Origin of the sequence: Acidocella sp. (genome assembly GCF_027352905.1) — a bacterium.
Lineage (GTDB): Bacteria > Pseudomonadota > Alphaproteobacteria > Acetobacterales > Acetobacteraceae > Acidocella.
Genome location: NZ_DAIEIF010000043.1, coordinates 1 through 57,671 on the forward strand (window position 1 = coordinate 1; position 57,671 = coordinate 57,671).

The 57,671-nt window shown below is 64.9% G+C and carries 48 protein-coding genes, 1 tRNA gene and 1 pseudogene (1 of these 50 running past the window's edge); 24 read left to right on the top strand and 26 right to left on the bottom strand.

From position 1 onward, the window contains the following. The 3 genes from M7H45_RS07635 to moaB all read left to right on the top strand — a co-directional run. Positions 1-614, top strand: a 614-nt coding sequence (locus tag M7H45_RS07635; protein WP_298215764.1) for a uracil-DNA glycosylase family protein, incomplete at its 5' end; no start/stop codon positions are given. A gap of 310 nt (positions 615-924) precedes the next feature. Beyond that, on the top strand, positions 925-2,436 hold the full coding sequence (locus M7H45_RS07640) for a lytic transglycosylase domain-containing protein (protein WP_298215766.1): 1,512 nt from the start codon (positions 925-927) through the stop codon (positions 2,434-2,436). Continuing rightward, a complete protein-coding gene (gene moaB / locus M7H45_RS07645) occupies positions 2,433-2,984 on the top strand; it encodes a molybdenum cofactor biosynthesis protein B (RefSeq protein WP_298215768.1) in 552 nt (183 codons plus the stop codon). The genes M7H45_RS07640 and moaB overlap by 4 nt, the downstream gene beginning before the upstream one ends. 94 nt (positions 2,985-3,078) lie before the next feature. Here moaB and M7H45_RS07650 read toward each other — a convergent pair whose 3' ends face one another. The 7 genes from M7H45_RS07650 to folK form a co-directional block, all read right to left on the bottom strand. Continuing rightward, positions 3,079-4,515 carry an NAD-dependent succinate-semialdehyde dehydrogenase gene (locus tag M7H45_RS07650; RefSeq protein WP_298215770.1) on the bottom strand — a complete coding sequence of 479 codons (1,437 nt, stop codon included), beginning with the start codon at positions 4,513-4,515 and terminating at the stop codon, positions 3,079-3,081. 81 nt (positions 4,516-4,596) lie between these two features. Beyond that, positions 4,597-5,919 (bottom strand): aspartate aminotransferase family protein, encoded by a 1,323-nt coding sequence (locus M7H45_RS07655; RefSeq protein ID WP_298215771.1) that lies wholly within the window; start codon positions 5,917-5,919, stop codon positions 4,597-4,599. A 124-nt stretch (positions 5,920-6,043) separates the two neighbouring features. Then, positions 6,044-6,667: a flavin reductase family protein gene (locus tag M7H45_RS07660; protein WP_298215772.1), complete on the bottom strand. Its 624-nt coding sequence runs from the start codon at positions 6,665-6,667 to the stop codon at positions 6,044-6,046. A gap of 17 nt (positions 6,668-6,684) precedes the next feature. Continuing rightward, entirely contained in the window at positions 6,685-7,092 is a 408-nt protein-coding gene (gene acpS, locus M7H45_RS07665) for a holo-ACP synthase (protein ID WP_298215914.1), read from the bottom strand. Between the two features lie 6 nt (positions 7,093-7,098). Next, entirely contained in the window at positions 7,099-9,360 is a 2,262-nt protein-coding gene (locus M7H45_RS07670; protein ID WP_408832655.1) for a RelA/SpoT family protein, read from the bottom strand. A gap of 4 nt (positions 9,361-9,364) precedes the next feature. Then, on the bottom strand, positions 9,365-9,778 hold the full coding sequence (gene rpoZ / locus M7H45_RS07675) for a DNA-directed RNA polymerase subunit omega (RefSeq protein WP_298215774.1): 414 nt from the start codon (positions 9,776-9,778) through the stop codon (positions 9,365-9,367). A gap of 183 nt (positions 9,779-9,961) precedes the next feature. After that, positions 9,962-10,459, bottom strand: coding sequence for a 2-amino-4-hydroxy-6-hydroxymethyldihydropteridine diphosphokinase (folK, locus tag M7H45_RS07680; RefSeq protein WP_298215775.1), 498 nt, complete (start codon positions 10,457-10,459; stop codon positions 9,962-9,964). 114 nt (positions 10,460-10,573) lie between these two features. Between folK and M7H45_RS07685 the strand changes: the two genes are divergently transcribed. Beyond that, entirely contained in the window at positions 10,574-11,143 is a 570-nt protein-coding gene (locus tag M7H45_RS07685; RefSeq protein WP_298215777.1) for an NYN domain-containing protein, read from the top strand. Further along, the gene (locus M7H45_RS07690; RefSeq protein WP_298215779.1) at positions 11,140-11,793 is read left to right on the top strand and encodes a uracil-DNA glycosylase; all 654 of its coding nucleotides are present in this window, start codon (positions 11,140-11,142) and stop codon (positions 11,791-11,793) included. Before M7H45_RS07685 ends, M7H45_RS07690 begins: the two co-directional genes overlap by 4 nt. Here the strand turns inward: M7H45_RS07690 and smpB are convergent. Together smpB and dapA are read right to left on the bottom strand one after the other, a co-directional pair. Further along, the gene (gene smpB / locus M7H45_RS07695) at positions 11,780-12,262 is read right to left on the bottom strand and encodes an SsrA-binding protein SmpB (protein WP_298215780.1); all 483 of its coding nucleotides are present in this window, start codon (positions 12,260-12,262) and stop codon (positions 11,780-11,782) included. The genes M7H45_RS07690 and smpB overlap by 14 nt on opposite strands. Then, on the bottom strand, positions 12,259-13,137 hold the full coding sequence (dapA, locus tag M7H45_RS07700) for a 4-hydroxy-tetrahydrodipicolinate synthase (RefSeq protein WP_298215782.1): 879 nt from the start codon (positions 13,135-13,137) through the stop codon (positions 12,259-12,261). The genes smpB and dapA overlap by 4 nt, the downstream gene beginning before the upstream one ends. A 97-nt stretch (positions 13,138-13,234) precedes the next feature. Between dapA and M7H45_RS07705 the strand changes: the two genes are divergently transcribed. The 4 genes from M7H45_RS07705 to panB are packed head-to-tail and all read left to right on the top strand — an operon-like array spanning position 13,235 to position 16,504. Further along, positions 13,235-14,815 carry a lytic transglycosylase domain-containing protein gene (locus tag M7H45_RS07705; RefSeq protein WP_298215784.1) on the top strand — a complete coding sequence of 527 codons (1,581 nt, stop codon included), beginning with the start codon at positions 13,235-13,237 and terminating at the stop codon, positions 14,813-14,815. After that, positions 14,797-15,258 carry a phosphatidylglycerophosphatase A gene (locus M7H45_RS07710; protein ID WP_298215785.1) on the top strand — a complete coding sequence of 154 codons (462 nt, stop codon included), beginning with the start codon at positions 14,797-14,799 and terminating at the stop codon, positions 15,256-15,258. The genes M7H45_RS07705 and M7H45_RS07710 overlap by 19 nt, the downstream gene beginning before the upstream one ends. Then, positions 15,255-15,728, top strand: coding sequence for a CinA family protein (locus tag M7H45_RS07715; RefSeq protein ID WP_298215786.1), 474 nt, complete (start codon positions 15,255-15,257; stop codon positions 15,726-15,728). The genes M7H45_RS07710 and M7H45_RS07715 overlap by 4 nt, the downstream gene beginning before the upstream one ends. Then, a complete protein-coding gene (gene panB / locus M7H45_RS07720) occupies positions 15,725-16,504 on the top strand; it encodes a 3-methyl-2-oxobutanoate hydroxymethyltransferase (RefSeq protein ID WP_298215788.1) in 780 nt (259 codons plus the stop codon). Before M7H45_RS07715 ends, panB begins: the two co-directional genes overlap by 4 nt. A 56-nt stretch (positions 16,505-16,560) precedes the next feature. On the opposite strand, the gene M7H45_RS07725 is transcribed toward panB, so the two are convergent. The 4 genes from M7H45_RS07725 to M7H45_RS07740 all read right to left on the bottom strand — a co-directional run bounded on the left by M7H45_RS07725 (position 16,561) and on the right by M7H45_RS07740 (position 19,623). Then, entirely contained in the window at positions 16,561-17,268 is a 708-nt protein-coding gene (locus tag M7H45_RS07725; RefSeq protein WP_298215790.1) for a CBS domain-containing protein, read from the bottom strand. Between the two features lie 59 nt (positions 17,269-17,327). Then, positions 17,328-18,098, bottom strand: a complete 771-nt coding sequence (locus M7H45_RS07730; protein ID WP_298215792.1) for a Crp/Fnr family transcriptional regulator — start codon at positions 18,096-18,098, stop codon at positions 17,328-17,330. 89 nt (positions 18,099-18,187) lie between these two features. Beyond that, on the bottom strand, positions 18,188-19,426 hold the full coding sequence (locus M7H45_RS07735; RefSeq protein ID WP_298215794.1) for an MFS transporter: 1,239 nt from the start codon (positions 19,424-19,426) through the stop codon (positions 18,188-18,190). A 119-nt stretch (positions 19,427-19,545) separates the two neighbouring features. After that, positions 19,546-19,623 (bottom strand) — tRNA-Pro (locus M7H45_RS07740). Positions 19,624-19,745: 122 nt separating this feature from the next. Between M7H45_RS07740 and M7H45_RS07745 the strand changes: the two genes are divergently transcribed. Further along, complete coding sequence (locus M7H45_RS07745) at positions 19,746-20,537, top strand: N-acetylmuramoyl-L-alanine amidase (protein WP_298215796.1); 792 nt, start codon at positions 19,746-19,748, stop codon at positions 20,535-20,537. Between the two features lie 52 nt (positions 20,538-20,589). Beyond that, positions 20,590-23,178 carry a penicillin-binding protein 1A gene (locus M7H45_RS07750; protein ID WP_298215797.1) on the top strand — a complete coding sequence of 863 codons (2,589 nt, stop codon included), beginning with the start codon at positions 20,590-20,592 and terminating at the stop codon, positions 23,176-23,178. Between the two features lie 44 nt (positions 23,179-23,222). Here the strand turns inward: M7H45_RS07750 and M7H45_RS07755 are convergent, their stop codons facing one another. Beyond that, positions 23,223-24,707: a glycosyltransferase family 39 protein gene (locus M7H45_RS07755; protein WP_298215798.1), complete on the bottom strand. Its 1,485-nt coding sequence runs from the start codon at positions 24,705-24,707 to the stop codon at positions 23,223-23,225. 85 nt (positions 24,708-24,792) lie between these two features. Here M7H45_RS07755 and prfB point away from each other — a divergent pair. The 3 genes and pseudogenes from prfB to M7H45_RS07770 all read left to right on the top strand — a co-directional run bounded on the left by prfB (position 24,793) and on the right by M7H45_RS07770 (position 26,848). Beyond that, positions 24,793-25,924, top strand: a protein-coding gene (gene prfB / locus M7H45_RS07760; RefSeq protein WP_298215918.1) for a peptide chain release factor 2 whose coding sequence is annotated in 2 segments (ribosomal slippage) — positions 24,793-24,861 and positions 24,863-25,924 — 1,131 coding nt in all. Because the reading frame shifts where the segments join, the coding sequence is not laid out codon by codon here. Continuing rightward, positions 25,921-26,286: pseudogene (locus M7H45_RS07765) on the top strand (EamA family transporter); the annotation flags it as partial. The gene prfB and the pseudogene M7H45_RS07765, both read left to right, overlap by 4 nt. A gap of 310 nt (positions 26,287-26,596) precedes the next feature. Next, the gene (locus M7H45_RS07770) at positions 26,597-26,848 is read left to right on the top strand and encodes a hypothetical protein (RefSeq protein ID WP_298215922.1); all 252 of its coding nucleotides are present in this window, start codon (positions 26,597-26,599) and stop codon (positions 26,846-26,848) included. Here M7H45_RS07770 and M7H45_RS07775 read toward each other — a convergent pair. Together M7H45_RS07775 and M7H45_RS07780 are read right to left on the bottom strand one after the other, a co-directional pair. Next, a complete protein-coding gene (locus tag M7H45_RS07775; RefSeq protein ID WP_298215800.1) occupies positions 26,805-28,736 on the bottom strand; it encodes an AMP-binding protein in 1,932 nt (643 codons plus the stop codon). The two genes, M7H45_RS07770 and M7H45_RS07775, sit on opposite strands and share 44 nt — an antisense overlap. A gap of 71 nt (positions 28,737-28,807) precedes the next feature. Then, complete coding sequence (locus M7H45_RS07780) at positions 28,808-30,163, bottom strand: glutamine synthetase family protein (protein ID WP_298215802.1); 1,356 nt, start codon at positions 30,161-30,163, stop codon at positions 28,808-28,810. 184 nt (positions 30,164-30,347) lie between these two features. Here M7H45_RS07780 and M7H45_RS07785 point away from each other — a divergent pair, with 184 nt between their 5' ends. Together M7H45_RS07785 and M7H45_RS07790 are read left to right on the top strand one after the other, a co-directional pair. Next, a complete protein-coding gene (locus M7H45_RS07785; protein ID WP_298215804.1) occupies positions 30,348-30,989 on the top strand; it encodes an isochorismatase family cysteine hydrolase in 642 nt (213 codons plus the stop codon). A 26-nt stretch (positions 30,990-31,015) separates the two neighbouring features. Next, positions 31,016-32,401, top strand: coding sequence for an APC family permease (locus M7H45_RS07790; protein ID WP_298215807.1), 1,386 nt, complete (start codon positions 31,016-31,018; stop codon positions 32,399-32,401). Between the two features lie 21 nt (positions 32,402-32,422). Here M7H45_RS07790 and M7H45_RS07795 read toward each other — a convergent pair whose 3' ends face one another. Continuing rightward, positions 32,423-33,799, bottom strand: a complete 1,377-nt coding sequence (locus tag M7H45_RS07795) for a sugar porter family MFS transporter (RefSeq protein ID WP_298215808.1) — start codon at positions 33,797-33,799, stop codon at positions 32,423-32,425. A 251-nt stretch (positions 33,800-34,050) separates the two neighbouring features. Between M7H45_RS07795 and M7H45_RS07800 the strand changes: the two genes are divergently transcribed. After that, entirely contained in the window at positions 34,051-35,652 is a 1,602-nt protein-coding gene (locus M7H45_RS07800) for an APC family permease (RefSeq protein ID WP_298215810.1), read from the top strand. A gap of 16 nt (positions 35,653-35,668) precedes the next feature. Here the strand turns inward: M7H45_RS07800 and M7H45_RS07805 are convergent, their stop codons facing one another. From M7H45_RS07805 to M7H45_RS07820, 4 genes are read right to left on the bottom strand one after another with little or no spacing between them, the layout of a single operon-like run. After that, entirely contained in the window at positions 35,669-36,505 is an 837-nt protein-coding gene (locus M7H45_RS07805; RefSeq protein WP_298215812.1) for a metallophosphoesterase, read from the bottom strand. Beyond that, positions 36,502-38,166, bottom strand: coding sequence for a bifunctional protein-serine/threonine kinase/phosphatase (locus M7H45_RS07810; protein WP_298215814.1), 1,665 nt, complete (start codon positions 38,164-38,166; stop codon positions 36,502-36,504). The genes M7H45_RS07805 and M7H45_RS07810 overlap by 4 nt, the downstream gene beginning before the upstream one ends. After that, the gene (locus M7H45_RS07815) at positions 38,159-38,731 is read right to left on the bottom strand and encodes a cob(I)yrinic acid a,c-diamide adenosyltransferase (protein ID WP_298215815.1); all 573 of its coding nucleotides are present in this window, start codon (positions 38,729-38,731) and stop codon (positions 38,159-38,161) included. The genes M7H45_RS07810 and M7H45_RS07815 overlap by 8 nt, the downstream gene beginning before the upstream one ends. A gap of 31 nt (positions 38,732-38,762) precedes the next feature. Continuing rightward, positions 38,763-40,712, bottom strand: coding sequence for a hypothetical protein (locus M7H45_RS07820; protein ID WP_298215816.1), 1,950 nt, complete (start codon positions 40,710-40,712; stop codon positions 38,763-38,765). A gap of 223 nt (positions 40,713-40,935) precedes the next feature. Between M7H45_RS07820 and M7H45_RS07825 the strand changes: the two genes are divergently transcribed. Further along, positions 40,936-41,709 carry a ferredoxin--NADP reductase gene (locus M7H45_RS07825; RefSeq protein WP_298215818.1) on the top strand — a complete coding sequence of 258 codons (774 nt, stop codon included), beginning with the start codon at positions 40,936-40,938 and terminating at the stop codon, positions 41,707-41,709. Between the two features lie 2 nt (positions 41,710-41,711). On the opposite strand, the gene M7H45_RS07830 is transcribed toward M7H45_RS07825, so the two are convergent. Genes M7H45_RS07830 through M7H45_RS07840 form a run of 3 tightly spaced genes read right to left on the bottom strand, consistent with a single transcriptional unit; the run spans position 41,712 to position 45,864 of the window. Continuing rightward, a complete protein-coding gene (locus M7H45_RS07830) occupies positions 41,712-43,250 on the bottom strand; it encodes a glycosyltransferase family 39 protein (protein ID WP_298215819.1) in 1,539 nt (512 codons plus the stop codon). A 59-nt stretch (positions 43,251-43,309) separates the two neighbouring features. After that, positions 43,310-44,341, bottom strand: a complete 1,032-nt coding sequence (locus M7H45_RS07835) for an alpha-E domain-containing protein (RefSeq protein ID WP_298215821.1) — start codon at positions 44,339-44,341, stop codon at positions 43,310-43,312. Then, positions 44,338-45,864, bottom strand: coding sequence for a circularly permuted type 2 ATP-grasp protein (locus M7H45_RS07840; RefSeq protein ID WP_408832692.1), 1,527 nt, complete (start codon positions 45,862-45,864; stop codon positions 44,338-44,340). The genes M7H45_RS07835 and M7H45_RS07840 overlap by 4 nt, the downstream gene beginning before the upstream one ends. A gap of 230 nt (positions 45,865-46,094) precedes the next feature. Here M7H45_RS07840 and M7H45_RS07845 point away from each other — a divergent pair, with 230 nt between their 5' ends. Continuing rightward, entirely contained in the window at positions 46,095-48,302 is a 2,208-nt protein-coding gene (locus M7H45_RS07845) for a circularly permuted type 2 ATP-grasp protein (protein WP_298215825.1), read from the top strand. A 19-nt stretch (positions 48,303-48,321) separates the two neighbouring features. Beyond that, positions 48,322-49,191, top strand: a complete 870-nt coding sequence (locus tag M7H45_RS07850; RefSeq protein ID WP_298215827.1) for a transglutaminase family protein — start codon at positions 48,322-48,324, stop codon at positions 49,189-49,191. Between the two features lie 7 nt (positions 49,192-49,198). Here M7H45_RS07850 and M7H45_RS07855 read toward each other — a convergent pair whose 3' ends face one another. Then, a complete protein-coding gene (locus M7H45_RS07855) occupies positions 49,199-49,408 on the bottom strand; it encodes a hypothetical protein (RefSeq protein ID WP_298215829.1) in 210 nt (69 codons plus the stop codon). A gap of 112 nt (positions 49,409-49,520) precedes the next feature. On the opposite strand from M7H45_RS07855, the gene M7H45_RS07860 reads away from it, so the two are divergent. The 4 genes from M7H45_RS07860 (at position 49,521) to M7H45_RS07875 (ending at position 57,538) form a co-directional block, all read left to right on the top strand. Continuing rightward, positions 49,521-50,846: a replication-associated recombination protein A gene (locus tag M7H45_RS07860; RefSeq protein WP_298215831.1), complete on the top strand. Its 1,326-nt coding sequence runs from the start codon at positions 49,521-49,523 to the stop codon at positions 50,844-50,846. After that, a complete protein-coding gene (locus tag M7H45_RS07865; protein WP_298215833.1) occupies positions 50,839-51,804 on the top strand; it encodes an RluA family pseudouridine synthase in 966 nt (321 codons plus the stop codon). The genes M7H45_RS07860 and M7H45_RS07865 overlap by 8 nt, the downstream gene beginning before the upstream one ends. Before the next feature lie 199 nt (positions 51,805-52,003). Continuing rightward, the gene (locus M7H45_RS07870) at positions 52,004-53,698 is read left to right on the top strand and encodes an autotransporter assembly complex family protein (RefSeq protein WP_298215834.1); all 1,695 of its coding nucleotides are present in this window, start codon (positions 52,004-52,006) and stop codon (positions 53,696-53,698) included. A 3-nt stretch (positions 53,699-53,701) separates the two neighbouring features. After that, positions 53,702-57,538 carry a translocation/assembly module TamB domain-containing protein gene (locus tag M7H45_RS07875; protein WP_298215836.1) on the top strand — a complete coding sequence of 1,279 codons (3,837 nt, stop codon included), beginning with the start codon at positions 53,702-53,704 and terminating at the stop codon, positions 57,536-57,538. 37 nt (positions 57,539-57,575) lie between these two features. On the opposite strand, the gene M7H45_RS07880 is transcribed toward M7H45_RS07875, so the two are convergent. Then, a protein-coding gene (locus M7H45_RS07880; RefSeq protein ID WP_298215838.1) for a peptide chain release factor 3 crosses the window boundary here: on the bottom strand, positions 57,576-57,671 show its final stretch. It continues 1,476 nt past the right edge of the window; only the last 96 of its 1,572 coding nucleotides appear in the window; the start codon falls outside the window, past its right edge — the gene reads right to left on this strand; the stop codon is at positions 57,576-57,578.

Consider the following 57,671-nt stretch of genomic DNA (forward strand, 5'->3'; position numbering starts at 1 on the left):
TGCTGGCCGGCCCGGCGGAAGCGGCGCGGCTGGCCGCCGCCGCCGCCACGCTGGATGAGCTGGAAGCGGCGATGCGGGATTTCACCGGCTGCGCGCTGCGCGACACCGCGACACAACTCGTCTTCGCCGACGGCGCGGTGGCGGCCCGGCTCGTCATCATCGGCGAGGCGCCCGGCGGCGAGGAGGACCGGCAGGGCCGCCCCTTTGTGGGGCCGGCCGGGCAATTGCTTGACCGGATGCTAGCCTCTATCGGGCTGGATCGTGGCCATGTCCGCATCGTCAACGCCGTGCCCTGGCGCCCGCCAGGCAACCGCACCCCCACCGAGGCGGAGATTGCCCTCTGCCTGCCCTTTCTTCACCGGCAGATCGCGTTGATCGCCCCGCGCGGCCTGCTCAGCCTGGGCGCGGTGGCGGCGCGGGCCCTGCTGGGACCCGGGGCGCAAGGCGGCATCCGGCGGCTGCGCGGCAAATGGCACGAAGCCCGGATCGAGGGGCTGGAAACGCCCCTGCCCTGTCTGCCGAGCTATCATCCCGCCTATCTGCTGCGCACGCCGCTGGCCAAACGCGACTCCTGGCAAGACTTACTGACCCTGCGCGCCTGGCTGCATGGCTGATATTGGGAAAGATCATTGCGGCAGCCAAAAAGTCCCTGGAAAATCAGGGCGCACTATGGCAGAAATATGGTGCGCGCTTCGGAGTCTCGCGGCACGAGACAGTGCTCGAAGTTAACTCTTGCGTCATTGGCGGGACACGTTTACGTGCATCGCCATGCGAGGAGCCTTTAAACCGCTCTCCCGCCTGAACGTGATGCGTGCGGCTTTTGCTGCCCTCTCCGTTTTCGCCGCCGATTGCGTGGTTTCCGCTTCGGCGTTCGCGAAGCCCCCCATCGGGGGTCAAGGCCCGGGAACGACAACGCCCCCCACAATGCCGAATACCGGCCCCAACGGGGATTCCGTAGCCTATGCCGTGCCGCGTAACGCCCCGCCCGGTGGCGGCGAAGTGGCGCTGCCGCAACCGCTCGCCCCCAGCGACGTGACGTTTTACCGCCGCGCCCTGCAGTTACAGCAGCAAGGACAATATGCCGCCGCGGATGGGATGCTGGCGCGCGTTGCCGATCCCGGCTTGACCGGCGTCGTGCTGGCCATGCGATATCTCAGCGATCATTACATCAGCAGTCCCGGCGAACTCACGGCCTGGTGGGCCAAATATGCCAACAGCCCGATGGCCCCCGCCATTTACGGCTTGATGCGGCATAAGCTCTCCCGCGCGGCATTGCCGCCCAAGCCCGCCTTGGCTCTATTGCCGGAAGAAACCCTGACGGCGGGCGCCGCCGCTCCCGCCAACGCCGCGCCCGACGCCGCCGCCTGGCGCCGGGGTTTCACCACCGGGCTTAACGCCTGGCAGCATGATAATCTGGCCACCGCCGCCGCCATGTTCCGCCAGACGGCGGAGATGCGCGGCATCTCGGATGATGACCGGGCCGCCAGCGCCTTTTGGGCCGCCCGCGTCGCCCTGCGCCAGCAGCAACCGGAGCAATATCTCGACTGGCTGCACCAGGCCTCCTGGTGCCAGGACACGTTTTATGGGATTTTAGCGGGGAGGCTCCTCGGCCAGAGCTTCGGCCCCACCGGCATCGCCGCCACACTGACGGAAGCGGATACCGCCGCCGTCGATTCCCTGCCTTACGGGCATCTAGCATTCGAATTGCTGCAAATCGGTCTCACCGACCAGGCGGCTCAAGCGCTGCGCGCCCTCTGGCCGCAAATCCAGACCATGCCGGGGCTGGGCCGCTCGGTCATGGCCGTGGCGGCGACGGCCGGGCTCGTGGACGTGACGATCGCCATCGCCGGCCGTATTCCGGATACGGGGGATGAATTGGCGGGGGTCCGGTTGCCCTTGCCGGCCATGCACCCGCAAGGCGGCTTCCGCCTGGACCCGGCCCTGATTTACGCCCTCGCCCGCACGGAATCAGGCTTTGATGCCGATGCCGTCTCCCGCGTGGGGGCGCGAGGGCTGATGCAGTTGATGCCGCAGACCGCCGCGACCATGCGCCAAGCGGAAGGCGTCTCCGGCTCCTTGAGCGAGCCTTCGTCCAACCTCGCCCTGGGGCAGGCCTATCTGAATTATCTCGGCAAGCAGCCGGGCATTCAGAATAATCTCCTTGCCATTCTCGCCAGCTATAATGCCGGGCCGGGCGCGGCTGCTTCCTGGTATAACGCCATCAAGAGCGATTCCGACCCGCTTTTGTTCATCGAGACGATCCCCAATGACGAGACCCGGCGTTTCGTTCATCAAGTTCTCGCGGATAGCTGGCTCTACGCGGAGGAGATCGGCCTGAAGCCGCGCAGCCTGGATGAGCTGGCGCAGGGGGATTTCCCCATCCTCCATCCCTTTCCGCCGCCGCCCTACGCGCTTGAAACCGCGGATGCGCGATGAGCGGCATCGATGAAAGCCGCGCCTTCATCGCAGTGCGCATCGCCATCGCCACCATCTCCGACACGCGCGGGGCGGATGACGACACCTCCGGCGACACGCTGGCGGCGCGCATCGCGGCGAGCGGTCACACCCTGGTTGCCCGCCGGATCATCCGCGACGACGCTGATGCCATCGCGGCGGCTCTGCGCGGCTGGGTCGCCGACCCCGAAATAGACGTGGTCATTACCACCGGCGGAACCGGGGTCACCGGCCGGGACGTGACGCCGGAAGCATTCCGCCGCGTGCTGGAGAAAGAGATCGAGGGATTCGGCGAACTGTTCCGCATGCTATCCTTTGCCAAGATCGGCACCTCCACCATGCAGTCCCGCGCGCTCGGCGGCGTTGCCCACGGCACCTATCTCTTCGCCCTGCCCGGCTCGACGGGAGCGGTGAAGGATGGCTGGGACGATATTCTGCGCTTCCAGCTCGACGCCCGTCACCGCCCATGCAACCTCGTGGAATTGATGCCGCGCCTTAAAGAGCATTTCGCCGGCCAGCCCGAGGACTGACCGGCGCGGCGCCTGCGGCCTAGCCGGCTAGAGCGATATCATCTGATCTGACTAGGCTTCAAATCAGATGATTGAAATTGCTCGCTAAAAAACTTCAAAGACTGGCCTGGGAGACGAATTTGGTGATCAGATAGGGTTCCAGTCCTTCCGCCCCGCCCTCCGAGCCATAGCCCGAATCCTTGATCCCGCCAAACGGCGTCTCCGGCACCGCCAGCCCGTGATGGTTGATGCCTATCAAGCCGGATTCGATATCCCCGGCCAGCGCCGTGGCCCGGCCCGTATCATGCGTATAGGCATAGGAGGCCAGCCCGTATTGCAGCCGGTTCGCCTCGGCGATGGCCTCGTCATAGCTCTTGAAAGGCATGAACAGCGCCACCGGGCCGAAGGGTTCCTCGTTCATCGCCCGCATCTCGGGCGTCACATCGGTCAGCACCGTCGGCTCATAGAAATAGCCTTTATTGCCGGAGCGCTTGCCGCCGGTCCGCAGCTTCGCTCCCTTGCCCACCGCGTCGGAGACGAATTCATCCATGGCGCGCAAGCGGCGGTCATTGGCGAGCGGACCCATCGTGGTTCCCTCCTCCAGCCCATTGCCGACTTTCACCGCCTTGCATTTCGCGATGAATTTATCGAGGAAGGGCTCATACACATCTTCCTGGATGAGGAACCGCGTGGGCGCGATGCAGACCTGCCCGGCATTGCGGAATTTATTGGCCGCGAGAATGTTGACCGCGTTGTCGAGATTGGCGTCGTTGAACACCAGAGCAGGCGCGTGACCGCCCAGCTCCATGGTCGCCCGTTTCATGTACTTGCCCGCGAGGCTCGCCAAATGCTTGCCCACCGCGGTGGACCCGGTGAAGGAAATCTTCCGCACCACGGGATGGGGGATGAGATATTCCGAGATCTCGGCCGGAATACCGAAAACGAGCTGCACAACCCCGGCGGGCACGCCCGCATCCACATAGGCGCGCACCAGCTCGGCGCAGCTGGCCGGGGTCTCCTCCGGGCCCTTGAGAATAAAGGCGCACCCGGCCGCCAGCGCCGCGGAAATCTTGCGCACCGCCTGGTTGACAGGGAAATTCCAGGGAGTGAACCCGGCCACCACCCCCACCGGCTCGCGCAGGGAGAGCTGGTACACGCCGGGCAGGCGCGGCGGGATCACCCGGCCATAGGCGCGGCGGCCCTCCTCCGCAAACCACTCGATGACATCAACGGCGCCATTGAGCTCCGCCTTGGCCTCGGCCAGCGGCTTGCCCTGCTCGGTGGTCAGCAATACAGCGACGCTATCCAGCCGCTCGCGCAGCAAGGCAGCGGCCTTGCGCATGATCTTGGCGCGCTCATAGGGCGAAACCTTGCGCCACTGGTCGAAGCCCTTGGCCGCGTGTTCCAGCGCCTCATCCAGATCCGCCTGGCTGGCATGGGCCAGCTTGCCGATCACCTCCTCGGTGGCTGGGTTGATGATGTCAATCGTCTTGCCGCCCTGGGCCGCGCGCCACTTGCCGCCGATATGCAGCATTACATCCTGATACGCCATGCTATCCTCCGAAATTCACCGTCTCGAGCGCATATGGCGCGCCCGGCCCGGCCTTTACACCCTGCTTGCGCCAAGCGCGGCTCAGCCTTCCCGGATCAGCTCCCGGATGATGTCGATCATCTCGCTGATCTGCTCCGGCGTCGCCGCGAAAGGCGGGGCCAGCACCAGCGAATCCCCGGCCGCGCGCATCACCAGCCCGCGCTCGAAGGCGCGGCAGAGGATCTTGAAGCCGCGTTCGCCGGGTTTGCCCTTGGGCGCCAGCTCCACCGCCCCAAGCAGGCCGAAGCCGCGCGTGTCCACGACGTCCGGCAGGCCCTTAAAGCCGGCGATCTGGTCGAGAAAATCGGGGGCAAGCTGCTTCACCCGCTCGAACGTACCTTCCTCACGGTAGATTTTCAGCGTTGCCAAACCGGCCGCGCAGGCGGCGGGATGCGCCGAATAGGTATAGCCATGGTAGAACTCGACCGTATCGGCCGGGGCGGCGTCGAGGATGGTCTGCTGGATCTCGTCCTTCACCGCGACCGCGGCCATGGGGATGGAGCCGTTGGTGAGCGCCTTCGCCATGGTCATGATATCCGGCGTCACGCCGAAGGTCTGCGCCGCGAAAGGCTCGCCGGTGCGCCCGAAGCCGGTGATGACCTCATCGAAAATGAGGAGGATGCCGTGCCGGTCGCAGATCTCGCGCAGGCGTTTAAGATAGCCCTTGGGCGGCACCAATATGCCCGTGGACCCGGCGACGGGCTCGACGATGCAGGCGGCTATGGTGTCCGCGCCGTGGAGATTGACGAAGCGCTCCAGATCGTCCGCCAATTCGGCGCCATGCGCGCCCTCACCCATCTGGAAGCGGTTTTCCGGGATATGGGTGTGGCGGAGATGAGCGACGCCCGGCAGGCCGAGCCCGAAGGATTTGCGGTTGGCGACCATGCCGCCCACCGACCAGCCGCCGAAATTGACGCCATGATAGCCGCGCTCGCGGCCGATGAAGCGCTGGCGCGAGCCCTCACCGCGCGCGCGGTGATATTGCAGCGCCATTTTGAGAGCGGTGTCCACCGCCTCTGATCCCGAACAGGCGAAGAAGACGCGGTTGAGCCCGGAGGGGGTAAGCTGCGCCACCTCGGCGGCAAGGCGGAAAGCGGTCGGCACGCCATATTGAAAGGGTGGCGCGTAATCCAGCTCCTCCATCTGCTTGGCCACCGCCTCGCGGATTTCCCGGCGGCCATGGCCGAGCGGGATGCAGTAGAGGCCGGAAGAGCCATCCAGAAGCTTCTCACCACGTGTATTATAATAATAGACACCCTCCGCCCGGGCGATCAGGCGCGGCTGCTCAAGGAACTGCCGGTTGGCGGTGAAGGGCATCCATTGATGGACGAGAGGATCATTGCTGGCACGGGTCACGGCGCTCATGGGCTGACACTCCTGTTTGGACTTAGGGAGAGTTTACTATTTTAAACAGCCTTGAAAAGGAATTTCTCCAGGTCCCGCGGCATCCCAGCCATGAGTGAAATGCCGTGCCGCCATGCACGATTTTTTAGGCGGGGCGTTCCATGTCGAAACGTGCTTCCGGCAGCACGAGGGCATATCCCGAAGGACCGCCGGCGCGCTGGACAATGCCGGCGCCAAACGTATCGAACACACCATTTTTCAACAGATGCGGCGCGATATGCACGCCGATGACCTCGCCAAAAATCATCCAGGCTTCCACCGGCTTTCCATCCCGGTCCTTAAGCCGCAGGATCTCGGTGACCTTGCATTCGAAATTCACGCCCGCCGCCGCCACCATCGGCGCGGCCAGCAGCCGCGCGGCGGCCTTTTCCAGCCCCGCCACCCCGAACTCGTCCACCCCGTAGGGAAGGCTGGCCGAGCTGGCATTCATCGCCTCCGCCAGGGTCCGGTCGGCGAGATTCCAGACGAACTCACCGCTTTCCTCGACATTGCGCAGGCTGTCCTTGCGGCCGATGCTCGAAAAGCCGATGATCGGCGGCTCGTAGCAGAACGCGTTGAAAAAGCTGTATGGTGCCAGATTGACGCTCCCATCCCGGCCGCGGGTCGAGACCCAGCCGATGGGCCGGGGAGCAATAATGGCGTTGAAGGGATCATGGCTGAGGCCGTGTCCGCTCGCCGGCTCGTAGAAATATTTCTCCGCTCCGCTCATTCCCGTCTCCTTCTGCTTCACGGCGAGTCCGGCTCGGCCGAGATGATGACCTGGGCGTAGGCATAGGGATATTCATCAGTCAGGGAGAGGGAAACCCGCGCCCTCATGCCGGCGGGCGTCAATTCCCGCAGCCGCGCCGCCGCGCCGCCATGCAGTTCCAGGGTCGGCTGGCCGGAGGGCAGGTTCACCACCCGCAGATCCGACATGAACACCCCGCGCCGGAACCCGGTGCCCAGCGCCTTGGCGCAAGCCTCCTTGGCGGCGAACCGCTTGGCATAGCTGGGCGCGCGGAAATGCGCCCGCCTCTCGCTGCGGGCGCGCTCAGTGTCGGAAAACACCCGTAAGGTGAAGCGCTCGCCATGGCGGGCCAGCGCCTTCTCGATCCGCCTTATGTCGCAGAGGTCCGTGCCCAGCCCTAGAATCATCATCGTCTAGCTCCGCGAACGCTCGACTTGGGCGATGCCATTCGCCGCGCGCAGCCCGGCGATCACCTGGTTGAGATGCCTCGTGTCCCGCACCTCCACATCCACCAGCGCCTCGAAAAAATCCTGCTGACGATGGACGATTTTCAAATTCGAGATCGCGCCCTCCTGCTTGGCCACGGCGTTGGTGAGCGTGGCCAGCGCGCCGGGATTATTGCTGGCGATGACGCTGACGCGCCCGGTGAAGCTGCGCGCCTTGCCATCGGCGCGGGTTAGCGCCGCCTCGTTCCAATCCACGTCGAGGAAGCGTTCCGGCGTGGCGGCGAACTGATCAAGCTGCGGACAATCCTTGGCGTGAATCATGATAGGCTTGCCGGTGGTGACGATGCCGACGATCTTATCGCCCGGCAGGGGATGGCAACACCCGGCATATTGCACATCCATGCCCGCCACCAGCCCAGTGATGGGACTATCCGCATCCGCGCGGGGCGTATTGCGGGGCGAGCGCGCGGTAAGCGCCCCGCCCATGAAGGCGGGCAGCATGCGCGGCACCCGCGCCTCCTTCAACTCCGGGTAGGCGGCATGGACCACGTCCTTAGGTCCTATGATGCCGGTGGCGACGGCGACGTAGAGATCATCCACGCTCGCCTGCTTGAACTGGCGGGCCACCGGCTCCAGCACCTTCTCGGAACCGTCTACCCCGTCCTGCCGAAACGCCTTCATCAGCATGGATTTGCCGGCGTCGCGATGCTGGTCGCGCATTTGCTGCGCGAGGAACCGGCGTATGCGCGCCCGCGCCTTGCCGGTGACGGCGAAGCGCTCCCAGGCCGGGCTCGGCGTGCCGCCACGCGCCGTAAGGATTTCCACTTGGTCGCCATTTTGCAATTCATACCGCAACGGCATCAGCTTGCCGTTGATCCGCGCCCCCACGCAGCTATCGCCGATCTGGCTGTGTACGGCATAGGCGAAATCGATGGATGTGGCGCCACGCGGCAGCTGGATGAGCTGCCCCTTGGGCGTGAAACAGAACACCTGGTCCTGATAGAGTTCCAGCTTGGTATTTTCGAGAAACTCATCCGGCGCGGCGGAGTTCTCGAGAATTTCCAGAAGGTCCTTCACCCAGCCGAACTGCCTAACATCGCCCGGCGAGGCGTCATCCTGCTTGTAGAGCCAATGCGCCGCCACCCCGGCCTCCGCCACCGCCTGCATCTCCGGCGTGCGGATCTGTATCTCGATCTTCTGGTTGCGCGGCTGGCGCAAAGTCACCCCGGTATGGAGGGATTGGTAACCATTCGCCTTCGGGGTCGAAATATAATCCTTGAAGCGCCCGGCGATGACAGGAAAGGCGGCATGAATGGCCCCCAGCGCCACATAGCAATCCGCCCGCGCCGGCACGATGATGCGGAACGCCATGATGTCCGATAATTGCTCGAAGGCGACGTTGCGCCGCTTCATCTTCTGCCAGATGGAATAGGGCGATTTCTCGCGGCCGGAAATTTCCACCACGCTCAGCCCCGCCTCCTTGCAGATTTGGGTCAGGTCCCGCCGCACCTCCTCGATGACATCCGCCCCTTGCCCCCGGAGAAAATTGAGGCGGGTCTGGATCGTATCATAGGCCTCCGGCTCGATCTCGGCGAAGGCGCGGGTTTGTAATTCAGTCTTCACCGCCTCCATGCCAATCCGCTCGGCGAGCGGCGCGTAAATATCCATCGTCTCGCGGGCGATGCGCAGCCGCCGGTGCGCCGCCGAAATGGCCGCAAGCGTGCGCATGTTGTGCAACCGGTCGGCGAGCTTGACGATAAGAACGCGAATGTCCCGGCTCATCGCCAGCACCAGCTTGCGGAAATTCTCCGCCTGCTTGGTGCGGTCCGATTGCAGCTCCAGCCGGGTCAGCTTGGTGACGCCGTCCACCAGCCCCGCCACCTCGGCGCCAAAGCACTGGCGCACCGTCTCCAGCGTCACCAAGGTATCCTCTACCGTGTCATGCAGCAGGGCGGTGATAATGGAGGCCGAATCCAGCTTGTAGCCGGCGAGAATCCCCGCCACGGCAAGCGGATGGGTTATATAGGGTTCGCCATTGTCGCGCTTCTGGCCGGCATGCGCCTCGGCGGCGAGGGCATAGGCCTGCTCTATGATCGCGGGGTCGGCCTTGGGGTCGTAGGCGCCGACGCGGGCCATCAGCGCCGCGAGTTCCGGCGGGCTTGCCGTGGCGCTGGCGCTCAAACCCTCAGGGGTCCGGGACAGGCGCGTCTCCCGGCCGCCTGGAAGCATCGGCCTAGCGGCGCGGCTTGGCGCCGCCGAGCTCGGCCTCGATTGCCGCCTGGATGTCCTCGGGCGACATGATCTCCTCGCCCTCGGCAGCCATGGCGGCGGCCTCCTCTTCGGCGGAAACGTCTTGCAGGCCGAAAATATTCTGATCGGTGGGGATCAGATCCATGACCTCCTCATCCACCGGCTCCGGCTCCGGCACGCGCGACAGGGATTTGACGAGATCCTGCTCGATGGCGGGCAAATCCACGGTTTCCTCGGCGATCTCGCGCAGGGCCACCACTGGATTTTTGTCATTGTCCCGGTCGATGGTCAGCTGCTCGCCCCGGCTGATATTACGGGCGCGTTGCGCGGCCAGCAGAACCAGCTCAAAGCGGTTCGGGACCTTGAGAACGCAGTCTTCGACGGTGACGCGGGCCATAAGGGAGATACTCCAGGCAGAAATTTGAAAGAGCAACTTAACCCAGACGGGCGGCGGAAACAACCCTGCCCGCAGCCTACCACCGGCCAGGTGTTCTTCATCAAACGAAACACGCTCCAACTTTGTTTAACGAGTTCAACCATCTGATTTGAAACCCTCGCTTCCGATCAGATGATTGTTGCTCTAGTCATGCCAGGGTTCGATTGGTTGCGGGGGCAAGTCCGCCAGCAAGGTCGCAATTCCCAGCCCCAGGGCCGGGTGCCGCCAATTGGCGGCCACGTCGAGCAGGGGCCGCAGCACGAAGGCGCGCAGATGGGCGCGTGGATGCGGCAGAACCGGGTCCGGCTCGGTGCGGAGAATCCCGTTGATGTCGATGATATCGAGATCGAGCGTGCGGGCGGCGTTGGGCGCGCCCCGCTGCCGCCCGAACCGGGCCTCGATGCCTTGCAAGACGGATAACAGAGCTTCCGGCGCCGCGTTGCCTTCCAGGCGGATCATCCCGTTACAATAATCCGGCTGGTTGCTGGCCGGTATGGCGGCGGTGCGGTACCAGGATGAAAGCGCCACGAAACCAAGCTCCGGCAAGGCGCTCACCGCGGCCGCCGCTGCCGCCTCGCAGCTTTGCCTCACGCCCGCCTGGCCGGGGGCCGGCAGGTTGGCACCGATGGCGATCAGGATCATAAGCCTGCCCGGAAGGAGCATTGGAGGCGCGGTGGACTTCGCTCATTGAGAGTGACTGGCATTGGCGACACCGGGTTACCGCATTTCATTCATATCATTCAAGGGCAATTCCTTATGAGAAATTCACAACCAGAGCGCACCGCCCTGTTCATAGACGGCGCCAATCTTCACGGCGCGGCGCGCGGCCTGGGCATCGATATCGATTATCGCAAGCTGCTGGCTTATTTTGAAAATAAAACCAACCTGCTGCGCGCCTATTACTACGCCGCCCTGCTGGAGACGGATGAATATTCCCCTTTGAAGCCGCTGACCGACTGGCTGGCCTATAACGGCTACAGCCTCGTCACCAAGCCGGCGAAAGAATTCACCGACGCGCAAGGACGCCGTCGCATCAAGGGCAATATGGATATCGAGCTCGCGATCGACATGCTGGAGCTGGCCCCGGCGCTCGATCACGCCGTGCTGTTCTCCGGCGATTCGGATTTCCGCAGGCTGGTGGAGGCGATGCAGCGCAAAGGGGTACGGGTCAGCGTCGTCTCGACCATCCGCACCAGCCCGCCGATGATCGCCGATGAATTGCGCCGTCAAGCCGACCACTTCATCGATCTGGCCGATATCGCCGGGGCCTTCGTCCGCGAGCCCGGCGAGGGCCGCGCCCGCGCCGAGCGGGAGATGGAGGCGTGAAGGAACCGCCCGCTCCCAGCCGCGACTGCCCGCTCTGTCCCCGGCTCGTCGCCTACCGGGAGGAATACCGCGCCCTGCACCCGGATTGGTTCAACGCGCCGGTGCCGAGCTTCGGCCCACTCGCGGCGCGGCTGCTCGTGGTGGGGCAGGCGCCGGGGGTGAACGGCGCCAACCGCACCGGCCGCCCCTTCACCGGCGATGTGGCGGGGCGGCTCCTCTACCCCGCTCTGGTCAGATTCGGCTTCGCTCAGGGGCGTTTCCTGGAGCGGCCGGATGATGGCCTTACCTTGACCGATTGCCGCGTGACCAACGCCGTGCGCTGCGCCCCGCCCCAGCACAAGCTGGAAAATTCCGACAAGCTCCACTGCCTGCCCTTCCTCGCCGCCGAAATCGCGGCGATGCCGCGGCTGCGCGTTCTGCTCGCCCTCGGCGTCAAGGCCCATGAATCGAGCCTGCAGAGCCTCAAGCTGAAACCCCGGGCGTTTCCGTTCAAGCACGGCGCCCTGCACCACCTGCCGGGGGGCCTCGTCCTCGCCGACAGCTTTCATACCTCGCAATATAACGTGAACACGGGCCGCATTTCCCAGGCGATGTTCGATGATGTCATCGCCCGCATCAAATCCGCCCTGGCGGAGCCTATTTGTTCCTGAGCAGCCTCGCCTTGTCGCGCTGCCAGTCGCGCGCCGCCTCCGCCTGGCGCTTATCCGCCTTCTGCTTGCCCTCGGCGATGCCAAGCACCACTTTCGCCAGCCCGCGCGGGTTGAAGAACACCTCCAGCGGCACCACGGTGCGGCGCTCCCGGGCGATGGCCGCGTGGATCTGGCGCAACTCCTTGCGTTTCACCAGCAGCTTGCGCGGCGCGCGCGTCTCGAACCGCGACAGCACCCCGCCCTGATATTCCGGGATGTACATGTTGAACAAATAGAGCTCGCCATCGCGCTCGCCCGCCCAGGCCTCGTTGAGCTGGGCGCGGCCCAGCCGCAGCGATTTCACCTCCACCCCGCGCAGCACGAGTCCCGCCTCGATGGTCGAGAGGATCTTGTAATCATGCCGGGCCTTGCGGTTCTGCGCCGCCGTGCCGTGGGCGATGAACTGGTTTTTCTTCGGCGGGTCGCTCAAATCAGCAAGCCGGTTTCACGCATCGCGGTGCGTACCTGCTCGGCGGAGGCGGGCGAGACCGGCACCAGCGGCAGACGCACGTGGTTGGCGCCAAAACCCAGCAGCGAGGCGGCGAATTTCACCGGCCCGGGATTGCTCTCGCAGAACATCGCGTCATGCAGCGGCAGCAGATGCATCTGCAGGTCGAGCGCCTTCTGGGTTTCGCCCCGGCTCCAGGCCTGGTGGATGGCGGCGCACAGCCCCGGCGCCACATTGGCGGTAACCGAGATGCAGCCATGGCCACCGCTCGCCAGATAGCCGATGAGCGTATGATCCTCTCCGGAAAGCTGGATGAAATCCGCCCCGCAGGCACGGCGGGTATGCAAGGGGCGGGACAGATTGGCGGTCGCGTCCTTCACCCCGGCGATGTTCTTGATTCCGGCCAGGCGCGCCATGGTCTCGACCGACATGTCGATCACCGAACGGCCAGGAATATTATAAATGATGACGGGGATGGATATGGATTCCGCCACCGCCTTGAAATGCTGGTAAAGCCCTTCCTGGGTCGGCTTGTTGTAATAGGGCGTGACGACCAGCACCGCGTCCGCCCCCGCGGTCTCGGCATGGAGGGCCAAAGCGATGGCCTCGGCGGTTGAGTTGGAGCCCGCCCCGGCGATCACCGGAACCCGCCGCCGCGCGGATTTGATGGCGAGTTCAACCACATGCTTATGTTCCTCATGACTGAGGGTCGGCGATTCGCCCGTGGTGCCGACCGGCACGATGCCATTGGTGCCTTCCGCGATCTGCCAATCGATGAGACGGGCATAGGCGTCGGCGTCAATGCTGCCATCGTCGCGCATCGGCGTTATGAGAGCGGTGAAAGAGCCGTGAAACATATCGCATCCTTGGGAGAGCTGATCGCCGTTTCAACTAATCCCCTCCACCGGGCGCGGCAAGGTTCCCGTCGGAAGAGGGGCCTGCTAAACAAGCGGCATGAAAATCCTGGCCGCCCTGCCCGTGCTGCTATGGCCCGCCTGCGCCTGGGCGCAGAACGCCATCTCCCCGCAGATCATGACCGATGTTCAGGCCGGGCAATTCTCCCAGGCGGAACAGCTCGCCGCCGCCGCCGGCGACCCGCTGGTGGAAAAACTCGTCACCTTTTTCCGCCTCACCAGCCCGGGTGGAGGCAGCGCCGAGGAAATCCAGGCCTTCATCACCGAAAATCCGGACTGGCCGATGCAAGGCTTACTCAAGCTGCGCGAGATCCAGGCCTCCGGCATGTATGAGCCGCCCGTTCCCACCCTCATCCCCCCTTTCCTCGCCCAGGCGGAGGCTCTGCATGAGGCCGGGCAGGACGATGCGGCGGCCGATCTCTGGCAAAGCCAGGGCGAATCCGCCATGAGCGCCGCCAGCACGGAGCAGCAATATATGTTCTGGCCGGCTCAGAACACGCTTGCCCGCGCCCTGTTGCAGGAAGGCGATGCGACGCGCGCCTACCAGGTCATCACCGCCGTGGCGACCGTGCCGGGGCATGAACAGACTCTCGACCAGGAGTTTCTCGCCGGTTTCGTGTCGCTGCGTTTTCTCAACCGGCCCGACCAAGCCGCCATCTGGTTTCGCCGGCTCGCCGCCGCCTCGCCCGCCGTCATCACCCAGGCGCGGGCCTATTATTGGCTCGCCCGCGCCGAAACCGGAGCCCAGGCGGCGGCGGATTATGCCCGCGCCGCCGTTTATGCCGACACATATTACGGCCAGCTCGCCGCGCTGGCGCTGGGCGATACGCCTGAGCAGCTGGCGGCGCGCATCAAGGCGGTGAGCGAACCCGGCTTCTCGGTGGAAGACGCGCTCGATTTCGGCCTGGGAGAGCTGCCGCGCGCCGCCGTGCTGCTGGTGCAGATGAATGACCCGCACGACGCGGTGATTTTTCTCAACCGCATCGGCCAGACGGCCTTGAACGACAAATCCCGCGTGATGGCGGCCCGGCTCGCTCTGGGCCTGGGCTACCCCCAATCGGCGGTGGCCATCGCCCGTTATGCCGGGATCAACGGCCAGATGCTGCTGCCCGATGGCTGGCCCCGCCCCTATGATCCGCCCGCCGCCACGCTCGACCCCGCCATCTCGCTCGGCATCATGCGCCAGGAAAGCAGTTTCGACCCCACGGTGGTTTCCGGCGCGGGAGCGATCGGCCTGATGCAGCTTCTGCCCTCCACCGCCCGGCGTACCGGGGCCAAATATGGTCTGCCCGCCAATAATCTGTTCGACCCGGACCAGAACATGGCGCTGGGCGCGGCCTATCTGGCGCAAGAGATCCAGAATTTCGGGGAGTGTCTGCCGCTCGCCATCGCCGCCTATAATGCGGGGCCGACCAATGTGGCCAACTGGCTGGCCGTGAACGGCGACCCGGAGATGGGAAGGCGGGAGGGCGGCGCCGATATCATCGACTGGATCGAGGAAATACCCTTCTCCGAAACCCGCAACTATGTGCAGCGCGTCTCCGAGAACATCACCATCTACCGCGCCCTGCAAACCGGCTCGGCCGAGATGCCGGAGGCCAAATGGCTCAAGCCGCGTTGACCCCCTGGCGCTGCATCGCCTCCGGGCTGGGCGCGGGCCGCGCGCCGGCGGCCCCCGGCACGTGCGGCTCACTTTTGGGGTTGGCGCTTGGCTGCCTGCTGCTGCATGCCGGGCATAAGGCCCTGCTGGCGGGTGTCATTCTCATCGCCGCCATCGGCCTTTACGCCATCGCCCGGCTACCGGAAGCGGCTGAGGACCCCGGCTGGATCGTCATCGATGAAATCGCCGGGCAAATGATTCCTCTCCTCGCTCTTTCCTCCGTGACGCCGCTGGGGGCCGCGCTCTGCTTCATCCTCTTCCGCATCTTCGATATTTGGAAGCCGGGGCCGGTGGCCTGGGCGGACAGGCGCAAGGATGCCTATGGCATCATGGGGGACGATGTCGTTGCCGGGCTGCTGGCCTGGCTTGCCGTGCTGGCTGTCGGACTGGCGGTGCCGTTATGAGCGCGCCTGCCCTCGTCGCACTGTTCAAACGGAAGGGGCTGCGCCTGACCACGGCGGAGAGCTGCACCGGCGGGCTGGTGGCGGGAGCCGTTACCGCCGTTCCCGGCTCCTCCGCCGTGTTCACCCATGGCTTCATCACCTACGCCAATGAGGCCAAAACGCAGATGCTGGGCGTGCCGGAGGCGATGCTGGGAGCCCATGGCGCGGTCTCGGCCGAGGTAGCGCGGGCGATGGCGGAAGGCGCGCGGGCGCGCTCCGGCGCGGATTACGGCGTCTCGGTCACCGGGGTGGCGGGCCCTGATGGCGGCAGCGCCGAGAAGCCGGTGGGAACGGTTTGGTTTGGCCTGGCCGGGCCAGACGGAACCACGGCGCAGCATCAATTATTCCAGGGAGACCGGGCGGAGATCCGGGCGCAAGCCGTCGCCTTTGCCATCTCTTTGCTGGAACAAGCGGGGGTAATGGCGGCATGAGCAAAAATCTGAGCGTCTGGGACAAAGCCAAGCGCGAGGGGCGGAAGATGACGATGGTCACCGCCTATGATTTCGGCGCGGCGCGAATGGCCGAGGCGGCCGGGCTGGACGCGGTGCTGATCGGCGATTCCCTCGGCATGGTGGTGCAGGGCGAGGCGGATACGCTGCCCGTGCGGCTGGAAGAGATCGAGTATCATACCCGTATCGTCGCGCGCGGCGTGAGCAAGCTTCTCGTGATGGCCGATCTGCCTTTCGGCAGTTTCGAGGCCGGCCCGGCGCAGGCCTTCGCCGCCGCCGCCCGGCTGCTGAAGGCGGGGGCTCATATCGTCAAGCTGGAAGGGGGCGGGCCGATGGTGGAGACGGTGACTTTTCTTTCCCAGCGGGCCATTCCCGTCTGCGCCCATATCGGTCTCACACCCCAGCATGTCCGCCAGATTGGCGGCTTCAAGCGCCAGGGCAAAACCCCGGAGGCGGCGGCGCGGCTGCTGGAGGACGCGCTGGCGTTGCAAGATGCCGGGGCGCGCATTTTATTGATGGAGGCGATACCCTCGGACCTGGCGGCGGAGGTAACCGCCCGGCTGTCCATCCCCACCATCGGCATCGGCGCCGGCCCCGCCACGGACGGCCAGGTCCTCGTGTTTCACGACGTGCTGGGGTTAAGTCCGGACCGCGCCCCCTCCTTCTCCAAGAAATACATGGAGGGCTTCACGCTGATGACCACCGCGCTTGGCGATTACGCCCGCGAGGTGCGGGAGGGCGCCTTCCCCTCCCCTTAGATGTCTGGACGCGCAACTTTCTCCGATCAAATGAGGCTATTCGATTGGATGTTGCTCTAGCTCGCGGCGGGAAAGGCGATACCGGAGCCGGGATCGACATAGAGCAGCTCGTCCTTGACCTCTTTCACCCCGGGCACGTTTTCGGCGATGGTCAGCACGGCGCGGCGCTCCTCATCGGAGAAGATCGTCCCTTCCAGCGTTACCACCCGGTCCTTCACCTTCACGTGCAGGCCGGAGCGGGGCGCCCATTTGGCCCGGGCCAGTTCCGTCTCGATCCTGGTTTTGATCTCGTCATCGCTCCCGCATTCCTGGCGCTCGCGCAAAAGTTGGTTAACGAGAGCACGCAGTAGATCGGCCCGGCTGACGACACCGACCAGTTGGTTATCTTCCAATACTGGCAGGCGTTTGATCCGCTTACGAAGCATGAGTTGCGAGACCTCACTCAGCGAGGTATCCGGCGTGACGAAGATAGGGTGATGGGTCATCACGCCGCTGACATGACGGGAATGGGTGGCAACGTAATCTGCCGCCGCCGCCGCCGGACGCAGCAGGGATTTCAACCAGCCCGCGGGCTCGCCCTCGGTGCCGAGTTCGGCGCGGCGGAGCAAATCCCCCTCCGTCACCATGCCCACGAGCGCGCCACGCTCATCGAGCACCGGCAGCCCGCTGATATGGTTGGAAACCATGATCCGCGCCGCATCCAGCAATGTGGTCTGCGGCTGCACCGAGATCACGTTACGGACCATCACCTCCGAGACTTTCATGACATCCTCCATTCGGTCTTGTTTATCGCCGGCCATGAATCATCCCGCCTTGATACGTATCAACCGGCAGCTTCGGCGATATCCGCGAGGGCCTGTGGCCGCAGCAGCACGATTTCATGAATGCTGGGGATTTCGATCAGCCCTTGCTTCTTGAGATGGCTAAGAGAGCGGGACACGGTCTCGATGGTGAGCCCGAGATAATCCGCGAGATCGGTGCGGGAGAGCGGCAGGGAGAGCCGCGCATGGGGGCGGGGCAGTTTGCCCGGGCCGCAGATTTCCTGGCGCTGGGCCCAAGAAAGGAGGAAGCTCGAAATACGCTCCAGCGCCGTCTTGCGCCCCAATAATAGCATTTGCTGCTGGCCCAGCACGATCTCGTGCATGGCGACATCCAGCAGTTTACGTTCAAGCGCTGGGAATTCGGTAAGCATGGAGCGTAAGCCCGCCCGCGAGAACCGGCAAAGCCGCACCGGCTCCATCGCCTCGGCCGAGATCATATTCATCTCCCCCGCGAGGCCAATGAAATGCCCCGGCCCGGCGAAGCCGGTGATCTGCCGCCGCCCATCCGGCAAGGCCTTGAACAGCCGCACCGTGCCGGAATTGACGTTATAAAAATACTGGGCCGGCTCGCCTTCTTCCATGAAGAGCTTACCCGCGGGCAGGCTGAGATGCTGGGCGGCGCCGGAAAGGAAAATGAGTTCCTCGTCGGACAGCGCGTCACACATGCCATGGTGGCGCGCGCCGCAATCACCGCAGGACGAGGCGGCGGAGCGCTCCGCCAGGTTGATGGCGACAGGGGGGCGCAGCGAGGCGATTCTGCCAAAATTGCTCATAACACCTGCTTAGCCCCTGGGCGCGCAGTGATCCATATCAAAAAAAGCAGGGGACCAGCGCGGCGGGCGGGCACAACCCGCGCGCCGCATCAGCCCGTCGCGGGAGCTTTGGTGGTTTCCGTCATAGAGATGTTATAAGCCTCCGGCCCAAAAATCATCAGCACGATCAATACCACCGCTACGATGCCGGCGATGAGCGCCAGCGCGTAGCCGTAATCGCCGCCATGGGTCTGAGCGATGGAGGTCTGGATGGGCGCGTTGAAGGAGGCGACGAAATTGCCGAGCTGATAGATGAAACCCGGAAACGTGCCGCGAATTTCGGCAGGGGAAAGTTCATTGAGATGCACCGGCACCACGCCCCATGCGCCCTGCACGCCGACCTGCATGAAAAAGGCGGCGATGGCGATGGTGGCGAAATCCGTCCCGTGCGACCAGGGCCACAGAGCGATCAGCGCAACCACGCAAGCCGCCATAATGGCGTAGCGGCGGCCGATCTTTTGGCTGAGGAAGCCGAAGGATATGCCGCCGATAATGGCGCCCGCGTTGAAGATGAGCCCAGCATTGGCCATCTGCGCATGAGTGAAATGGAGCTGCTTGCCAAGAAACAGCTTCACATAGATATCTTGAGTGCCGTGCGAGAAGAAATTGAAGGCGGCCATCATGAGCACGCCATAAAGAACCAGTTTGGCGTTCTTGCGCAGCACGACACCAACCGGCGTTTTCTGGGGGCGGTGCTGCATGGCCTTATAGGCCGGGCTTTCCTTCACCCCGAAGGCGACAAAGAAAACCAGCAAGGCAGGCAACGCGCCGACAAAGAACATGCCGCGCCAGCCGAGCGGGCCCATACCGAAATCGAATAGCAGCGTCGCCAACAAGAAGCCGAACGGGTAGCCGGCCTGGAGCAGCCCCGAAACCCAGCCGCGCCAGCGCTCGGGGATCGTTTCCATGGCCAAAGAGGAACCGATACCCCATTCGCCGCCCATGGCGATGCCGAACAATGTGCGGATGACCATGAAAGCAAGAAAAGACCAGGCGAGGCCGGTCAGCGCCTCGAAAAACGAATAGAGAACAATGACGAGCATCAGGATCGGCTTGCGGCCGAATTTATCCGCCAGACCGCCGAAGATGAACGCGCCCACCGCCCGGGTCGCCAGGGTCAGGGTGATCGCGAAGGCGACCGAGGTGATGCTGACGCCAAACGCCTTGGAGACGTTATCGATGGTTAAAATCAGAATGAAGAAATCGAACGCGTCCAAGGTCCAGCCCAGAAACGCCGCGATGACGGCGTTTCTCGCCGCCCGCAAATCCACCGCCGATGTTGCAGACATCCACTCCCCCTCTCCTGGCCATCCATTCTCAAGGCGCCCTGCGGCCAGCCCGTCAATTCGGATTAGCCTTAGTTTCAGCATTTTCCAATGCTAAATGCCGGCCTGAAATTTTCAGAGGATGGTCGGAGTGAGAGGATTTGAACCTCCGGCCCCTGCGTTCCGAACACAGTACTCTAACCAGGCTGAGCTACACTCCGTCGCGGCCGCCTATAGCCGAACCGGGGGCGGCTCCGCAAGGCCCGGACGAAATCTGGTGATGTTTTCGGATATTTCATTATCTTCTGGCCAGATTTGAAGGCTGCGTGGTAGGTTCCGCCGCATGTGTCTGAGTTGTGATGCCGCCTCGCGCCGCGGCTTCCTGCGTCTGGGCCTGGGAATGGCGGGGCTCTCCTCCCTGCCCCGCGTCGTGCAGGCCAGTCTCAAGAAGCCTTTAATCATGCTCGATCCTGGCCATGGCGGCCATGACCCGGGAGCCATTGGCGCGAGCGGCCTCTACGAAAAGACCGTCACCCTGGCCACCGCGCGCGAGCTGCAAGCCGCGCTGCTCGCCACCGGGCGTTACCGGGTGAGCCTGACCCGCGCCTCCGACCGGTTCATTTCCCTGGAGGATCGCGTGGGAATCGCGCTGGAGCGCAAGGCCGATCTCTTTCTCTCCATGCATTGCGACCATTTGCCTGATGAGACTCTGCGCGGCGCCTCGATCTTCACCCTCTCCGAGAAGGCCTCGGATTCGTTGGCCGCCACCGTCGCCCAGGACGAGAACAGCGCCGATGGCCGGGGCGCGGCCAATGTCTCGCCGCAAGTAGCGAGCATTCTGGCGAGCCTGGAAACCCGGGCGATGAAGCTCAGCTCCGCCACACTCCAGGATGATGTGGTGGCCTCTTTCTCCGGCGCGATTCCGCTGCTTCCCAACCCCAAGCGCAGCGCTAATTTTGCCGTGTTGCGCGACCCCTCCATCCCCTCCGCCCTGCTGGAAATGGGCTGCCTCAGTAATGCTCTGGATGAAAAACGCCTGCGCGATCCGAAACAGCGCCGTCAGCTCGTCGCCCGGCTGACCCAGGCGATGGATGCTTATTTCAAGGATCCGGCCAGCCGCCGGATCGCCGGTTAGCCGGGAAAGCGCCGTCTCGCGGCCTGGCGGCCAAGATGCTAAGAACCGCGTCATGTCTGACCAGAACGACGATTTCTCCGCCGGGGAGCGGCTCGCGCGACCCAGCCGTAACGCCCCGCCGCCGCGCGCGCCCAAGGCGCCCCGCCCGCCCAGGCCGCCGCGGCGCGGCTTGGGCGGACGAGTTCTCGGTTTCCTGGTCGCCAGCGCCTACCGGCTCGTCTTCGTCGCCGTCATTGCCGGGATCGTGCTGACGGGCGGGGCGTTCCTCTTCTTCTCCTCCGGCCTGCCCAGCATAGACAGCCTCAAAACCTACAAACCCCCTCTGGAAACGCGGGTCTTCGCCGGGAATTTTCAGCTTGTCGCGGAAATGGGCACGCAACACAGCATCTACGTGACCTATGATCAAATCCCGCCAGTGGTGCAGCAGGCCTTCATCTCCGCCGAGGACCGGCTGTTCTGGGTCGAACCTGGCATCAACCCCGCCGCCATCGTGCGCGCCGCGCTCACCGACATCACGCTGATCGGCTCCGGACGGCGGCCCATCGGCGCTTCCACCATCACCCAGCAGGTGGTGAAGAACATGTTGCTGGATAATCACATCACTTTCGCGACGAAAATCAAGGAAGCGCTGTTGGCGATGCGCGTTTCCCAGGCGATGAGCAAGCAGCAGGTGCTCACCCTATATCTCAACGAGGTGGATCTGGGGCACAACTCGTTCGGCGTGGCGGCGGCGGCGCAGACCTATTTTGACAAGCCGCTCTCCCAGATCGATATCGCCCAGGCCGCCACCCTGGCCGCCTTGCCCAAGGCGCCGACCAATTACGACCCGTTTCTGCACCCGCAAAACGCGCTCGCCCGGCGCAATTTCATCATCAGCCGGATGCAGGCGGATGGCGCCATCACCGCCGCCCAGGCCGCCGCCGCCCAGGCCGAGCCCTTGCTGCCCAAGGCGGGCGCCGCCAGCCAAGGCGTGCCGCAAGCGGGATATTTCGCCGATGCCGTGCGCGCCCAGCTCATTCAGCAATTCGGGGCCAACGCCGTCAATACGGGCGGACTCATCGTCCATACCAGCCTCGACCCCGCCTTGCAGGAGGCTGCCACCAATGCGGTGCGGGACGGGCTGGAGGAATATGACCACGACTATGCCGGCTGGCATGGGCTGGTGAATCATCTGCCTGATACCGGTCTCGACGACGACTGGCGGACCCTCCTCGCCAAGCAGCCTAATCCGCCGGGGTTGCGCTCCGGCTGGCGGCTCGGCATCGTGCTTGCCGCGGGGCCGCAATCGGCCAAAATCGGCACCACCGACCCGGCCACGGAAACTCCCGAGATAGGCGTGTTGCCGCTGGCCAATATGCGCTGGGCGCGCCCCCAATATCATGGCCAGCCAGGCGCGCGGCCCAGCTCAACCGCGCAGGTTTTGCACCCCGGCGATGTCGTGATGGTTTCGGGCGAGGCGAAATCCCTCTCGCTCGAGCAAATCCCCAACCTTCAGGGCGCGCTGATCTCCATGGACCCGGTAACGGGGCGCATCGTGGCCATGGTTGGCGGCTGGAGCCACGATATCAGCCCGTTCAACCGCGCCACCCAGGCGCAGCGCCAGCCCGGCTCCTCCGTGAAACCGCTGGTGTATCTCACCGCCATGGAGCAGGGCATCCAGCCCGATGCGCAGGTGCTGGACGGCCCCTTCGTCCAGGTGCTGCCGGATGGAACCGTGTACCGGCCGGGGAATTACGAAAACTCCTTTCAGGGGCCGGTGCCGATTTTTCACGCGCTGGAGGAATCCCTTAACCTGGCGACCCTGCATCTGGCTCGCCAGATCGGCCTGAAGGCGATCGCCAAAACCTTTCAGGATTTCGGCATCGTCAAAACGATGCCGCTTTATTATCCCTCGGCCATCGGCGCCATCGACACGACCTTGTGGAAGATGACCACGGCTTACGCGACGCTCGACCAATATGGCCGGCTGGTGACCCCGAGCCTGATCGACAGCGTCACCAACCCGGACGGCACGGTGCTCTATCAGGCCGCCGGCCAGAAATGCGCCAATTGCGTTAATGGCGACCCCAACCAGCCGCCGCAGCTCGATGCGACAGGCCAGCAGGTGGCCGACGCGGATTCCGTCTTTCAGATGCTGGTGATGATGAAGGGGGTGGTCCTGCGCGGCACGGGCGCGCCCGCCATACGGGGTATCTCCCAGCCTGTCGCCGGCAAAACCGGCACCACCAATAATTTCAATGATGCCTGGTTTATCGGCTTCACCCCAGGGCTGGTCACCGGTTGCTGGATCGGCTTCGACACCCCCGCCAGCCTCGGCAAGAACGAAACCGGCGGTAATGTCTGCGGGCCGATCTGGAACGAATATATGAAGGTGGCGCTGAAAAATATGCCCGCCATCGATTTCGCTCCACCCCCCGGCATGACCTTGCAGCAAGTGCCCGAGCCGGACGGGACGATGGTGACCGAGGCTTTCAAACCCGGCCAGAGCCCAGGCGCGCAGAACGGGAACGGCTTGCTGGGCGGCGGCATGAACAGTCTCGATAATTCCGGAGCCTCGCCCGGCGCGTCCCCCAATGGCGGCGCGAGCGCCACCCCGCCCGCTCCGTCCACCATCGATAATTCGCTAGGCGGCCTCTATTGATGCGGCGGCCGCGCGCAACATAAAAAGAAACCAGCCCGGCTGATTCAATCTTTGGAGCCGCCGATATGACACGACAAAGGCTCCAGATCCATGCCGATAAAGGTGGGGATCAGCAGAAGTGCCCGGCCATGATCCATCACTGTCAGCAACGGACCGGGCCGAAGGCTGGCGAAGCACGGTGCGAAACGGCGCTCCGCCTCGGTTAGCGAGCCGGGCATGGCGATGAGCAGAATGGTCTTCCCGCGCAGGGCCGCGGGCGGGGTGGTGAAGGCGAATTGATGCGGCTCCCGCCCGAACACCGTGACGGGCAGATCGATTCCGTCCCGCATCAGGGCGTAGCCGATCTTGCCCGCATCGTACCAGCGCTGGGCGGCGATGGCATCTATGCCAGGTGGCAGACTCGCCCCAATGCTCATCCAGTCTATGAGTTGCAGCATGGGGGATTGGCCGGGGTGAAAGGCCCGGGCGAGCGCCGGCGGCAAGCCGAGCCGCGCTACCATCACCAGCGCGAGCGCCGCCCCGGCTAGCAACGCCCCGGAGATTCCCACCACCGTCCCGGCCAGCCGCGGGCGTGCCGCCAGCCAGCCGCCGAGGAGGGGAAACAGCATGAGATAGCCCGGCGCGGCCCAATGGAACAGGATATGCGTTCGGGACCACAGCCCCACCACGGCGAAGAGCAGAATGGGGATGACGCCCCCCCAGGCCAGCAGCCAGGCCCCGCGCGCCCCCGGCCCGGCACGCAGGGCGCGCAGCAGCAGCCAGACCATAGGCGCCCACAGCCAGGGCAGCACGAATAGCGCCTCTCCCGCCCAAATGATGAAAGGCATGAGGGGACGGAGCCGTAGCCCGGCGGCCCGGCCGCCCTGATAGCCGAAACTGGCCCAGCCATGCCCGGCATTCCAGGCCAGCACCGGGGCGAACAACGCCAGGGCAAGCAGAACCCCAAGCCAGGGCCAGGGTTGCCGCAATTCGCGCCGGCTTACCGGGTCGAGAGCCACACCCAGGGCCACCCCAACCAGCACCAGGACGGCGCTATATTTGGAAAGCATGGCCAGTCCCGCGAAGAGTCCGGCCGCCAACCACCAGCGCCGCGCCGCCTGCGCTCCGGGCAGGCCCAGGGCGCGGAGGATGGCGTAGAGAAACGCGAGCAACGCCGTGTTCAGCGGCCCGTCCGGCAGCACCCAGCAGCCGAAGGCCAGGGAAAACACGGGCGAGACGCTATAGGCCGCCACCGACCAGAAGCCCGCGCGCGGCCCGTGGAGTCGTTTGGCGATGAGATAAAGCAGCCATGAGGAAAGGCCGGAAAGGGCCACGAAGGGCAGACGCACCGCGAGAGGCGCGGCAGAACCCAAAACCTCGCGCGCCGCCAGTTCCAGCCACCAGGAGGCGAGCGGATGGTCAAAATAAGACAAGGCGAAGCTGCGGCTCGCCGCCACCATATAGCTTTCGTCGATGCCAAGCCCGGTGCTCCCGGCCAGAATGAGCCGGAAGCCGAGCGCGGCCAGCACGAGAAGAAAGGTCGGGTTCATGCGCGCCTGCATGACAATCCGCCCATGCATTGGCAAGCCGCCCGCCTCCCTACCCAAGCAGGCGGGTTGCGCCTATATCCCGCGCATGTCCGCTGAATCCCACCAACTGAATGAGCAGATCGGCCGCTCGGTCGCGCTGCTGAGGAGGCATCTTTGACTGGGATGCCGCTGTTCTCAAACTCGCCGAGCTGAATCACCGGGCCGAGGACCCGAATCTCTGGAATAACGCCGATACCGCCCAGGAGGTGATGCGCGAGCGCAACCGCCTGTCCTCGATGGTGGACGGGGTTAGAGCCATAGAAACCGAGGCCAAAGACACGATGGAGTTGATCGGACTCGCCGAGGAAGAAGGCGACGAGGCGATGGTGAAGGACGGCATGGCGACGCTGGAACGCCTGGCCGCCACCGCCCGCGAGAAGGAACTCGAATCGCTGCTTTCCGGCGAGGCGGACAGCCGCGATGCCTTCGTCGAGATCAATGCCGGGGCAGGCGGCACCGAGGCGCAGGATTGGGCGCAGATGCTGGCGCGGATGTACCTGCGCTGGGCCGAGCGCAAGGGCTATAAAACCGAGATCATGGAGGAGTCCGAGGGCGAGCAGGCCGGGATCAAATCCATGACCATCCAGATCTCCGGCCCGAACGCCTATGGCTGGCTGAAGACCGAATCCGGCGTGCACCGGCTGGTGCGCATCTCGCCATTCGACGCCAACGCGCGGCGGCAGACCAGCTTCGCCTCGGTCTGGGTCTACCCGGTGGTGGATGATTCGATCGAGATCGAGATCAACCCCGCCGACCTCAAGGTGGACACGTTCCGGGCCTCCGGCGCGGGCGGCCAGCATGTCAATAAAACCGAATCCGCCATCCGCATCACCCATATGCCCACCGGCATCATCGTGGCCTGCCAGACGGACCGTTCCCAGCACCGCAACCGCGCCACCGCCATGAACATGCTAAAGGCCCGCCTCTATGAGATGGAGCTGCAAAAGCGCGAGACGGCGGCGGCGGCGACCGAGGCAGCCAAGACCGATATCGGCTGGGGCCACCAGATCCGCTCTTATGTGCTGGCGCCCTATCAGCTCGTGAAAGATCTGCGCAGCAATCATGAATCCGGCAATCCCGCCGCGGTTCTGGATGGCGCGCTCGACCCGTTTTTGGCGGCCTCGCTGGCGGCGCGGGTCTCCTCTACCCGCTCCGAAGCCTCCGCCATGGCGGAATGAGCGCGGCGAAGGCCCGGGCGGGCGCCACCGCTTTGGGCGGGCTCGCCATCGCCTTCTGGGCCGGACTGGCCCTGCTCACCGTCAGCGCGCGCGGTATCCCGCCTTTTGAATTGCTCAGCCTGAGCTTCGGCGTCGCCTTCCTCGCCGGGCTGGGCGTCCTGGCGCTGCGCGGACGGCAAAGCCTGCGCCGCCTCCGCCAGCCTCTGGCGCCGTGGCTCACCGCTTTTGCCGGGCTGTTTCTGTATCATGCGCTTTATTTTTTTGCCCTCGCGGCCATTCCGCCTGCCCAGGCCAGCCTTATCGCCTATCTCTGGCCGCTATTCATCGTTCTGTTCTCGGCTTTGCTGCCGGGCGGCGCCGGGCTGCGCCCATGGCATATCGCCGGGGCCGGGCTTGGCCTCGCCGGCACGGCGCTGATCTTCGCCGGGCGGGGCGGGACGGCGCCACTGGCGCATGGGGCGCTCGGCTATATCGCCGCCTTTGGCTGCGCCCTGGTGTGGTCGGGCTATTCTGTTCTCAACCGGCGCTTCGCCAATATCCCGAGCGAAATGCTGATTGGCGTATGCGGCGCGGTGGCGCTGGCCGGAGCGCTCGCCCATTGCGGGCTGGAGCGCACGGTCTGGCCGCGCGGCGGGGAAGGGGCGGCGGTGATAGCGCTGGGGGGTAGGGCCGGTGGGGCTCGCCTTTCTCGCCTGGGACCAAGCGACCAAGCACGGCAATCTGCCTTTGCTCGGCGCGCTCTCGTACCTGGCTCCGCTGGTCTCCACCTTGTTGCTGGTGCTCACCGGCCACGCCCCGGCCAGCCTCGCCTTGGCGCTGGCCGCGTTATTGGTGGTGGGCGGGGCGGCGCTGGCCTGCTGGCAACCCTCCGCCACTCCCCTCAGCGGCTCAAACCCGCCCTCTCGACGATCAATTCGAAATTAAATCCGGCGCAGGCCTCGCGCAGCCGCCCGGCGAGGTCCTCCGCGCCATTCGGCAGGGTGACGCATACCGCGGGGCGGGCCGCGGTCTCCCTCGCCTCCACCGGGCAGCCGTGCTCCGGCCCCGCCAGCTGCGCCAGCCGGGCGCGCACGACCCGGGCCATCGCATCCAAACGCAGCGGGGGTTTGAAAATCTTGCCAACCGCCGTGACGGGAATGTTGTCGATGACGATGATCTCCACAGGCACCGCCGCCCGCTCCGCCACTTCGGCATGGCAAAGCGCCAGCAATTCGGCTTCCGTCACCGTCGCGCCGGGCCTGAGTTGCACATAGGCGACGGGCAATTCGCCCTTCAGATCATCGGGCTGGCCCACGGCGGCGGCGATCTCCACCGCCGGATGACGGCTCAGCACATCCTCCACCAGGCCGGGATCGATATTATGGCCGCCTCTGACGATCAGATCCTTCTGCCGCCCATACAGCCAGACGAAGCCATCGGCGTCGAGCGCGCCGACATCGCCGCTATCCAGCCAGCGCCGCCCATCCGGCATGCCGCGCACGAACAGGGATTTATTGGCCGCCTCGTCCAGGTAACCGGGCGTCATGCATGGGCCGGTGAGCAATAGCACCCCTTTTTCGCCCGGTGGCATCGCCTCCTTGAACACGCCGTCCTCCAGGCGGGCCACCAGGGCGCGATGAAACGGCACCACCAGCCCAACCGAGCCGATGCGCGGCTTGGCCTTACCCCAAGGCTGAGTGCCGAGAATGCCTTGGAATTCCGTCATCCCCCATAGTTCATGCAGGTCGATGCCGAAACGGTCGGCGAAGGCGTAGCCGAGGCTGCGCGGCATGGCGCCGCCGCCGGTGGAAAAGGTACGCAGGCAATGCCCCTCGGAGGTAACGTCCGGCACCGTCATCAGCATCGCCGCGCTGGTCGGCGCACAGGCGACCGAGGTCATCCGGTGCCGGCGGGCGATGTCCCAGAAATTACGAACCACCCCTTGGTCGCGAAATCCCGCAGGGGTCAAGGTGAGCAGAGTCTGGCCCATGATGAAAGCGCGCAGGGAGAGCAAAATGGCGCCGCCGACATGGAAATTCGGCATGCCATGGCCGATGATTTCATCCTCCTCCGGTCCAATGAAGGCAGCGCTCAGCCAAGCGTTGAGCAACTGGCCGCGCTGGGTGTGGCGCACCAGCTTGGGCGCGGCGGTGGTGCCGCCCGTGTGGAAATAGGCTGAGACACGGCCAGGGTCGGGATCAGGGGTGAAACTCAGCCCGCCCTTGGGCATGGTCCGCAGGGGGGCGGCGAAATCCTCCTCATCCGCGCGGGCGGCGTCTATGGTCAGCACGGCGCGCAGGCTGGGTACCTTGGCCACCAGCTCGCTCAGGCGCTGCCAGGCCCCCCCGCCATGCCCGGCATGGGCGGTCACCAACACGGTGCTGCCCGCCGCGTTCATGATGCTAGCGATATGGGCGATATCGAGAAACGGGTTGATGGGGTTGCATGCCCCGGCAATGGCTCCGCCCCACATCGCGATCAGCGCCTCGGGCAATGCCGGGGCCAGCACGGAGACGACGCTCGGCGCCCCGGCCGCGAGATGATGAAACAGATTGGCCGCCTGCTCGATGCGCGTGATCAGCTCGGCATAGGTCAAAATCCGGGGAGGGGTTTCAGGCCGCGCATCGGCCAGGAAAATATTGGCGATTTTGTCCGGGTGCCGCGCGGCGGCCAAGCGCAGGCAGCCATGATAGGTCCAGGCGGGGAGGAGCCCTTCCATTCCCGCAGCCTCGATGGCGGTAATCGCCGCCGGACCGGTTATGCAGATACGCGCCGGGGCGCGGCCGGGCGCGCCGCGATCGATCCAGAACGCCTGCGTATCGTTCACGTCCATTTTTTCCTCCCCTTAAGCGGCAAGGGCGAGTATTTCCCAACCGGCCCCGGCACTCAAGCGAAACCGGCGAGCTAGACGGACCAGGCGAAGCGGAGCGCGCTCGTTACGTCTTCCAGGGGCTGGCCGCCGTATCGTTCCAGCTCATGCCACCGCACGGCGAGCAGGGCGGCCAGCATTTGCGGGTCGAGCCAGCGGCGCGCGAGAGGGCTTTCCTCCAATCGCTTCAGGATCGCCTGCGGATCGCCGCCCAGGGGAAGGATCTGGCGCGCCTCCCGCTCCTCCGCGCTCAGCGCCGCGGGATCGGCCTCCACTTCCGGCGGCAAGGCCAGCCCGGCCTCGAGCCCGGCGCGCGCCATGGCGAGGATGGTGGCGGCAGCGATATAAGGATTGGCCGAGGGATCGACGCATTTGATCTCCAGATGCGCGCCACCGGGATTGCCAGGATTGGCGGCGCAATACCGTAAGGCGGCCTCGCGATTCTCCCGCCCCCAACAGGCGAAGGCGCCGGCCCAGCGGCCAGGCTGGAGCCGGGCGGGCGAAAGGATCGAGGGTGCCAACAATCCAACCATCTCGGGTAGATGGCAAATGATGCCGCCCATCATCGCCCCGCCCTCCGGTGTGATGCCATGCGGCCCGCTGCCCTCCGCGAGCAAAGGCTCGCCATTACGGGTGAAGGAAAAATGGATATGGGCGCCGTTGCCGGTCCCGCCGGCGAAAGGCAAAGGCGAGAGGCTGACGCGGCAGCCATGGCGGCGGGCGATGCGTCCGAGCAGGATGCGCGAGAGCGCGATCTTGTCCATCGCCGCCACCGGATCAGCCGGGGCGAGTGACAATTCGTATTGCCCATCACCGTATTCGGAATGGAATTGTTCAAGGCCGAGCCCCAGCCGCTCGAAGCTCTCGATCACCTCCGTCACGAAGCCTTCCTGGTCGAGAAGCGGGCCGACACCATAGGCCTGCCAGCCCGTCTCGCCCGCCTCACCGTTGGGAAGGAGAACAAATTCTATCTCTCCCGCTGATTTCACATCGATCCCCTCGGCGGCGAGCGCCACCATTTGGGCGCGCAGCAACGACCGGGCGCACCAGAAGGCGCGGCCGCCCTCCTGCTCCCATACTTCCGCCGGCGCCCAGGTGAGCCGCTCATCAAGCCGGAGCGCGGCATTCATGTCAGCCCGCAGGCGGTGATCCCCCACCGGCGTGATGGAAGGGATCCAGGCAATGGCGTTATCCACGCAGAACAACGCCCAGGAGGGAGACGCGCCGAGACCGCTGGCCGCGGCGGAGGGGGCGCGGGCCAGCGGCACGGTCTTGCCGCGCGTAACGCCAGCGCAATCGATGAGCGAGATGAGTAGCGCCGCCCCCGGATCGTTCCCACTTCCGGTGCGGTGGACCTGTTCGGCTTGACCTGCGGGAAGATTACGCATCATTGGCGCAATTCCTGGCGAGAAAGGCGTCCCGTTTGGGCGAAGTCCGGCATTGCCTAATTTTTGAATTCATAACAAAATGATGCGCAATATCCGGATGCGTTGCAAGGCAGGTTTGTGACGCCAGATGGACATTTGGGGATCAAGAGAAGGAGGCGTCGTGGGCCACCACCCGTTGAGCCGTGATTTGCCCGTCGAGCCTGAAGCCGCGACGCTGCTCTTCATAGACGTACAAAACTTCAATACCCACCGGAATGGCGGCGAATACGTGGGCATGGATCCGGATGAGTTCACAGCCCGGTTCGGATATTTTTTTGAAACGATAGAGCGCGAGACCCTGCCCAATATGGTGAGGCTGCAGGAAGCCTGCCGGCGGCGGCGAATCGAGGTGATGTACACGGTCATCGAAAACCTCACCAAGGATGGGCGGGACCGCAGCCTGGATTACAAGATCACGGGGTTCAGCGTGCCGCGCGGCTCCTGGGATGGCAAGGTTTTCGACGCGATCCGGCCGGAGGAGGATGAGATCATCCTGCCGAAGACCTCCTCCAGCGTGTTCATTTCCACGCAGATCGACTATGTGCTGCGCAATCTCGGCACCCGTTACCTCATCGTTTCGGGATTTCTCACCGACCAATGCGTGGAAAGCGCGATCCGCGATGCCTGTGATCTCGGCTATCTCGTGACGATGGTGACGGATGCCTGCGCCACGTTGAGCGAGGAGCGGCACGGGCGGACGCTCGCCACCATCAAGGGGTATTGCCGCCAGGTAACCACCCAGGAATTTCTGGCCGAACTCGGGGAATCCGCAAGGGACTCACAAGGATAAACAAAAGCAGGAAGGAGGCATAAATTGTGACCAATATCGGAGTATCCAGCCAAAGCGCCGAGATTGCCAGCCTCAAACGCAATCTCGGCGTCATCGAGGCGGTGGCCTTGTCCATCTCGATCATCGCGCCGACCATGGCGGTCGCCTTCAATGTCACGCTCGCCGCCGGTGTGGCTGGCCATGCGGCGCCGCTTACCTTTCTCGTCGGTACGATCGCGCTGGCGATCGTCGGGCTGTCTTTTGTCGCCTTCTCCCGGCGCGTGGCCCATGCGGGCTCTGCCTATGCCTATATCACCAAGGAGTTCGGCCCCCGCGCCGGGTTTCTCACCGGCTGGGCGCTGTTGCTCACCTATCTCACCTACGGAACCGGCACCGCCGCGCTGGTGGGGAATTTCATAGATGCCGCCTTGGCCAATTATAATATTGCCCTGCCCGGCCTCTGGATTTTCGATAGCGTGCTGGCAGTGGTCATCGCCATGGTGCTCGCCTACCGGGATATGCGGCTGGCGGCGCGGCTGATGCTGGTGCTCGAGGGGCTTTCCGTTCTCGCCATCGTCGTGCTCGGCATCATCGTGCTCAAGGCCGTGGGGGCGATGGGGGGCCTCAGCGCCGTCCCCTTCACACCCGACCCCGGCTATGGCTGGTCCGGAATCGGTTATGGCATGGTGTTCGCCGTCCTCTCCTTCGCCGGGTTCGAGGGCGCCGCGACGCTGGGCGAGGAAGCCCGCAACCCCAACCTTGCGATTCCCATCGCCGTGCTGGGCTCCGTGATTCTTGCCGGGCTCTTCTATGTCTTCGGCTCTTACGTCGAGGTCGTTGGGTACGGTCTGGCCAATGTCAAATCCTTGGCGGGGGACAGCACGCCGCTGAATACGCTAGCGGTTCGCTTCGGCTCGCGGGAATTTGCCACGCTGCTCGACATCGCCGCCGCCATTTCCGCCTTCTCCTGCGCGCTCGGCAGTCTGAGCGCGGCCTCGCGCATGTTGTTCGCGCTCGGGCGGGCGGGGCTCTCCCCCAAAATTGGCCTTGCCCATAAACGCCATGGTACGCCCGCCGGTGCCGTGGTGGTCATGGGCGTTGTCATGATCGCGGGTTTGGTGCTGTGGGCGCCGATGATGGGGGCTGGAAATTATTACGGGGCGGTCGGCACCATCGGCACGCTGGCTCTCATCCTCGTTTACATGGGGGTCACCCTGGCGGAGGCCACGGATGCCGCGCGCGCAAAAAAACAGATATGGATGTTGTTCGGCGCCATCGGCACCGCCATTCTCCTCTGGCCGCTTTATAATTCCGTCTACCCCGTCCCCGCCTATCCCGGCAATCTTTGGCCTTATATCGTCGCCCTCTATCTCGTCGCGGGTGGGGCGCTGCTGGCGGTTCGCCCGGCTCTGGGGCGGGGCGCGCTGGAATAATCTCCTTTCGGCGGCCGCGCGTCAGCCGTGCAGCTTCGCCTCGATTTGCTCCAGTGACCGGCCCTTGGTTTCGGGAACAAGATAGAATGTGAAGACGATGGAAATCGCGGTCAGCCCGGCATAAAGGAAAAACGTGCCATTGCGCCCGATTGCACTGGTGAGGTCAAGAAAGGTGAACGAAACCAGCATGTTGAAGAGCCAGTTGAGGATGGTTGCGATGCTCATGCCGCGCGCGCGGACCGCGAGCGGAAAAATTTCCGAGATCAGCAGCCAGAACACCGGTCCCAGGCCGATGGCAAAGAACCCGACATAAATGGCGATGAAGGCGAAGATCACCCAGCCAATGAGCTGGGGCTGCGCCGCCTGAGCGCTGATGCCGAAACAGACTCCGAGCACCAGCAAAGAGAGAAACATGCCGGCCTGGCCGAGGAGCAGCATTTTTCTGCGTCCGGCATGGTCCAGCAAACGCGCGGTAATGACGGTGAGGACCATATTCAGAAAACCGATGCCCGCCGTGGCGAGAATGGCCCCCGGCGTCGATGCGATGCCGCTATCCTTGAAAGTTACAGGCGCAAAATAAATAACCGTATTGATACCGGTGATTTGCTGAAAAATCGCCAGCCCAGCGCCAATGATCAAAGGCATCCGCGCGTTTCCCTGGAAGACCTGGCTCCAGGGGACATTGCCTTGGCTTTCCGAAGAAATTTCCTCGCGCAGCGTGTCGAATTCCCGCGAAGGGTCGGTATTGGGACGCAGACGCTGCAAGGCATCCCGCGCCTTGTCTTCCCGGCCATGGGCCAGCAGCCAGCGCGGACTTTCCGGCAGGATCAACATTCCCAGGAAAAGCAGGACGCCGGGCACCCCCGCGACGCCTAGCATCGCACGCCAGATCAAATCCTCCGCCCGGCCGGCCCCTTGGGGCAGATAAGTCAGCGCGTAATCGAAGATATAAGAAAGGAACAGCCCGACGGTGACAAAGATTTGATTGATCGTGACGATGGCGCCGCGCTTTTGCCGGGGCGCCATCTCGGACAAATAAAGCGGCGTGAGCATGGAGGCAACGCCGATGGCCACCCCCACGATTGTGCGCCCCGCGAGCAGCACGCCCAAACCAGGCGCGAAGGCGCAGATCAGCGCGCCGACGATGAAGAGGAGCGCCGTAACCAGCAGCACGATCCGCCGGCCCAGACGATCCGAGAGCGGGCCGGCGACAGCGGCGCCAAAGGCCGCGCCGCCCAGCGTGATCGCCACGACCAGACCTTGGAGATTTTGCGAGAGATGGAAACTATGGCGGATATAAAGCAGGGCGCCTGAGATCACACCGGTATCATATCCAAACAATAGACCACCCAACCCGGCGATGATGGCAATTGTTCTGAAGCCCATCGTGCGGATCATTTTCCCCCCAAGGTCACTCTATGGCAGATAGAGAGATTGGAGTTCGTTTCAATCCAGGACAAGATTAATGCCCTAATATTTCGGCTGGGCTATAGATTTTGTTTCAATATCTTCATTTTTAAGTTAAATTGCGCGTTTAGCTTCACAACCCTTGCCCGCGCGGGCCATGGCCGCGTAAACCAAGCCCCATCGGAACCTTAAATCGCTACACCCGGCGCCAACCGGGCAGCGCTAAAAACGCCGGAGGGAAAATGAATTCATCACCCGTTTCAGCCACACCCGGCGCGCTCAAGCGCGATGCCCATTTCTTCGCCTTGTTATTCGCCAGCACCACCAGCATCATCGGTTCGGGCTGGCTGTTCGGCGCTTACCATGCCGCCCGCCTCGCCGGGCCGCTGAGCATCTGGAGCTGGGTGATCGGCGCGGTGATCATGATGCTCATCGCCCTTTGCTTCGCGGAGCTGGGCGCTCTTTTTCCGCGGAGCGGGGCGCTCGTGCATATGAGCCATGCCAGCCACGGCGAGGGGCTGGCGCGAATCTGGAGTTGGATCCTGTTCCTCGCCTATGTGCCGGTGCCGGCGGTGGAGGCGGAGGCGGTCGTCACCTACGCCAACAATTATTTGCCCTATTTCATCCAGCCGGGCAGCGCCGGCCTGCTGACCTTCACGGGGTTCGTAGTTTGCGCCCTGCTTCTTGGACTGTTCGGCGCGCTCAATTTACTGGCCGTGCGCCTGCTGCTGAGCATCAACTCGGTGGTGACGCTCTGGAAGATCGCGGTTCCGCTGCTCACCGTGATCGCCCTCATCGCCGCTAGCACCCGTTGGGGCGTGATGGCCGCCGCGCCGGGGACCTACCACTTCGATGGCATCTTCACCGCTTTGCCAATGGCGGGCGTGGTGTTCAGCTTCATCGGCTTTCGCACCGCCATCGACCTCGGCGGTGAGAGCGCCAATCCCAGCCGCAACATCCCCCTCGCCGTCATCGGCTCGGTCCTGCTCTCGGCGGCGCTTTACATCTTGCTGCAACTGGCTTTCCTGTTCGCCCTCAGCCCCGCGGATCTCGCCCATGGCTGGAACAATCTCAGCTTTTCGGGCCAGGCCGGCCCCTTCGCCGGTATCGCCGCCACGCTCGGCCTCGGCTGGCTGGCGGCCCTGCTTTATATCGACGCTTATATTTCCCCCGGCGGCACCGGTCTGATGTATTTCACCGCCGGGTCGCGCATTCTTTTTGCTATGGGCGAAACCAAGACCGGGCCGAAGCGGCTGACCGCTCTCAATAAGGTTCATGCGCCCTGGTTCGCGGTGCTGGTGATGTGGGTGGTTGGGGTATTGTTCCTCCTGCCCTTCCCCGCCTGGCAATTGATGGTGGGATATATCACCTCGACCACCGTACTGACCTATGGGCTCGGCCCCGTGGTTCTGCTCGTTCTGCGCCGCAGCCACCCGGAGCTGGCGCGGCCCTTCCGGTTGAAGGGCGCGACGATCCTGGCCCCGGTCGCCTTTATCTGCAGCAATTGGGTGGTCTATTGGACCGGCTTCCGCACCAATTCGGTGTTGTTCCTCATCATCGCCCTGGGCTTCGCCGTCTATGCCGTGCATTACCATTTCATCGCGCGTAAACCGCCAGCAGGCTTTGGTTGGCGCTACATCGCCTGGCTGCTGCCTTGGTTCGGCGGCGTATGGCTCATTTCTGCCCTGGGTGGCATTGGCGGCGGCTATGGGCTGCTGGGCTTCTGGCCGGGGGTGGCGGTGCTCACGGTTTGGAGCCTGATCGTGCTCGGGATCGCGGTTCGCTCTTCCCTTCCGGCTGAGGAAATCGCTGAATTGATGACCCGCATGGACCGGACCGCATGAGTCCCCGGAGGTCCCTTCATAGATCCATGAAGCCGGGCTGGTAGGGCGGCGCCTCCTTTCCGCTCTCCCGGGCATAGCCGCGCGGGGCGGAGACCACCCACAGGCCGGAGCTGAAGGTCTCGTGCCGGTAATGGGTATGGCCATGCACCCAGAAGGCGGGCGCCGCTGAGGCCGCGAATTCCGGGAGCAGCTCAGAGGCGTAGGCCGGAGCGATGGCTCCCTGGCGCGCGCCGAGAAATGCCGGGCCGGGAGCGTGATGCGTGACAATGAGCCGCAGCGCTCGGCTCCCCTCCGCTTGCAGCCGTTCCAGTTGGGTATGCAGCCAGGCGCGGGACGCGAAATGCCGCTCAACGGTCAAACGGGGCGTCAGCCTAGCCCGCCCGGCATCGATGAAGCGGAAATCGTTCAACTGCTCTCCAGCAATAGCGCTGGAGAGGGCGACATCGCGGTTGAGGGCCAAATCTGTCCATAGCGTGCAGCCCAGCACATGCAAGCGCTTGCCTCTCACCTCGAAATCGAAGCGCTCATTCTCCAAAAACCGCACCCGTCCGCCAGTGGCGGCGGCGGCCTCGGCCAGGCGCGGGCGCATCAGGTCGAGATCGTGGAAATAATATTCGTGATTGCCGGCCACCAGCACCACGGGAACACTGAAATGCTTGGCCAGGCGGTCGGCATAAGCCACGCTGAGCAAGCCGTTATGAATATCGCCCGCCAGCACGATGAGGTCGGGTGGCGCCACGCCCCGCAGCGGCGGCACGTAGAAAGATTGGCGTGCTGGCCGGACCAGGGGGAGCCAGCCGCGCCGCCGCTCCATCTCGATATGCAGATCGCTCATGTAAAGCACCCGGATCATATGAGCGCCCAGGCCAGGGTGAGGAAAAACAAGGCGGCGAAGAGCAAGGCGAGCGTTCGCCAGAACCGCACGCCTAACCGGGCCGGGCGGGGCGCGGCGCCATCCCGCCCGCCTTCCAGCCCCGCGCGCAAGGCTTGCGCCAACTCTGCCGCATCAGCAAAACGCTCCTCCGGCCGGGTCGCCAACCCACGCCCAAGCGCCTTGCCCAGCCAGGGAGGCAGGTCCGGGCGCAGGCGCTGCAACGGATATCTCTCGTGCTGGCCAAAGGGAAAGGCGCCACCAGAAAACATACGGTATAACGTCATGGCGAGGGCGTAGACCTCGGTGCGGCTGCTGGCGGGCGCGCCCTTCAGCAATTCCGGCGCCATATAGCGGATGGTCCCGCCAGATCCGCCAGCGCTGGCGGTCTCGATCCCGGGCAGATAAGCGAGGCCGAGATCGAGCAGCTTGATCTCCCCGCTCTCCAGCAGCATCACGTTCTCGGGCTTGATATCCCGATGCACCACGTCGATCGCGGCGAGATCCCGCACCGCCTCGCAAAGCCGGAAGGCGATGCCCATGCCTTCCGGCAGGCTCAGGGGTGGAGCACGGCCAAGACGGTGTTCGAGCGTCTCGCCCTTATAGAGTGGCATGGCGAGATAAAGCGCAGTGCGGCGCGATGCCGGAATGTTGATATATTGTGCCACATGCGGGCTATGCACGGCGGCGCCGATCCAGGCCTCCCGCATGAAACCGGCAGCGAAAACCTCATCCTGCAACATGGAAGGCAAAGGCAGCTTCAGCGCCACCTCGCGCTGGCAGAGCCGGTCATAGGCCGCGACGAGCATGGTATAGCGGCCCCGGAACAGCACGGAGCCGATGACGAAATCATCCCACACATCGCCCGCGCGCGGCGGCGGGCGGATCGGCAAAGCCGCGAGGCTGACCAAAGCGGGCGGGTCCGGCACGATTTCGGGCAGCGCGTTCAGCCGCAGCGCCATCACCGCCTTGTCCGGCGCGGGCAAAGCCGCCAGCGCCGCCAGCACGGCGGCGGCGAGGCTGGGGGAATGAGTTGCCTGCGCCAGCGTGGACAGCACGCCCTCTTGCCCCGCCAGCCCGGCGATGAGCAGAAACTGGTCTCCCGGCTCCGCCTCCTCCTCGCCGATATCGAGCGGCAATTCCGGGGAAAGCCCGAGCGCCCGGGCAGGCAGCGCCTCGGAAGCGGCATGATGAATGTGCGGCGCCATCAACGGCGTGAGCGCGCCCTGCCGGAGCCGGTACATCTGGCAAGTTCCTAATTGCACCAGCCCGATCCGGCGGCCCCGCAATAGCAGCGCCGAGAGCGAGACCGGCGGCAGCGCCGCCTTGCCCTGCCCGGCCAGCCAGCGATTCACCGAGGCCATAGCCCTGGCGGCGGCGCGCTTGGGCGAGAGAGTGGAGCGCGCGCCAAAATATCCTTCCGCGAATTCATGCACGGCGATCTGGGCCGCGTCTTGCGCCGCCCGGGCCGCCTCCGCCTCCACCGCGTGCCCGCGCGCGATCACCGCCAGCCTTCCCCGATCGGAGGCTCCGAAACTTTCGCCCTCGTAAAATGCGAAAAAATTGCGGGGCGGCCCTTCCACGGGCGCAACGGCAAACTCGGTTTCGATGTTCCAGCCCGCCTTGGCGGCAGGCTCAGCCATGCCGCCCCCCGGCGGGCACCCAAAGCACATCCGCCCCGCCCATGCCGTTGGCGGCGCGGGCGAGCACGAATAGCAGATCCGACAGCCGGTTAAGATAGGCCAGGACCAGCCGGTTCACCGCCTCCTCCGGCTCCTCCAAAAGCCGCACCACCGCCCGCTCCGCCCGCCGCGCCACCGTGCGGGCGAAATGCAGCCGGGCCGCCGCTGGACTGCCAGCGGGAAGGATGAAGGAGGAAAGTGGAGCCATCTCCGCCGTCAGCGCATCGATACGCGCCTCCAGCCAGTCGACCTGCGGCTGCACGATGCGCAAGGCGGGGGGTTCATCTGCGGCGATGGGCGTGCAGAGATCCGCACCGAGATCGAACAGATCATTCTGGATATGGGCAAGCACCGTATCCAGGGCCGCGTCGGCCTCCAAACGGGCGAGGCCGAGAGCGGCGTTAGCCTCATCCACCTCGCCCAGAGCGGCAATGCGCGCCGAGGATTTGGCGACACGCTTGCCATCACCCAGCGAGGTCTCGCCTTGATCGCCGCCGCGCGTATAAATTTTATCCAACTTTACCATGGCGAGACTGCACCATGTCCCGCCATGGTCTTCAAGAGACGGGTTCGCAAGTCATGGGCGCGGCGCGGGCGCGGTAGGAGGGGCTGGGGTCCGCCGCCGCCAAATGCCGCCAATGACGCAAAATCAAGGCAATTTTGGCGAAAACCACACCGATATCGGCAAACTCCCGCGCTAGCCGGGCGCGCGGCGGCAAAGCTTGATGGGAGGGTTCTCCCGAGATCAGCCGCGCCCCGGCGGACACGCGCAGCGCCCCCATCTGCCCACCGCCTCCCGGCTGGGGGAGGGGCACCGGCTGGCCGATATGGCAGATGCGCGCGGCTAGTTCCGCCTCAGTCTCAAGCCAGGGCGAAAGATCGGTGTTGAGCCAAACATAGACCTGCCGGGCCTCGGCGGGGGTAAGAAAACGCTCGGGCGCGTGGGGGGCGCGCAGGGCAAAGGTGAAGATGCTGGGCAGGCGCTCCCAGCCCTCCTCGTCCTCGTGGCGGCCAAACGGCGGCGCGGGCAGCAGGGCCAGCCCGGGCACGCGCGCAGCCCCCTGTGCCACCGCCTGGGCGAAGCCTTGAAGGATAGCGGCGCGGTGGGCGGGGGGCACCCGCAATAGAGCGTGGATTTCCGCCAGCGCCGCGTGCCAGCGCAAGGCAAGGCCGTAATTGCCGCCGGCAGGCAGGCCGCGCGCCGCGGCGACGCCGGGAGGAAATTCGTCCTGGTTAAAATAGGCCGCGAGCCCGGCGGGCAACACGCCCGTGCGCAACCGCGCCACCACCGTGGCGGGCAGCAGCGCCGCGCCGGCGAAAGGCGGGCCGGTGAAGAATTTTGAGCCAGTGATCAGCACCGTGGCGCCGAGAGCGAGATAGACCCGCACCGAGGCAGGGGAGAGCCGCGCCTGGCAAGCATCCACCACGATGTCGAATTCCGCGCCGTAAATCTCTCGTAGCCGCGCCAGACAGGCGGGCGAAGGCGCCAGCAGCCCGGTCTTGGAAAGATCGAGCCCATGGAGAATCACCCGCCGCCCCGCCATGAATCCGTCCCGCAGCGCCGCCTCGGCCTCTGCCTCCACCACACTCAGCGGCCGCGCCACTCCGGCTGGGTCGCGCAGGCTGATATTGGTAAGCATGGTATCAGGGCGGAAGCCTTCAATAGGCGCCTCACAAGCCACCTCGTGCCCCAATGCGGTATCCACCGCGAAATGCAGGCCCCGCGCGGCCATCGGCACGCCACGCCCGGTCTCCTCCGGAGCGATGAGAATGTTCTGGATCGGCTTATCCGTCCCCGCCAAATGGGAGAGCGCCAGGGCCAGCAATTCCGTATCGGTGCCAGAGGCGGCGAGGACGATCTTCTCATCCGCGCGCAGGCCGAAAGCGCGGGCGATGCCGCGCCGCGCCCGGCCGATGCTGGCACTCACCGCCTGCCGAGCGGGCTGGCCGCTCAGTAGCGCGGCGGTCACGGCAAGCCGCGCCCTGTCCGCCGCTATATAACCGCGTTCGGAGGAAGATGAGGCGGTAGAGGAGGCGAAGGTGATCGCCCAGGGGCGCGGACGGTGGCTGCATCCATAGCCGTTGAGCGCGGTTTTAGGGTCGCGGGCGAGGCGGATATCCCCGCCCGTCTCCATCAGCGCATCGGCGGTGCCAAGCAGACACCAAAGCCCGTGCAGCCGCGCCGCCGCATCCGGCGCCAGCCCGAACAGCGATTGGAGCCGGGCCGGGCCGGGCGAAACCTCCGCCGCCATCGGCCTGACCCAATCCGGCAGAACGGCGCGGGCAGCGTCCGGCAGCTCGTCCCACTCCGCCATGACAAACTGCGCGGCGGCACGGGCGGCGGCGGCACGGGCCAGGGCGGGTTCAACCCCCTGGCGCAGCGCCCAAATGGTCTCGGCGGCGTGGCGAAGAAAAAACGGCGCCAATGCGGGGTGCGCTGCGGGCGGCGGTGGCGGCAGCGGGTGAAACGCGGCAAATTCCGCCGGGAGAGGCTCCCCTTTGCTCATCGGAATATCTCGCTTGGGCCGGGCTCTCGGAAGAGTTATTTCGCTTTCAATCATCATTCTGCCAAATTCTACTCCATTTCCGCTCACCCCGCCAATCCGCATGTCCCGATCCGCCCGCGCATGGACCGGCCTCTGTTTTTGGCGGTCAGATTTGCCCGTGCCACGGTTAACATTGGCGTAAAAACCCTATAAGGACGCGCGGAATTCAGCGGAGCAAGAATCGTTGGCGTCGACCTATACCGAGACCGTAAAATCCGTCCGCCACTGGACGGAGAGACTGTTCAGCTTCACCACGACCCGCAATCCCGCTTTGCGGTTTCTCAATGGCCAGTTCGTCATGATCGGACTGAAAATCGGCGGCCGCCCGCTGTTGCGTGCCTACTCCCTGTGCAGCGCCAATTACGAGGATCAGCTGGAATTCTTTTCGATCAAGGTGCCGGATGGGCCTCTGACCCAGCATCTGCAAAAACTCCAGCCGGGCGATGAGGTGATCATTGGTGGGAAGCCCACCGGCACGTTGATCCAGGACAACCTGACGCCCGGCAAATACCTGCTACTGCTCGGCACCGGCACCGGCCTTGCCCCCTTCATCAGCATCATCAAGGATCCGGAAGCCTATGATCGCTATGAGAAGATCATCCTCGTGCATGGCTGCCGCCATATCGCCGAGCTCGGCTATGGCGGCGAGGCCGTGGAAAACCTGCTTTCCGATGAGGTGTTCGGTGAATTGGCGCGGGAAAAACTCCTTTATTATCCCACCGTGACTCGCGAGCCGTTCAAGCATAACGGGCGCATTTCCTCTCTGCTCGAGCAAGGCAGGCTCGAAGCGGATCTCGGCCTGCCTAAGCTCAACAAAGAGGATTATCGCGTCATGCTATGCGGCAGCCCCGCCATGCTCGGCGATTTACAAACAATTTTAAAGGCCCGGGGGTTCGCTGAGGGCAACCATTCAGAACCCGGCCAATATGTGGTCGAGAAAGCCTTCGTCGAGAAATAGCGCTAACTGCAAAGACCGATCTGCTGGCCGAGTGCCGTGCAGCTCGCCAGCTGGGCGGAGGGATCGAAGAGCGCGATGGTGATGCGTTTGCCCGCCGCCTCCACGAGGTTTGGCGTGCCCATGCTTTTCACCCCAGCGTAAAATTCCCGGGGTGTGGCGACGGTCTGTCCGGCATGGCCGTACACCACCCAGACCCGCTTGCCCGCCGCCAGCGCCTGCTCCGCCTGGGTGAGATTACCGGCGGTATTGTTCAGCGCCATCGCCTGGGCCGTGGCGGGCAGATAATATTTGAGAATGGGCAAAGCGCCGTTATCGGAAAGATAGAGCACATCTCCCGGCTGCATCTCCTGGGCGAGCATTCCCGCCGCCACGTCCCAGCGCGGCTTGGTTTCGTTATGGTAATACGGGAGAAGATTGACGAGGAAGAGCCCTGCCAGCCCCAGCATGGCGAGGCGCGCGCGGGGCGTGGACCAGCCCTCCAGTAGCGAGGCCATCCCGATCCCGGTGAGAATGGCGAAGGGCGCGGCGCTCCAGAGCAGGTAGCGGGGCAATAGCACCGGGTGCCAGAGCGAGATCACGATGAACAGGCAAGGCAGAAAGAGAAAGGCGATGCCCAGCGTGACCAGCATCGCCGGACCACGGCGCAGCCGCCATCCCGCCGCCGCGAGGGCCGACAACAGCAGGGCGTCCACCAGCCAGACCACACCCGGCAGAGCGCCGTGATGCAAAAAGCGGAAGGACACCCAATCCGCCACATGCATGAGATAGACAGAGCCAAGAGTATACCAAAGCCGCCCCGCATCCAGCGGCGGGATCCAGCCCAGGCTATAGGTCACGCTCTGCTGCTGAAAATGCAGCATCAAGGCATAAAACGGCACAGTGAGCGTGGCGATCATGGCATCCGCGCCAAGCAATTGGCGGGCGAGGCGCCCGGGCGCCGGAGCGAAGGGCAGCAGGCAAAGAAAAATGAGATTGGCCGCGAGCAGCCATGGCAGCGCATCCCCCAGCACATCCAGCGCCGCCGCCGTGCCCAGCGTGAAGCAGAGCCAGCCCGCGCGCTCAGTTCCGCGCCAGCCCTCCGCCGCGGCGGGAAGGTTCTGCGCCAGCCGCACCACGCCATACAAAGCGATTAGGACCAGCGTCATCATCAAAGTGTAGGAGCGCGCCTCCTGCGCAAAAGCGAGCACCGTGGGCGAGAGGCCCAGCACCAGCGCCGCCACCACCCCCGCCAGCCGCCCCGCCACCCGGGAGGCGATTACGAAGACCAGCGCCACCGCCGCCGCCCCGAACAAGGCAGAGGGCAAGCGCAGCCAGAATTGCGCATGGGCCAGATGGGTCAGCGGGGCGAGCATGAGAAAAAAGCTCGGCATGTGATGATTTTGAAACGAGTCGAGAATCAGCGCGCCGGGAGTCAGCGAAGCCCGGTTAAGCGTAAAAATTTCGTCGAGCCAGAAGGGCCGGCTGCCGAGATCGAGCAAACGGGGTATCAGCGCGAGCACGAACACTCCCAGCGGCCACACCCAGCCTGCGTCAGCGGCCACGGGGCGGGCAACCGGAACTTTGTAAGTTTCTGAGAGGGAAGTCTGGCTCACGCGCTCACCTAAGTCTGTGTCTGTGTCTGTGTCTGTATTTGTGTCTGTCCGGCACCGGCCAGGATTGGTTCCGGGCGCCAATCCCGAAAAAAGGCCCGGCCAACGGCGCCAGCAAGTTCTTGCAAGTTGATTTGCACCACATCCAGATATTCATGCAGCCCCATGGCGAGAATATGGCCGAGCGGCTTCTCGGTCAGCAACTCGCGCAGCATCTCGGCCAATTCCATCGCCTCAGCCGTGCCCGACAACCCATAATGGCGGCGCAAATCGTCCAGATGCTGCTCGACCCGCCGTATGCAGAGCAGGGCTGAGCGCGGGCTGGAAGGATCACGCAAGAGGAAATGCACCACATCCTCCGCGGAAAACGTCGCGCGGGCATAACGCTTGAAGGCATGATAACCGGCCGCGGCGCGCAAAATCACATTCCACTGCGTCAGCTCGGCCACCCGTTTTTCCTCCACCCCGCGCGGCAACAGCGCGGTGTATTTTATGTCGAGCATGCGGGTGGTCTGGTCGGCGCGCTCGATATACCGGCCCAGCTCGTAGAAATACCAGCCCTGGTCGCGGTAGAGCGTGCCCTGCGTGATGCCGGTATGAGCCTGCACGCCTTCCTTCAGGCGCGTGCAAAGGCGTGAGAGCGCGTCCCCCTCCAAATCCTCCGGCAAAATGCGCGCGGCGAAACGGTGGAATACGTTGAGCTGCTTCCACATCTCCGTGCTCATCAGCGGGCGCAGCGTGCGGGCATTGGTGCGCGCCGCCTCCAGGCAGGCGGGGATGGAGGTGGCGTTGCCCTTGTCCAACAGATAGAATCGCTTGACATGCGCCGCGTCGGGCGAAAAGCCGCGCTCCAGGAAATTCTTCTCATCGGCGTTGATACGGATGAGTCCGAACCATGCCTCGGTCTCGAAACCTGGGCTCTCGAAGCTCTGCGTCACGTCGATCAGCCGGGCGATGTTCTCAACCCGTTCCAGATAGCGCGCCATCCAGAACAGCCCCTCGGCGTCCCGGGCCAGTAAACCCGGGTCACGCATATGGCTCATGGCAGCGCCTCCTCACCGAAACGCTCGGCCAGCACCCAGGTATCCTTGGAGCCGCCGCCTTGGGAGGAATTGACGATCAGCGAGCCGCGCTTCATGGCCACGCGTGAGAGCCCGCCGGGCAAAACCCAGCTCTCCTGGCCAGTGACGATGAAAGGCCGCAGATCGAGATGGCGGGGGGCGATGCCATCCTCCGTCAGGGTCGGGCCCACGGAAAGCCCGATCATCGGCTGGCTGATCCAATTGGCCGGGTCGGCCTCGATACTGGCGCGAGCCGCCGCCAGCTCCTCCAGCGAGGCGCGGGGACCGATGGTGATTCCGTAGCCGCCGCTCTCACCCACCGGCTTTACCACCAGCTTGTCGAGATTAGCGAGTGTATAGGCCAACCCCTCCGGCTCGCGGCAGATATGGGTTTCGACGTTATGAATCAGCGGCTCCTCATCCAGGTAATAGCGGATGATGCGCGGCATATAAGCATAGACCGCCTTATCATCCGCCACGCCAGTGCCGACGGCATTGGCGATCGCGACATTACCGGCCTTCCAGGCGCGGATCAGCCCGGGCACGCCCAACATCGAATCCGGGCGGAACACCTCAGGGTCAAGGAAATCATCATTCAACCGCCGGTAAATGGCATGCACCGGGCGCGGCCCGGCGGTGGTGCGCCGGTAAACCCGGTCATTCTCCACCATGAGGTCCGCCCCCACCACCAGCGGCACGCCCATTTCCCGTGCCAGGAAGACATGCTCGAAATAGGCCGAGTTATAGATGCCGGGGGAAAGCAGCACCACTTCAGGATCATCGAGACCACCCGGCGCCACCTCAGCCATCGCCGCGCGCAGCCGCCGCCCGTAATCATCCACCGGGCGCAGCCGGATTCCCGCCATCAGGTCGGGGAAGGTTCGCAGCATCAAATGCCGGTTCTCGACGACATAAGACACGCCGGAGGGGGTGCGGGCATTATCCTCCAGAACCCGGAAATCCCCTTTCTCGTCCCGGATGATGTCGATGCCGCAAACATGCACGTAAGTGCCGTGCGGGACGGGAAAACACTTCATTTCCGGACGGTAATTGGCGTTTCCATACACAAGCTCGGCTGGAATGATCCCGTCCTTCACCACCAGGCCCTTGCCATAGATATCGCCGAGAAACAGGTTGAGCGCCCTCACGCGCTGAATACAGGCGCGCTCCAGCAGGTCCCATTCCGCCGCCGTCAGCACACGGGGAATGCAGTCGAAGGGCAGGATACGGTCAATGGCGGTGGCGTCGCTATAAACGGTGAATGTCACGCCCAAATCGATGAGGTCGGTTTCCGCCGCAGAGGCGCGGGCGCGCAACGCCTCCAACCCGATCGCCTTCAGCCGCTCCGCCAGCAGGCGCGGCACCAACCCCGCCCCGGGCCGGGGGGTCGTGAGTTCACAAAAAAACCGGCCCGGATCGTAATCGGGCCATAAATAACGGAAAACATCTTTCAACTCAGCCCCCTCCGGCTTGAGGATATGAATTGCTGTCGCCTCCCCGGCCATGCCGGAGGCAAAATGGCTCGGACGGGTCAAGTTTGGCCCAGAATTTCAGCATGCCTGCGCTCCCAATCCGGGCGGTTCCATCGTGATCAGGGTTAAATCTTGTACTCACTTATTATTTCCGCAAGATAATTCCACCGGGAGCCTGCAATCATCGGACCATCCGGGCCAAGCACAACGCGAGCCGCGCTTTACGGTAGGCACCCGCATGACGCTCTGGTAATTCTACGCCAATGCAGTCTCTCTCTCCCTGCAATGAAACTCTGGACGGCCAGGGCCGCACCCGGCCTATCTGGGCGCCCGTGCTCAACGCCATGGCGGCCATCGGCAAGGGCGAATCGCGCCGCCGCGCCGCCGCGCTCAACCGGCATCTCGGCCTCGCGGCACCGCTCGGGGTGCCCGCGGGCCAGCTCTACGACCCGTTGCCCGCACCGCTCACCGCCGCCGAGTTCGCGGTGCTGGAGGAAGGCGTCCGCCAGCGCGCCGCGCTTCTCTCGCATGTGTTGGAGGATCTTTACGGTCCGCAAACCCTGCTCTCCTCTGGAGACCTTCCTCCGGCGCTGGTGCTCGGAGATCCGCATTTTCTCCGCCCTTTGCACACGCGCTCCCGGCTCGCCAGCCCACGCCTGGGACTCTACGCCGCGGATATCATCCGCGTCCCGGATGGAAGTTTTCGCGTGATGCGTGACCATACCGGCGTCATTCCCGGGCTGGGCCATGCGCTCACGCTACGCCGTCTCGCCACCGGCACCCTCCCCGAATTATTCCGGGGGGGCGGGCTGCGCTCGCTGCGTCCCGGGCGGGAGATGCTGCTCGACCATCTTCAGCGCAGGGCGGAAGGCGGGCTCGTCGCGGTGCTGTCGGGCCGGGCCGGACCTATAGGCGATCCTGGCCATGACGCCTTCGATGACGCGCTGCTCGCCCGCGCGCTCGGTGTGTTGCTGATCGAACCCGGCGACCTCGCCACCCGCCACGGCGCCCTGCACATGAAGACGCTGAGCGGCCTTCTGCACGTGGCGCTGCTGGTGCGGGGCGTGTCAGGCATCGATCTCGACCCGCTGGAGCAGGGGGGACGGCCAGGCGCGGGCATTCCTGGCGCCTTCGGGGCCATTCGTGCCGGGGTGCTCGCCATGCTCAATGCCCCCGGAAGCGCGCTGGTGGAGGCTCGGGCGCTGCGCCCTTATATCCAGGCCAAGGCCGAAGCCTTGACCGGCATGGCGGCACAGCTGGAAATGGCGGGACTAGATACCGTCGCCCTGGCCTCGCGCGCTCCCTTTCTCGGCAGCGAGGAGAACACTGTCTGGGCGCCGTTCTGCTTCCGCCTTTTCGCCTGGATGGATGGCGAAGACTGGCAGGTTCTGCCCGGCGGCATCGCCCTGCCCCTGCCCTGGCCCAGCGTGCCCGCCGGACTCGGGCTCAAGGATGTGTGGGTGCTGGAAGGCGAGGAGCCGCGCATCATCTCAGGCGCCCCGCCCGCCGAGCCGCCGGAAAAGGTGAAATTCCTTGCCGCCGCCCATCTGCCCTCCCGGCTCGCTGATAATCTTTTTTGGCTCGGCCGCTCGGTGGAGCGGCTGGAAGCCGCCACCCGGCTGCTGATGGTGGCCATCCCGCGCCTGGAATCCGGCACCTCCCTCCCCCGTGACTTGGCCGAGCGCGCGCTTATTTCCCGCTGCCTCGGCCAGTCTGGCCTGTTACCGTCAGAGGCTGCCGGTTCCGCGCTGTCCGGGCGGCTCCTGCGCCAGACTCTCGCGCGGCGGCGGCCTATCGCCGGCCTGCTCAAGGAGGTCGCCCGGCTGGTTGACGCCTCCTCCGAACGACTCTCCCCCTCCATGCTCGCCACCGTGCGCTTTGCCCTGCAACAAACGCAGGAGGCGCTGCCGGACGAGGAAGCCTCCCTGCCCACGTTGCTCAGCTTCGCCGCGACCTTCGCCGGCATCGCCGCGGAGAACATGTCCCGCGACGGAGGATGGCTGTTCCTGGAGATGGGGCGGCGGCTGGAGCGCGGCGAAACCCTCGCCGCCACGCTCGGCATCCTGCTCGATGGCCCGCCTGAACGGATGGAGCCCGGCATGGCGCTGGCGATCGAATGGGCCGATTCGGTGCTGAGTTACGAGTTACGCCATGCCGGTATTCTCGCGCCCGGCCCGGTACTGGCGATGCTGCTCGCCGATCCCGCAAATCCGCGCGCCCTCGCTTTCCAATGCAACGCTCTCCGCGCCTGCCTGGACCGGCTGGGCGCGGAGGACGATGCCGAGACCGTGCGGAACCTGCTGCAGGACGTGCTCGATCTCGCCAGCAGCGGCGGAACCCTGCGTTCCCGCCTCAGCGCCATCGCCGCCCGGTTGCGCCAGATATCGGACCGCGTGCAGCGGCGCTTCTTTACGCTGTTGCCGGAGGCCCACACGCTGGAGGACAACGAGGTCTTGGAAGCGGCACAATAATCCTTCAGTTTGGACCGGCATGACTCTCTACCGCCTGCACCACGCAACCACCTATGATTACGCCGAGCCGGTGGTGACCGGCACACATTTCATGCATTTGCTGCCGCGTGGGCGGCCCGGCCAGGTGGTGCGGGAGGCGCATCTCGTCATCTCGCCGTCACCGGATACCCGGCGCGATGAAATCGATCATTTCGGCAATCACACCACCAGCATCTCGCTGGCGGGGACCCATAAGCAATTCAGCGTGAACCTCAGCGCCACGGTGGACGCCAGCCTGCCCGCCCCGCCCGCCGCCTGGGACACGCCGCGCTGGGAGGCGATCGCCGCCTGGGGGTTACGAGACGCCGAAGTGGCGGAATTCTGCCTGCCCAGCAAGCTCGCCATGCCGGCGAGCGAAATCGCCGATTACGCGGCGGTGAGTTTTCTACCCGGGCGCAGCATTCTCGATGCGGTACAGGAGCTGAATCGACGTATCTTCACCGAGATGAACTATAAACCCGGTGTCACCAATACCTTTACCACCGCCCAGGAAATTTTGAGGATTCGCGCGGGCGTCTGCCAGGATTATGCCCATCTCATGCTGGCCTGCCTGCGCGCCCTTGGCCTGCCGGGGCGCTATATCTCGGGCTATCTTCGTACCGTGCCGCCCCCCGGCCAGGCCAAGCGGCGGGGCGCGGACCAAAGCCATGCCTGGGTCAGCGCCTGGGCCGGAGCAGAGATTGGCTGGGTGGATTTCGACCCGACCAATAATCTGCTCGTCCACGACGAGCATGTGACTCTCGCCTGGGGGCGGGATTTCGAGGATGTTTCACCCTTGCGCGGCATCATTCTGGGCGGCGGACGCCACAGCCTGCATGTCGGCGTGGACTTGGAGCCGGTGCTGACCTGAGCGGTGTTCAGCGGCCCCAGCCCGTTGGGCGCCGGCTCGCGGCCACATAGGCGGCGAAACCCAGCACGAGCAGCACGGGGATCATCAGGAAAGCGGTCCATACCAGCGCAGCGCCAATACAAAGCGCAACCGCGAAAGCCAGCACGCGGAGCAATATCTGCGTCAGCGAGGGCCTGGGCGCCTCAATGAAGCGTCCATCAGGGGTCATGTCGATCACTGGACCATTTTTATTCGCCATGTGCTAAATTTAGGTCCGTCCGGCCCCGGCCGCAACCGGAATCCACCTTGCCGGCATGGCGGTGGCGCGCCAGGGCGATTAAATATCCGCCATGCCGCAAGACAACGACCTTTTTGGGCCGCCCGCCGCTGTGCAGCCCCCTTCCGCCGGGCCCCGCCCCTTGGCCGAGCGGCTGCGCCCCCGCGCCTTGAGTGAAGTGGTGGGTCAGGATCATCTCCTTGGCCCGCAAGGCAGCCTCACCGGCATGCTCACCCGCGGCTCGCTCGCCTCGCTCATTCTCTGGGGGCCGCCAGGCGTAGGCAAAACCACCATCGCCCGGCTGCTGGCGGAAGCGGCGGGGCTGCAATTCCGCCAGATTTCGGCGGTTTTTTCGGGGGTAGCCGACCTCAAGAAAGTTTTTGACGAGGCGGCGCGGCTTCACCGCGCGGGCCAGTCCACTCTACTCTTCGTGGATGAGATTCATCGCTTCAACCGCGCCCAGCAGGACGCCTTTTTGCCCGTGGTGGAGGCGGGCATCGTCACGCTGATCGGCGCCACCACCGAAAATCCCAGCTTCGCCCTCAACGGCGCGCTGCTCTCCCGCGCCCAGGTCTTCGTGCTGCGGCGGCTGGACGATGCGGCGATGGAGCAATTGCTCGCCCGCGCCGAGGCCGAGACCGGGCAGAGCCTGCCCCTCACCCCCGCGGCCCGCGCCGCCTTGCGCGCGATGGCGGATGGCGACGGCCGCGCTTTGCTCAATATGGCCGAACAACTTTTCGCGCTGCCGCCCGCGGCAGATTTGGACGAGGCCGCGCTCGGCCAGCTTCTCTCCCGCCGCGCGGCGCTTTATGACCGCGACCGCGAGGAGCATTACAATCTCATCTCGGCCCTGCATAAATCCATGCGCGGCTCGGACCCGGACGCGGCGCTATACTGGCTGGCGCGAATGTTCGCGGGCGGCGAGGACCCGCGCTACATCGCCCGGCGCGTCACCCGCTTCGCCTCGGAGGATATCGGCCTCGCCGATCCCCAGGCGCTGCCCCAGGCTCTCGCCGCCTGGGAGGCTTATGAGCGCCTCGGCTCGCCCGAGGGGGAGATTTGTATCGCCCAGGCGGTGCTCTATCTCGCCACCGCGCCCAAATCCAACGCGGTTTATAAGGCGATCGGCGCCGCCGGGCGGGCCGCTCGTGAGACCGGCAGCCTGATGCCGCCGATGAACATTCTCAATGCTCCCACCAAACTGATGAAAAATCTCGGCTACGGCCAGGGTTATCAATACGACCACGATACGGATGAGGGCTTCTCCGGGGATAATTACTTCCCTGAGGGCATGGGCCGGCCGGATTTCTACCGCCCAGCCAAGCGCGGTTTTGAGCGCGAGATTTCCCGCCGTCTCGCCTATTGGGCGAAACTGCGCGAAGAGAAGCAGCATGGCTGAAATCCAGATTCCCGAGGCGGGAGCGGAGATGCGGCTCGACCGCTTTTTGCGCCGCGCCGTGCCCGGCCTCACCCAGGGCACGCTGCAAAAGCTGCTGCGCACCGGCAAGATTCGCCTGAATGGCGCCCGCGCCGAGGCCAATACCCGCCTCGCCGGCGGAGACGTGTTGAGCCTGCCTGCTCTGGAGGCCGCCGCGCCGCGTCCGCGCCAGAGGGTAGAGATGGACCCGGCCCGGCTCAGGGAGCTGGAAGGCATGATCCTCTACCAGGACGCCTCGGTGATCGTGCTGAACAAACCCGCCGGATTGCCGGTGCAGGGCGGCGCGGGAATCGCCGTGCATGTGGATGGCATGCTGGACGCGCTGCAAGGCAGCGGCGCGGAGCGCCCCCGGCTCGTCCACCGGCTGGACCGCGATACGTCAGGGCTGCTGGTCATTGCCCGCACCGGCCAGGCGGCGCGCGGCCTCGCCGCCGCTTTCCGGGGCCGGGAGGTGGAAAAAACCTATTGGGCCTTGCTCGCCGGCCTGCCGGAACCGCTGGAGGGGCGCATCGATCTGCCGCTGAAGCGTATCGCCCTCGGCGCCACCGCCCGCGCGGCCCCTGCCGGGCGCAAGGATGAGGACGCGCAAAAGGCGATCACCGATTACCGGGTGCTGGATAAGGCCGGGCGCAAATTTTCCCTGGCGGCGCTCTCGCCGCTCACCGGGCGCATGCACCAGCTTCGCGCGCATTGCCTCGCCCTCGGCACGCCGATTCTCGGTGATGAGGTCTATGGCGGGGTCTTCGCAGAGCCCTTCGCGCCCCAGCTGCATCTCCATGCAAGACGGCTCGCTTTCCCCCATCCGGAGGGAGGCTGGCTGAGCCTGGAGGCGCCGCTGCCCCCGCATATGCTGCAAGCCTTGCGCTATCTCGGCTTCAGCGCTCCGGGAGCCGCGAAGCCTGACCGCGCGGCACGGTAACCGCGGCAAAGGCGGCATCCAAACTTTTATTTTTAGTGGACAAGGGTGGGGCGTGCCGCCACATCTGCCACCAATGCGCCGATGGACGAGACCGCTCCTTTGTCTTTGCCTAACCTTCAGCACCGGCGCCGCCCAGGGGGCGGACCCCGTACGATACCACGTCAATTTTGCTCCCTCCGGGGACGGCACACTCGACAAATTGCTGGAGGAAACCTCATCCCTGGCCTCGCTGCGGAGCAAATTGCCCCCGGCGCCCTTCGCCCTCATTGGCCGCTCCCGGTCGGATGAGGATCAATTCGTCACCGTCCTGCATTCGCAAGGCTATGATTCCGGCACGGTCAGCATCACCATAGACGGGCTTTCCCTGGATGATCCCTCTTTACTCGGTCACCTCACCCGCCTGCCCCGCGCCAGCGAGGCGGATGTGGAAGTGAAAGCCGATAAAGGCCCGCTCTTTACTCTCGGCCAGGTGAACATTTCCGGTCTGCCGCCGGGCTTCACCCCGCAACCCGGCATAAAATCCGGCGACACCGCCACCGCGGCTCCCATTCTCGCCGCCGCTGCCAAGCTGACGAGCCAGTTGCGGAACGCGGGCTATGCCTTCGCCAAGGTTTCGCCCCCTTACGCGGTGGCGGATACGATCCGCCACAGGCTGAACGTGACCTTCAGCGTGACCCCCGGCCCGCGCGTGGATATCGGCCCCATCGGCTTCGCCGGGCTGAAGCGCACGGACCCGGATTTTCTTCGCCGCCATATCGCCCTGCGCCAGGGCCAGCTTTATTCAGACACCGCCCTCTCCGACGCGCGGGATTCGCTGCTTGGCCTCGGCGTGTTTTCCTCGGTCTCGCCCGTGCCGGCGGACCAGGCCACGAATGGCCAGGTTCCGGTCACCTTCCATGTGGTCGAGCAGAAACGCCATGCCGTCTCGCTCTCGGGCGCATATGCCACCGATACCGGTTTTACCATCGGCACCAGCTGGGAGGACCGCAACCTCTTCCGCCACGCCGAGACGCTCACCATCTCCATGGCCGCCAACGGGCTGGGCGGCACCGGCACCACCGCCCCGGGTTACGATTTGAAGGGCGTGTTCGCCAAACCCGATTATTACGCGCCGGGGCAGACCCTCTCCCTCTCCGCCGAGGCGTTGAAGGAATCCCTCAACGCCTATGACCGCAAGGGCTTCATTCTCGGCGCCTCGCTCTCGCGGCCGGTCACGAGCCACACGACCATCACCTACGGTCCCAGCTTCACCAGCGAAAAGGTCGACCAGGAAGGTGTAAGCCGCACCTATGTGTTGCTGCAATTCCCGGTGAGCTTTAGCTGGAACACCGCCAACAGCCTGCTGGAGCCCACGCGCGGGCAAAATATCGCCCTGGGCATCACCCCCACCTATCCAGCGGTGGGCAAACACAGCCGTCCCTTCGTCATCATGCAGGGCTCCGGCTCCACCTATCTCTCCGTCGAACCCGGCGGATATGGCGTCGTCGCCGTGCATGGCGTGGTAGCGAGCATCCAGGGAACGAGCCAGTTCAACGTGCCGCCAGACCAGCGCCTCTACGCGGGCGGCTCCGGCACCGTGCGCGGCTATGCCTACCAAACAGTTGGCCCCTTATTCGCTGATGATAATCCCGAGGGCGGGCTGGCGATGGACGCGATCAATTTCGAATTCCGTCAGCACGTGACCAAATCCATCGGCGTCGTGCCTTTCATCGATGCCGGGCAGGTCAGCGCCGGCTCCGCCCCGTTCCATGGTAAGTTGCGGGTCGGAGCCGGGCTTGGTTTACGTTATTACACCTCCATCGGCCCCATTCGCGCCGATATCGCCTTTCCGCTCAAACGCACGCCGGGGAGCGATTCCTTCGCCCTTTACCTCGGCCTCGGGGAGGCGTTCTGATCCATGCGCTGGCTCAAACGCGTTCTGCTCGGCCTGCTCTCCCTCCTGCTCCTGCTGGCCGCGCTCATCGCAGGAGTGGATATCGCCTTGAACAGCGAGGCGGGACGCATTGTCGCGGCGCGGCAGATTAATAAATATGCAGGGTCCATGGTCCGGATCAGCGGGCTCGGCGGGCATTTCCCCGCCGATATCAAGCTCGCCCGGCTGGATATTATGGACGGGCAAGGCGCCTGGCTGACGGGCGCGGGGCTGGAACTCAGATGGTCACCGCTCGCCCTGTTGCATGGAAATCTTGCCGTGCAGGCGCTCACCGCCCAGAGCCTCGCCGTGGCTCGCCCGCCCGCTTACCCGGCCGCGGCGAGGCAGAAAAAAGGCGGGGGGCTTTCCTGGCCGCCCTTGCGCATCCGGCTCGCCCGGCTGGAAATCACCACGCTCAGCCTGCCCGCCAGCCTCGCCGGGGCGGATACGAAGCTGCATGTCGCGGGCGCCGCCGACATCCATAATCTCCAAACCGCCAAGCTGGATCTGGACGCCGGGACGCCAGACCGGCAGGCCGAATACCGGCTTTCCGGCGCGCTGACGCCGGAGACCATCGCGCTTGCTTTGGCTCTGCAAGAGCCGCCGGGCGGACTGCTCGGCCATCTCGCCGGTGCCGGCATATCTCAGCCCTTGAGCGCCGGGATCACTATCGACGGCCCCCGCGACCATGCGCCGCTGACCGGCGCGGTGACATGGGGCCCGGCCCGGCTCAGCCTGGCGGGCACGCTCGGCCTCAATTTTCAGTCTCCCTCGGCGGACGTGACTCTCACGGTACCTGACCTCACGCCGGTCGCCGCTCTGGCGAGGCAGCGGCTGAGCGGCCGGCTAACCGTGAACCTCTGGGCGACCTCCCCGGATGCGGGCAAAACCGCCAGCGCGGCCCTGCGAGCCCAGGCGGATATCAGCCAGACCCCGTCCGGCATGAAGGAATTACTCACCGGCGAAACCCGCCTCAATGCCCAGGCCAAACTCGCGGACGGCGTTCTCGCCATTTCCAAGCTCACTTTGGATGGGCCGCAATTCAACGCCCAGGCCAGCGGCCAGCTCAGCCAAAAAACGATCGACCTTACTCTCAACGCCGCCCTGCCCCGCCTCGCCGCGCTGGCACCGCAGCTTACCGGCGCCATTGCCCTGAACAGCCATTTTTACGGCGATCCGGATGATTTATCGGCGGAGGCGGCGCTCACCGGCAACGCCACCGCGCCGGACGTACCCTCCGGCCCGTTCTCTTTCACCTTGAAGGCGGCGCATCTTCCCCAAACGCCGCGAGGCAGCCTCACCGGCGACGGCACGCTGGCAGGGTCACAACTGGCATTGGCCGCCGCCTTCGCCCGCGACGCCCAGGGCAATTTAAGCCTCGGCCTCACCCGCGCCGATTGGAAATCCCTGCGCGCCACCGCCCAATTGAGTCTGGCCGCGGGAGCCGCCCTGCCCACCGGCATCGCGCATTTCGCCCTCGCCTCGCTCTCAGACCTCGATTTGTTCACCGGGACCCGCCTGCAAGGAGCGGTCAAGGGCGATTTTTCCTACCAGACCGGGCGGAATTTTGGCCTGGACGTGACGGCGAAAAATCTTATCGCCCTCTCGAGCCTCGGTGCCATTAATGGCACGCTGAACGCCGAGGGCGAACCCGCCGCCCTGGGGGTGAAGCTGGACGCCAGCATCGCCCGGCTGATGTCCTATCCGGCGCGGCTCAGCCTGGCCGGCACGCTCAATCTTCCCGCCGCGAGCGCCCATCTCGCCAATCTCACGGCGCAATGGCGCGGAATTCCCGCCCGCCTCCTTGGCCCCGCCGATATCGAAACCCGGCCGGGCCTTACGGTGCATCACCTTAATCTGGCGCTGGGCAAGGGCAGCGTCGCGCTGGACGGAACACTCTCGCCCGGGTTGAACGCTCAAGCCGCGGTCAAGAATTTCGACCTCACAATGGCAAAGCTGGCTTTGCCCAGCATCGACGCGGCGGGTCTCGTCAATCTCACCGCCGACATCACCGGCACGCCCAAGGCCCCGCTCGGCAAACTCACCGTGAAAGCCAGCGGCCTGCGCTATATGAGCAAAGCCACCGCCGGTCTGCCCGCCATCGCTCTTTCCGGCACGGCGGCGCTCAAGGGCGGCAGCACCGATCTCGATCTTACCGCCGATGCTGGCGCGGCGGGTAATGTCACGGCGCGAGGCACCGTACCCTTCAGCCTTGCCGGGCCAATGAACCTCGCCCTCACCGCCCGGCTCAATCTCCAGCCCCTGAACCCCGCCCTCGCCGCGCAAGGGGTGGCTGCCACCGGCACGGTGAATGCCAGTGCCCAGCTGCGCGGCACGCCCCGAACCCCTTCCGGCCAGATCAGCCTCGCCGCGCGAAATCTCCACGCCACCACCGGCGGCGCCGCCGTGCTGCCTCCCGCCGCCATCAATGCCCGGGCCGATATCGCCAAGCAAAGCGCCGCGTTGAATTTGACCGTCAAAGCCGGGCAGGACATCGATCTGACCGCCAATGGCACCGCCCCGCTCAGCATGACGGGACCGCTCAACCTCGCCTTGGCAGGGCGGCTGGATCTGCGCGTGCTGGACCCTATCCTGTCCGCGAGCGGCACGCTGATTCGTGGCATTGTCACCACGCGCTTGCAGGTCACCGGCACACCGCGCGCGCCCATACCCAACGGAACTTTGCGTCTCGCCCAGGGCAGCGTGGCGGACATCCCCTCGGGTCTCAACCTCACCGCCATCAATGCCAGCCTCGCCGCCGCAAACCGGCTGATCACCCTGCAAAGCCTCTCCGCCACCGCGGGCAAGGGGAGCCTTACCGGCCACGGGACCATCGATGCCGGAGCGGCTTCCATGCCGGTCAATTTCGTTCTCAACGCGCATAACGCGACGCTGCTTTCCTCGGATCTCATAACCGAGACGCTCGACACCGCCCTTACTTGGCGGGGCGCGCTGAAAGGAAGCTCGCTCCTGGGCGGACGGATCGACATCCTCAAGGCGAACATCAACATTCCGAAATCCCTGCCACCCTCCGTCGCCAACCTGCCCATCCACAATGCCAGCGCTCCGCCGCCGCCAGCGCGGCCGCACCCGCCCGCCCCGCCCGTCAACCTGGCGCTCGACGTGCGCGCCAAAAACCAAATTTTCATCCGGGGCGACGGGTTGTTCGCGGAGCTGGGCGGCCACATCAAGGTGGGCGGCACGCTGGCGGACCCGCAACCCTCTGGCGGCTTCAAGCTGATCCGGGGCAATTTTTCTCTGGCAGGCAAGGCGCTGGAATTCACCTCCGGCCAGATTGAGTTCAATGGTGGCGGCTTTATTCCGGCGCTCGACCTGGAGGCGACCACGACGACCAGCAATAATGGCACCGCGACGCTGGTGGTGGGCGGCACCGCCGAAAAGCCGCAGATCACCCTGACCAGCTCGCCGCCCTTGCCCTCGGATGAAATTCTCGCCCAGTTACTTTTCGGGCAAAGCTCCTCCAGCCTGTCGCCCTTTCAGGCAGCCTCGCTGGCGGCGGCGTTGGCGCAGATCGCCGGGGTGGGCGGCGGGGCCAGCCCGCTCGATTCCGTACGCAACGCGCTGGGGCTGGACCAGCTTTCCATCGGCTCCTCCTCCACTGGCATGCCTTCCGTGCAGGCGGGGCGCTATGTCATGCCCGGCGTATATGTCGGCGCGAGCCAAGCCGCCAACGGCCAGGGCACCACCGCGAATGTCGAGATCAACCTTTATAAGGGATTGAAGCTTCAGACCTCCACCGGCACGGATAGTTCCGGCCAGGATGGCAGCAGCGTCGGGCTCAGCTATCAGTTCAATTATTGAGAGCAGCCTCCCGTGAGGCTGACCCGGTATATTCCGCTCAGCGCCGCTCCCGCGTGGCGGAAAAGACGAGTTCAGGAAAATTTTCCTTCATCCGGTTCAGTTCCCAGCCGTTGCGCACCATATAAACGGGCGC

Coding starts and splice junctions, on each gene's coding strand:
- M7H45_RS07640 (WP_298215766.1), top strand. CDS start 925: ATGCCGAATACCGGCCCCAACGGGGATTCCGTAGCCTATGCCGTGCCG.
- moaB (WP_298215768.1), top strand. CDS start 2,433: ATGAGCGGCATCGATGAAAGCCGCGCCTTCATCGCAGTGCGCATCGCC.
- M7H45_RS07650 (WP_298215770.1), bottom strand. CDS start 4,515: ATGGCGTATCAGGATGTAATGCTGCATATCGGCGGCAAGTGGCGCGCG.
- M7H45_RS07655 (WP_298215771.1), bottom strand. CDS start 5,919: ATGAGCGCCGTGACCCGTGCCAGCAATGATCCTCTCGTCCATCAATGG.
- M7H45_RS07660 (WP_298215772.1), bottom strand. CDS start 6,667: ATGAGCGGAGCGGAGAAATATTTCTACGAGCCGGCGAGCGGACACGGC.
- acpS (WP_298215914.1), bottom strand. CDS start 7,092: ATGATTCTAGGGCTGGGCACGGACCTCTGCGACATAAGGCGGATCGAG.
- M7H45_RS07670 (WP_408832655.1), bottom strand. CDS start 9,360: ATGCTTCCAGGCGGCCGGGAGACGCGCCTGTCCCGGACCCCTGAGGGT.
- rpoZ (WP_298215774.1), bottom strand. CDS start 9,778: ATGGCCCGCGTCACCGTCGAAGACTGCGTTCTCAAGGTCCCGAACCGC.
- folK (WP_298215775.1), bottom strand. CDS start 10,459: ATGATCCTGATCGCCATCGGTGCCAACCTGCCGGCCCCCGGCCAGGCG.
- M7H45_RS07685 (WP_298215777.1), top strand. CDS start 10,574: ATGAGAAATTCACAACCAGAGCGCACCGCCCTGTTCATAGACGGCGCC.
- dapA (WP_298215782.1), bottom strand. CDS start 13,137: ATGTTTCACGGCTCTTTCACCGCTCTCATAACGCCGATGCGCGACGAT.
- M7H45_RS07705 (WP_298215784.1), top strand. CDS start 13,235: ATGAAAATCCTGGCCGCCCTGCCCGTGCTGCTATGGCCCGCCTGCGCC.
- M7H45_RS07710 (WP_298215785.1), top strand. CDS start 14,797: ATGGCTCAAGCCGCGTTGACCCCCTGGCGCTGCATCGCCTCCGGGCTG.
- M7H45_RS07715 (WP_298215786.1), top strand. CDS start 15,255: ATGAGCGCGCCTGCCCTCGTCGCACTGTTCAAACGGAAGGGGCTGCGC.
- panB (WP_298215788.1), top strand. CDS start 15,725: ATGAGCAAAAATCTGAGCGTCTGGGACAAAGCCAAGCGCGAGGGGCGG.
- M7H45_RS07725 (WP_298215790.1), bottom strand. CDS start 17,268: ATGAAAGTCTCGGAGGTGATGGTCCGTAACGTGATCTCGGTGCAGCCG.
- M7H45_RS07730 (WP_298215792.1), bottom strand. CDS start 18,098: ATGAGCAATTTTGGCAGAATCGCCTCGCTGCGCCCCCCTGTCGCCATC.
- M7H45_RS07735 (WP_298215794.1), bottom strand. CDS start 19,426: ATGTCTGCAACATCGGCGGTGGATTTGCGGGCGGCGAGAAACGCCGTC.
- M7H45_RS07745 (WP_298215796.1), top strand. CDS start 19,746: ATGTGTCTGAGTTGTGATGCCGCCTCGCGCCGCGGCTTCCTGCGTCTG.
- M7H45_RS07750 (WP_298215797.1), top strand. CDS start 20,590: ATGTCTGACCAGAACGACGATTTCTCCGCCGGGGAGCGGCTCGCGCGA.
- M7H45_RS07755 (WP_298215798.1), bottom strand. CDS start 24,707: ATGAACCCGACCTTTCTTCTCGTGCTGGCCGCGCTCGGCTTCCGGCTC.
- M7H45_RS07775 (WP_298215800.1), bottom strand. CDS start 28,736: ATGGACGTGAACGATACGCAGGCGTTCTGGATCGATCGCGGCGCGCCC.
- M7H45_RS07780 (WP_298215802.1), bottom strand. CDS start 30,163: ATGATGCGTAATCTTCCCGCAGGTCAAGCCGAACAGGTCCACCGCACC.
- M7H45_RS07795 (WP_298215808.1), bottom strand. CDS start 33,799: ATGATCCGCACGATGGGCTTCAGAACAATTGCCATCATCGCCGGGTTG.
- M7H45_RS07800 (WP_298215810.1), top strand. CDS start 34,051: ATGAATTCATCACCCGTTTCAGCCACACCCGGCGCGCTCAAGCGCGAT.
- M7H45_RS07805 (WP_298215812.1), bottom strand. CDS start 36,505: ATGATCCGGGTGCTTTACATGAGCGATCTGCATATCGAGATGGAGCGG.
- M7H45_RS07810 (WP_298215814.1), bottom strand. CDS start 38,166: ATGGCTGAGCCTGCCGCCAAGGCGGGCTGGAACATCGAAACCGAGTTT.
- M7H45_RS07815 (WP_298215815.1), bottom strand. CDS start 38,731: ATGGTAAAGTTGGATAAAATTTATACGCGCGGCGGCGATCAAGGCGAG.
- M7H45_RS07820 (WP_298215816.1), bottom strand. CDS start 40,712: ATGAGCAAAGGGGAGCCTCTCCCGGCGGAATTTGCCGCGTTTCACCCG.
- M7H45_RS07835 (WP_298215821.1), bottom strand. CDS start 44,341: ATGAGCCATATGCGTGACCCGGGTTTACTGGCCCGGGACGCCGAGGGG.
- M7H45_RS07840 (WP_408832692.1), bottom strand. CDS start 45,864: ATGGCCGGGGAGGCGACAGCAATTCATATCCTCAAGCCGGAGGGGGCT.
- M7H45_RS07845 (WP_298215825.1), top strand. CDS start 46,095: ATGCAGTCTCTCTCTCCCTGCAATGAAACTCTGGACGGCCAGGGCCGC.
- M7H45_RS07850 (WP_298215827.1), top strand. CDS start 48,322: ATGACTCTCTACCGCCTGCACCACGCAACCACCTATGATTACGCCGAG.
- M7H45_RS07860 (WP_298215831.1), top strand. CDS start 49,521: ATGCCGCAAGACAACGACCTTTTTGGGCCGCCCGCCGCTGTGCAGCCC.
- M7H45_RS07865 (WP_298215833.1), top strand. CDS start 50,839: ATGGCTGAAATCCAGATTCCCGAGGCGGGAGCGGAGATGCGGCTCGAC.
- M7H45_RS07875 (WP_298215836.1), top strand. CDS start 53,702: ATGCGCTGGCTCAAACGCGTTCTGCTCGGCCTGCTCTCCCTCCTGCTC.